58 protein-coding genes and 1 other annotated feature (1 of these 59 only partly in view) are annotated in these 55560 nt (G+C 61.3%); of the genes, 29 read left to right on the top strand and 29 right to left on the bottom strand.

The features are described 5' to 3' along the window. Window positions 1-421, top strand: partial view of a hypothetical protein gene (locus NE851_RS24155; RefSeq protein ID WP_047610421.1) — the 3' portion only. The gene continues 167 nt to the left of window position 1, outside the view; the window shows 421 of its 588 coding nt (coding positions 168-588); the start codon falls outside the window, past its left edge; it ends in the stop codon at window positions 419-421. A gap of 117 nt (window positions 422-538) precedes the next feature. Here NE851_RS24155 and NE851_RS24160 read toward each other — a convergent pair whose 3' ends face one another. From NE851_RS24160 to NE851_RS24180, 5 genes are all read right to left on the bottom strand, one after another. Beyond that, entirely contained in the window at window positions 539-1237 is a 699-nt protein-coding gene (locus NE851_RS24160; RefSeq protein ID WP_183907402.1) for a DUF4405 domain-containing protein, read from the bottom strand. Window positions 1238-1270: 33 nt separating this feature from the next. Further along, entirely contained in the window at window positions 1271-1753 is a 483-nt protein-coding gene (locus NE851_RS24165) for a cytochrome P460 family protein (protein ID WP_097542319.1), read from the bottom strand. A 72-nt stretch (window positions 1754-1825) separates the two neighbouring features. Continuing rightward, on the bottom strand, window positions 1826-2242 hold the full coding sequence (locus NE851_RS24170) for a carboxymuconolactone decarboxylase family protein (protein WP_029868459.1): 417 nt from the start codon (window positions 2240-2242) through the stop codon (window positions 1826-1828). A gap of 71 nt (window positions 2243-2313) precedes the next feature. Next, window positions 2314-3402 carry an alpha/beta hydrolase gene (locus tag NE851_RS24175; protein WP_183904989.1) on the bottom strand — a complete coding sequence of 363 codons (1089 nt, stop codon included), beginning with the start codon at window positions 3400-3402 and terminating at the stop codon, window positions 2314-2316. 138 nt (window positions 3403-3540) lie between these two features. After that, the gene (locus NE851_RS24180; protein ID WP_097542317.1) at window positions 3541-4440 is read right to left on the bottom strand and encodes a LysR family transcriptional regulator; all 900 of its coding nucleotides are present in this window, start codon (window positions 4438-4440) and stop codon (window positions 3541-3543) included. 153 nt (window positions 4441-4593) lie between these two features. Here NE851_RS24180 and NE851_RS24185 point away from each other — a divergent pair, with 153 nt between their 5' ends. After that, complete coding sequence (locus NE851_RS24185; RefSeq protein ID WP_047610431.1) at window positions 4594-5583, top strand: aldo/keto reductase; 990 nt, start codon at window positions 4594-4596, stop codon at window positions 5581-5583. Window positions 5584-5652: 69 nt separating this feature from the next. Here the strand turns inward: NE851_RS24185 and NE851_RS24190 are convergent, their stop codons facing one another. The 7 genes from NE851_RS24190 to NE851_RS24220 form a co-directional block, all read right to left on the bottom strand. After that, entirely contained in the window at window positions 5653-6825 is a 1173-nt protein-coding gene (locus NE851_RS24190) for a DUF1501 domain-containing protein (protein ID WP_097542316.1), read from the bottom strand. Between the two features lie 12 nt (window positions 6826-6837). Next, window positions 6838-8349: a DUF1800 domain-containing protein gene (locus NE851_RS24195; protein ID WP_254958237.1), complete on the bottom strand. Its 1512-nt coding sequence runs from the start codon at window positions 8347-8349 to the stop codon at window positions 6838-6840. Window positions 8350-8533: 184 nt separating this feature from the next. After that, a complete protein-coding gene (locus tag NE851_RS24200; RefSeq protein WP_097542314.1) occupies window positions 8534-8881 on the bottom strand; it encodes a DMT family protein in 348 nt (115 codons plus the stop codon). Window positions 8882-9006: 125 nt separating this feature from the next. Further along, complete coding sequence (locus NE851_RS24205) at window positions 9007-10185, bottom strand: GGDEF domain-containing protein (RefSeq protein WP_183907404.1); 1179 nt, start codon at window positions 10183-10185, stop codon at window positions 9007-9009. Between the two features lie 217 nt (window positions 10186-10402). After that, a complete protein-coding gene (locus tag NE851_RS24210; RefSeq protein WP_097542312.1) occupies window positions 10403-11653 on the bottom strand; it encodes an MFS transporter in 1251 nt (416 codons plus the stop codon). Between the two features lie 414 nt (window positions 11654-12067). Next, a complete protein-coding gene (locus NE851_RS24215) occupies window positions 12068-12877 on the bottom strand; it encodes a class I SAM-dependent methyltransferase (RefSeq protein ID WP_254958241.1) in 810 nt (269 codons plus the stop codon). Between the two features lie 227 nt (window positions 12878-13104). After that, window positions 13105-13986, bottom strand: coding sequence for an NmrA/HSCARG family protein (locus NE851_RS24220; RefSeq protein ID WP_028757581.1), 882 nt, complete (start codon window positions 13984-13986; stop codon window positions 13105-13107). 100 nt (window positions 13987-14086) lie between these two features. Here NE851_RS24220 and NE851_RS24225 point away from each other — a divergent pair, with 100 nt between their 5' ends. Further along, window positions 14087-15010 carry a LysR family transcriptional regulator gene (locus NE851_RS24225; protein ID WP_028757580.1) on the top strand — a complete coding sequence of 308 codons (924 nt, stop codon included), beginning with the start codon at window positions 14087-14089 and terminating at the stop codon, window positions 15008-15010. A gap of 21 nt (window positions 15011-15031) precedes the next feature. Here NE851_RS24225 and NE851_RS24230 read toward each other — a convergent pair whose 3' ends face one another. The 4 genes from NE851_RS24230 to NE851_RS24245 all read right to left on the bottom strand — a co-directional run bounded on the left by NE851_RS24230 (window position 15032) and on the right by NE851_RS24245 (window position 18552). Further along, on the bottom strand, window positions 15032-16498 hold the full coding sequence (locus NE851_RS24230; protein ID WP_029868238.1) for a SulP family inorganic anion transporter: 1467 nt from the start codon (window positions 16496-16498) through the stop codon (window positions 15032-15034). Window positions 16499-16568: 70 nt separating this feature from the next. After that, window positions 16569-16624: a sequence feature (sul1 is cis-regulatory element that is thought to sense ions involved in sulfur or methionine metabolism; They are found in Alphaproteobacteria), on the bottom strand. A 136-nt stretch (window positions 16625-16760) separates the two neighbouring features. Then, window positions 16761-17012, bottom strand: a complete 252-nt coding sequence (locus tag NE851_RS24235) for a hypothetical protein (protein WP_025554522.1) — start codon at window positions 17010-17012, stop codon at window positions 16761-16763. A 77-nt stretch (window positions 17013-17089) separates the two neighbouring features. Continuing rightward, complete coding sequence (locus NE851_RS24240; protein ID WP_025554521.1) at window positions 17090-17467, bottom strand: response regulator; 378 nt, start codon at window positions 17465-17467, stop codon at window positions 17090-17092. 296 nt (window positions 17468-17763) lie between these two features. Beyond that, window positions 17764-18552, bottom strand: a complete 789-nt coding sequence (locus tag NE851_RS24245; protein ID WP_254958247.1) for a DUF899 domain-containing protein — start codon at window positions 18550-18552, stop codon at window positions 17764-17766. Window positions 18553-18759: 207 nt separating this feature from the next. On the opposite strand from NE851_RS24245, the gene NE851_RS24250 reads away from it, so the two are divergent. Beyond that, complete coding sequence (locus NE851_RS24250) at window positions 18760-19407, top strand: ankyrin repeat domain-containing protein (protein ID WP_025554517.1); 648 nt, start codon at window positions 18760-18762, stop codon at window positions 19405-19407. Between the two features lie 45 nt (window positions 19408-19452). Beyond that, window positions 19453-19977, top strand: a complete 525-nt coding sequence (locus NE851_RS24255) for a YHS domain-containing (seleno)protein (RefSeq protein ID WP_254958250.1) — start codon at window positions 19453-19455, stop codon at window positions 19975-19977. 17 nt (window positions 19978-19994) lie between these two features. On the opposite strand, the gene NE851_RS24260 is transcribed toward NE851_RS24255, so the two are convergent. Further along, window positions 19995-22214: an adenylate/guanylate cyclase domain-containing protein gene (locus NE851_RS24260; RefSeq protein WP_047610452.1), complete on the bottom strand. Its 2220-nt coding sequence runs from the start codon at window positions 22212-22214 to the stop codon at window positions 19995-19997. A gap of 233 nt (window positions 22215-22447) precedes the next feature. Between NE851_RS24260 and NE851_RS24265 the strand changes: the two genes are divergently transcribed. Next, window positions 22448-23215, top strand: coding sequence for an adenylate/guanylate cyclase domain-containing protein (locus NE851_RS24265; protein WP_025554513.1), 768 nt, complete (start codon window positions 22448-22450; stop codon window positions 23213-23215). 72 nt (window positions 23216-23287) lie between these two features. Here the strand turns inward: NE851_RS24265 and NE851_RS24270 are convergent, their stop codons facing one another. Further along, window positions 23288-23665 (bottom strand): hypothetical protein, encoded by a 378-nt coding sequence (locus NE851_RS24270; RefSeq protein WP_025554511.1) that lies wholly within the window; start codon window positions 23663-23665, stop codon window positions 23288-23290. A 205-nt stretch (window positions 23666-23870) separates the two neighbouring features. Further along, window positions 23871-24260 carry a hypothetical protein gene (locus NE851_RS24275; RefSeq protein ID WP_025554509.1) on the bottom strand — a complete coding sequence of 130 codons (390 nt, stop codon included), beginning with the start codon at window positions 24258-24260 and terminating at the stop codon, window positions 23871-23873. 362 nt (window positions 24261-24622) lie between these two features. On the opposite strand from NE851_RS24275, the gene uvrB reads away from it, so the two are divergent. The 6 genes from uvrB (at window position 24623) to dusA (ending at window position 34613) form a co-directional block, all read left to right on the top strand. Continuing rightward, on the top strand, window positions 24623-27568 hold the full coding sequence (gene uvrB / locus NE851_RS24280) for an excinuclease ABC subunit UvrB (protein ID WP_254958252.1): 2946 nt from the start codon (window positions 24623-24625) through the stop codon (window positions 27566-27568). 141 nt (window positions 27569-27709) lie between these two features. After that, the gene (locus NE851_RS24285; RefSeq protein WP_254958254.1) at window positions 27710-28096 is read left to right on the top strand and encodes a GNAT family N-acetyltransferase; all 387 of its coding nucleotides are present in this window, start codon (window positions 27710-27712) and stop codon (window positions 28094-28096) included. Window positions 28097-28479: 383 nt separating this feature from the next. After that, window positions 28480-31728 carry a cadherin domain-containing protein gene (locus tag NE851_RS24290; RefSeq protein ID WP_254958257.1) on the top strand — a complete coding sequence of 1083 codons (3249 nt, stop codon included), beginning with the start codon at window positions 28480-28482 and terminating at the stop codon, window positions 31726-31728. Between the two features lie 229 nt (window positions 31729-31957). Further along, entirely contained in the window at window positions 31958-32425 is a 468-nt protein-coding gene (locus NE851_RS24295; RefSeq protein WP_183904976.1) for a DUF3828 domain-containing protein, read from the top strand. 789 nt (window positions 32426-33214) lie between these two features. Continuing rightward, window positions 33215-33427, top strand: coding sequence for a cold-shock protein (locus NE851_RS24305; RefSeq protein WP_003540801.1), 213 nt, complete (start codon window positions 33215-33217; stop codon window positions 33425-33427). A gap of 184 nt (window positions 33428-33611) precedes the next feature. After that, window positions 33612-34613 carry a tRNA dihydrouridine(20/20a) synthase DusA gene (gene dusA / locus NE851_RS24310; RefSeq protein ID WP_028756074.1) on the top strand — a complete coding sequence of 334 codons (1002 nt, stop codon included), beginning with the start codon at window positions 33612-33614 and terminating at the stop codon, window positions 34611-34613. Between the two features lie 10 nt (window positions 34614-34623). On the opposite strand, the gene NE851_RS24315 is transcribed toward dusA, so the two are convergent. Continuing rightward, window positions 34624-35580, bottom strand: a complete 957-nt coding sequence (locus tag NE851_RS24315; RefSeq protein WP_029733162.1) for a S1C family serine protease — start codon at window positions 35578-35580, stop codon at window positions 34624-34626. 460 nt (window positions 35581-36040) lie between these two features. Here NE851_RS24315 and NE851_RS24320 point away from each other — a divergent pair, with 460 nt between their 5' ends. From NE851_RS24320 to NE851_RS24345, 6 genes are all read left to right on the top strand, one after another. Further along, window positions 36041-36877 carry an alpha/beta fold hydrolase gene (locus tag NE851_RS24320; protein ID WP_029733163.1) on the top strand — a complete coding sequence of 279 codons (837 nt, stop codon included), beginning with the start codon at window positions 36041-36043 and terminating at the stop codon, window positions 36875-36877. A gap of 41 nt (window positions 36878-36918) precedes the next feature. Beyond that, a complete protein-coding gene (locus tag NE851_RS24325) occupies window positions 36919-37188 on the top strand; it encodes a hypothetical protein (protein WP_088930345.1) in 270 nt (89 codons plus the stop codon). 200 nt (window positions 37189-37388) lie between these two features. Further along, window positions 37389-37604, top strand: a complete 216-nt coding sequence (locus NE851_RS24330) for a hypothetical protein (RefSeq protein ID WP_028757549.1) — start codon at window positions 37389-37391, stop codon at window positions 37602-37604. A 384-nt stretch (window positions 37605-37988) separates the two neighbouring features. Continuing rightward, the gene (locus tag NE851_RS24335) at window positions 37989-38477 is read left to right on the top strand and encodes a BA14K family protein (RefSeq protein ID WP_028757551.1); all 489 of its coding nucleotides are present in this window, start codon (window positions 37989-37991) and stop codon (window positions 38475-38477) included. Window positions 38478-38844: 367 nt separating this feature from the next. After that, window positions 38845-39372, top strand: a complete 528-nt coding sequence (locus tag NE851_RS24340; RefSeq protein ID WP_028756080.1) for a BA14K family protein — start codon at window positions 38845-38847, stop codon at window positions 39370-39372. Window positions 39373-39626: 254 nt separating this feature from the next. Further along, entirely contained in the window at window positions 39627-40211 is a 585-nt protein-coding gene (locus NE851_RS24345) for a GNAT family N-acetyltransferase (RefSeq protein ID WP_028757552.1), read from the top strand. Window positions 40212-40342: 131 nt separating this feature from the next. On the opposite strand, the gene NE851_RS24350 is transcribed toward NE851_RS24345, so the two are convergent. The 3 genes from NE851_RS24350 to NE851_RS24360 all read right to left on the bottom strand — a co-directional run bounded on the left by NE851_RS24350 (window position 40343) and on the right by NE851_RS24360 (window position 43333). Then, entirely contained in the window at window positions 40343-41212 is an 870-nt protein-coding gene (locus tag NE851_RS24350; RefSeq protein ID WP_028757553.1) for a DUF3313 domain-containing protein, read from the bottom strand. Window positions 41213-41315: 103 nt separating this feature from the next. Continuing rightward, window positions 41316-42665: a sensor histidine kinase gene (locus tag NE851_RS24355; RefSeq protein WP_409527184.1), complete on the bottom strand. Its 1350-nt coding sequence runs from the start codon at window positions 42663-42665 to the stop codon at window positions 41316-41318. After that, a complete protein-coding gene (locus tag NE851_RS24360) occupies window positions 42662-43333 on the bottom strand; it encodes a response regulator transcription factor (RefSeq protein WP_028756072.1) in 672 nt (223 codons plus the stop codon). Before NE851_RS24360 ends, NE851_RS24355 begins: the two co-directional genes overlap by 4 nt. Before the next feature lie 139 nt (window positions 43334-43472). Here NE851_RS24360 and NE851_RS24365 point away from each other — a divergent pair, with 139 nt between their 5' ends. Beyond that, on the top strand, window positions 43473-43619 hold the full coding sequence (locus tag NE851_RS24365) for a hypothetical protein (protein WP_164735916.1): 147 nt from the start codon (window positions 43473-43475) through the stop codon (window positions 43617-43619). 19 nt (window positions 43620-43638) lie between these two features. Here NE851_RS24365 and NE851_RS24370 read toward each other — a convergent pair whose 3' ends face one another. Beyond that, window positions 43639-44181: an NADPH-dependent FMN reductase gene (locus NE851_RS24370; protein ID WP_028757569.1), complete on the bottom strand. Its 543-nt coding sequence runs from the start codon at window positions 44179-44181 to the stop codon at window positions 43639-43641. Window positions 44182-44339: 158 nt separating this feature from the next. Here NE851_RS24370 and NE851_RS24375 point away from each other — a divergent pair, with 158 nt between their 5' ends. The 3 genes from NE851_RS24375 to NE851_RS24385 are packed head-to-tail and all read left to right on the top strand — an operon-like array spanning window position 44340 to window position 46962. Next, window positions 44340-45359, top strand: a complete 1020-nt coding sequence (locus NE851_RS24375) for an ABC transporter ATP-binding protein (RefSeq protein ID WP_028757568.1) — start codon at window positions 44340-44342, stop codon at window positions 45357-45359. Then, a complete protein-coding gene (locus NE851_RS24380; RefSeq protein WP_028757567.1) occupies window positions 45356-46156 on the top strand; it encodes an ABC transporter permease in 801 nt (266 codons plus the stop codon). Before NE851_RS24375 ends, NE851_RS24380 begins: the two co-directional genes overlap by 4 nt. Window positions 46157-46158: 2 nt before the next feature. After that, window positions 46159-46962 carry an ABC transporter permease gene (locus NE851_RS24385; RefSeq protein ID WP_028757566.1) on the top strand — a complete coding sequence of 268 codons (804 nt, stop codon included), beginning with the start codon at window positions 46159-46161 and terminating at the stop codon, window positions 46960-46962. Window positions 46963-46977: 15 nt separating this feature from the next. On the opposite strand, the gene NE851_RS24390 is transcribed toward NE851_RS24385, so the two are convergent. Further along, on the bottom strand, window positions 46978-47499 hold the full coding sequence (locus NE851_RS24390; RefSeq protein WP_028827836.1) for a winged helix-turn-helix transcriptional regulator: 522 nt from the start codon (window positions 47497-47499) through the stop codon (window positions 46978-46980). Between the two features lie 90 nt (window positions 47500-47589). On the opposite strand from NE851_RS24390, the gene NE851_RS24395 reads away from it, so the two are divergent. Both NE851_RS24395 and NE851_RS24400 read left to right on the top strand, forming a co-directional pair. Continuing rightward, complete coding sequence (locus tag NE851_RS24395) at window positions 47590-48231, top strand: dihydrofolate reductase family protein (protein WP_029868414.1); 642 nt, start codon at window positions 47590-47592, stop codon at window positions 48229-48231. A gap of 200 nt (window positions 48232-48431) precedes the next feature. After that, window positions 48432-48635: a hypothetical protein gene (locus NE851_RS24400; RefSeq protein WP_029868413.1), complete on the top strand. Its 204-nt coding sequence runs from the start codon at window positions 48432-48434 to the stop codon at window positions 48633-48635. Window positions 48636-48737: 102 nt separating this feature from the next. Here NE851_RS24400 and NE851_RS24405 read toward each other — a convergent pair whose 3' ends face one another. Continuing rightward, entirely contained in the window at window positions 48738-49613 is an 876-nt protein-coding gene (locus tag NE851_RS24405) for a bifunctional helix-turn-helix transcriptional regulator/GNAT family N-acetyltransferase (protein ID WP_029868412.1), read from the bottom strand. Window positions 49614-49757: 144 nt separating this feature from the next. Between NE851_RS24405 and NE851_RS24410 the strand changes: the two genes are divergently transcribed. Continuing rightward, entirely contained in the window at window positions 49758-50570 is an 813-nt protein-coding gene (locus NE851_RS24410; protein ID WP_254958365.1) for a hypothetical protein, read from the top strand. A 16-nt stretch (window positions 50571-50586) separates the two neighbouring features. Here the strand turns inward: NE851_RS24410 and NE851_RS24415 are convergent, their stop codons facing one another. Further along, window positions 50587-51396: a class I SAM-dependent methyltransferase gene (locus tag NE851_RS24415; protein ID WP_254958367.1), complete on the bottom strand. Its 810-nt coding sequence runs from the start codon at window positions 51394-51396 to the stop codon at window positions 50587-50589. A 48-nt stretch (window positions 51397-51444) separates the two neighbouring features. Further along, window positions 51445-51822: a winged helix-turn-helix transcriptional regulator gene (locus NE851_RS24420; RefSeq protein WP_174824442.1), complete on the bottom strand. Its 378-nt coding sequence runs from the start codon at window positions 51820-51822 to the stop codon at window positions 51445-51447. A gap of 131 nt (window positions 51823-51953) precedes the next feature. Here NE851_RS24420 and NE851_RS24425 point away from each other — a divergent pair, with 131 nt between their 5' ends. Together NE851_RS24425 and NE851_RS24430 are read left to right on the top strand one after the other, a co-directional pair. Next, window positions 51954-52793 carry an SDR family oxidoreductase gene (locus tag NE851_RS24425; protein WP_254958369.1) on the top strand — a complete coding sequence of 280 codons (840 nt, stop codon included), beginning with the start codon at window positions 51954-51956 and terminating at the stop codon, window positions 52791-52793. A gap of 117 nt (window positions 52794-52910) precedes the next feature. Next, entirely contained in the window at window positions 52911-53273 is a 363-nt protein-coding gene (locus NE851_RS24430) for a hypothetical protein (protein WP_254958370.1), read from the top strand. Between the two features lie 17 nt (window positions 53274-53290). Here NE851_RS24430 and NE851_RS24435 read toward each other — a convergent pair whose 3' ends face one another. After that, window positions 53291-53758 (bottom strand): Lrp/AsnC family transcriptional regulator, encoded by a 468-nt coding sequence (locus NE851_RS24435; protein WP_028757501.1) that lies wholly within the window; start codon window positions 53756-53758, stop codon window positions 53291-53293. Window positions 53759-53886: 128 nt separating this feature from the next. Between NE851_RS24435 and NE851_RS24440 the strand changes: the two genes are divergently transcribed. Together NE851_RS24440 and NE851_RS24445 are read left to right on the top strand one after the other, a co-directional pair. Beyond that, on the top strand, window positions 53887-55098 hold the full coding sequence (locus tag NE851_RS24440) for an argininosuccinate synthase (protein WP_132573295.1): 1212 nt from the start codon (window positions 53887-53889) through the stop codon (window positions 55096-55098). Between the two features lie 246 nt (window positions 55099-55344). Further along, the gene (locus tag NE851_RS24445; protein ID WP_168333141.1) at window positions 55345-55518 is read left to right on the top strand and encodes a hypothetical protein; all 174 of its coding nucleotides are present in this window, start codon (window positions 55345-55347) and stop codon (window positions 55516-55518) included. Window positions 55519-55560: the final 42 nt, after the last annotated feature.

Consider the following 55560-nt stretch of genomic DNA (forward strand, 5'->3'; position numbering starts at 1 on the left):
CCTGTTCATCATCCACATCTGGTGGTGGGAGTATCGCCTGCAGGCCGTGCCTGCGATCGGCTTCGGCATCTATCTCTTCCTCGTCTGCTTCTGCAGCCTGTTCTTCCTGCTTTGCGCCTTGCTCTTTCCTGCTTCACTCGACGAATATGGCGGCTACGAGGAATATTTTATTTCCCGGCGGAAATGGTTCTTCGGCATTCTCGGCCTCACCTACGCCATCGATATCCTCGACACGGCGATCAAAGGCCACGAGCGCATCCTCTCGCTCGGCTGGGAATATCCCGCCCGCAACATCATTTACATCATCCTCTGCGCCATCGCCGCCTGGACCCCCAACCGCCGCTTCCACACCGCCTTCATCACCGCCAACCTGCTCTACCAGATCAGCTTCATCTTCCGGCTCTATGATGTGCTGGGGTGAGACGTGGTCCCGCGAAGCGGGAGCAATCGATCCAGTGAATCGATGCAACGTCGAACGCCCTGAGCCCAAGCGAAGGGTCGGGCAGCCGCAAGTTCCATCCACCCACAAAACCACACATCACTCCCCAGCATCCGTCACCCGCCGCACCCCACTCGGCCGTCGAAACCATCCTGCCGCATAATGCGCAGCACATGCACACGCCCCCAGGATCGCGACGTGATGCAAAAAGAAGCCCGCGGTCGACTCCTGAAAGTCCCAGAAATCGATCGATGGCCTGGCCAAGAGCCTGTCTCCGATGCCCATGACGACCATGCTGTGAATGCCGTAAGCCGCAATTGCGCCCGCAACGGCACGAAGGGCTGCGGTCCGGATCGCGTTTGGCGACCCGACCCGCAATAGCCTGCCCGCGACCGCCGTGATCATCGACCAGTGAAGGCCGAGATGGACAGCTGCGAGGATGAACGCCCAGTAGGCAGCAAGGATGTGAATTTCACGCGCCGTCGGTCCACCGCTGACGGGAAGGAAAGCAAACACACTGCGCGACATCAGCAGACTGGTCACCAGCAATGCGGCCATTACCAGGGCAATCGAGATATTCGAGGCGATTGTCACGAGCCCAGGCCTGCCGCGCGCCGCCCTTGGAAGCCTCGCCCACCACCGCCTGTTGAAGACATTGTGCGATAGGAGAAGGACGAACATACCGGTTCCGATCAGTTCATGTGACGTGTTGTCGAGCCACCAATAGGCGAGCGCGACCAGAAGCAGCCCGGCGGCCGTGAAGTCCAGCACCAAGCGTATCAGGAATAGCGGGCTCATGACGCGGCGCTCTCGCAGCGGCTTCGATCTCCTCTAGTCAATGACAGCTCCGTCGAAAGCCTTGAGATCATCAAGCGTGTAGAGGAAGTCTTCGTCGGCCCTGGAGGAATGGCAGGATTGGCACCGCGCCGTGTTCTCGGCCATGTTGACGCTGCCGTCAGGCTTGAACCATTGGAACTGCCAGTCGCCGGTGCGACGGTCTTCGTCATAGTCGCCGCCCCAGCCGGAGCCCTTTTCCATAACGAAAGTGCGATAGACTTGCCCGTCGCGGTAATCGACCAGCACGAAATGCGTGCCCGGCGGAATAGGCTGCCCGTTCTTCACCGCCTGGATGGCTTCCTTCGTCGTCATGATGTGCTCGGTCACGTTGCCGCGTCTGACGGTGGTGTAGTGGACGAGACCGGCCAATTCGGGCATCGTCGTCCGGTTCGGCTCAGCGTCGACCTTCCAGCCGACGAGAGTGACGGCGCCGGCCACGGCAAAGAGAATTGCAATGCGTTTGATGAAATGACGCATGGATGTCTTTCCTGGTTTTGTGCGGAAGGCGTTTGGGCGACCGGCTCCGGCAAAAGCGGAAGGCCGCTCGCCTCATTCACGCCCGAAGACGTCTTTCGCGATGGCAACGGCCGAGACAGCACTCGGCCAGCCGGCATAGAAGGCAAGGTGGGTGATCGTCTCGATCAGCTCGTCCTCGGTCACGCCGTTCTGGCGGGCCCTGGCCAGATGGGATCTCAGCTGGTCGGGCCGATTCATGGCGATCAGCGCCGCAACGGTGATGAGGCTGCGATCCCGCTTCGACAGCTGCGGGCGTTCCCATATGTCGCCATAGAGGACGTCGTCGGTCAGTTCAGCCAGCTTCGGCGCGGTCGCGCCCATCAGTTGCTGGGCGCGCGACCGCCGGGACTTGTCGTCGCCTTCGGTTGGCGTTTGAGCGCTGACGACGCCCGGCAGAACGGCCAGCATCATGCTGGCCGACAGCATCAGGTTTCCCAACAATTGTTTCATGAGTTTCACCTCTGTTTCCAGGATCAGGCGAGAAGCTGCGCGAAGATGTCTCAACTTCCCCGCGAGCACGATCAGTCGAGCTTTTTCTCGCGAAGGAATGTCGAGACCAGGTCGGCGATCTCAACATTATTCAGGTCGGAGAACGGAAAGTGAGTGTTGCCGCGGATGCCGATCTCCGGAAGATGCACGACGGTGACATCGCCGCCATGCCTGTTCACCGTGTCCCGCCACAGGCGAGCCATTGCCAGGCGCACCCGCCAGCTATCCTGCGCCGGCATCGTCGTCGGCTGGTCGGGAATATTGTCGCCGTAATAGATGACGATCGGAATCTTCGTCAGCTTGAGAAAGTCGTCCATCGGCACCGGCACGCCCTTCAGCGTGTCGAAGGCGCTCGGCATATCAGCGGGGATCTCGCCTGCCGGAAACACGAAGCTGCTGCCGGGTTCGAAGGCGACGATGGCTTTGACCTTGTCGCTCTTGATGGCCGTCAGCCAGCCGGGTCCGCCGCCCTGCGAATGAGTAAAAAGAATGCCAGGACCGATTTTCTCGAACAGCTTTGCCACCGCATTCGACACGACCTCCATGTCGAACGGGCCCGTGTTCGGCGTCATCGCGCGAAAATACTGGTTCAGCGCTTCCGGATCACGGGAGAATTGCACGCCGTCGAAATAGTTCGGCCAGATGCCGACGCGAAACTGATTGAACCAGAGCTGCTCATCCGGCGTCGGCTTCACTGTTGTCTCGACCATGGTCCGCCCGGCCCCGCCCCGGCGCGGCTGGTCGACGAGATAGGTGGAGAAGCCTCGACGCAGGAAGATGTTCTGGAAGCCTTCGCGGCCGTCGGGCGTCGTCTCCCAGGTCTTGGAGAATTGTCCGGCACCGTGCCACATCACGATCGGGTACTGACGCGGGTTCACCGGCACCTGGTAAAAGGCAAAGGCATGATCGCCGTGATAGGTCTGGCCTGCGGGATCGAGAGGTCTCAGCGGATCGAAGGGTCCGGGCGCCGTCGTGCTGGTTCCCCCGACGGCAAAGCTGCCCTGCTCCTGGATGACCAATGGCTCGGACTTTGCCGCATCGGTAGCCGTCGCCAATGGCGCGGCAAACTGCGCCGAGGCAAGCAGCAATGCCGCGAGAGTGTTGGGCAATCCATATCGCATGTCGGCTTCTCCCGTTTCAGATGGCGAGAAGGTAGAGGCATTGCAGAGAAAGGATTAGACGGCTCGGACAGCTAGGGTCTATTAGCACCACTAATTAATCACAAGCTGTTGATAAGCCGTGATGGAATAAAATCGGATTTACTTTCCTCTATAGCGGAGCGCATCGACGAACAGGGTGAACGCCGGAGACGCATGCCGCCTGTTCGGATAGTAGAGATGATATCCTGGGAAAGGCAGGCACCAGTCCTCGAGAACCCGGATCAGCCGCCCGTCTTCGATATAGGACTGAACCTGGTCCTCGGGCATGTAGGCCAGTCCCAGCCCGTTCAGCACAGCGTCGATCCGCATGGCGATGTTGTTGAAGACCGTCTGCCCCTCGACACGGACGCGCAGTTCGCGCCCGTCCTGCTCGAACTCCCAGGGATATATCGTCCCGTGCGTCGGCAGCCGCATATTGATGCAGTTGTGCGCCGTCAGGTCCTGAGGAACACCAGGGCGCGGATGCTGCTCGAAATAGCAGGGCGCGCCAACGACCGCCATGCGCATCTCGGGGCCGATCCGGACGGCGATCATGTCTTTCGCCAATTGCTCGCCGAGCCGGATGCCGGCGTCGTAGCGCTCGGCGACGATATCGGTCAGGCCGTAGTCGACGATCACCTCGACGTTGATATCGGGATGATCTGGAAGAAAGCGCGCCAATACAGGGGCAAGAATGGAAATCGCGGAGTGCTCGCCTGCCGTGATGCGAATGGTGCCGGCCGGCCGCTCGCGCATTTCGCTCAAGGCGGCGATCTCGAACTGGATTTCTTCAAATCGCGGCCCGACCCGTTCCAGCAGGCGTTCACCTGCCTGTGTCGGCGACACGCTTCTGGTCGTGCGAGTCAAAAGGCGAAGCCCGAGCTTCTCTTCGAGACCGCGCACCGTCTGGCTCAACGCCGATTGCGACACGCCAAGCTTGGCGGCGGCCCGGGTGAAGCTGCGTTCCCTGGCGACGGTGAGAAAGGCCACGAGTTCGTTGAAGTTGTTGTCCTGAGGCATTCATTAGTCCGTCTTATAGGTTCATGCGCATTACAGCATCTAATCGAAAGCTGGCACGAGGACTAAGTTCACGTCAACTCAACTGCGAGACCGGCGGCACTGAATCGTCGCCTTCACCCTCAAGCCCACACAAAGCCACGAACGGATACGACCATGAAAACACGCAATATCGGCGATCTCGAAGTCTCCGCACTCGGTCTCGGCTGCATGAGCATGAGCGCTGCTTACGGCCCGCCCGCCGACGAAGGCGAGATGATCAGATTGATGCGCACCGCCCATCAGCAGGGCGTAACCTTGTTCGACACGGCCGAAGCCTATGGCCCTTTCGTCAATGAAGAGCTTGTCGGCAAGGCGCTCGCACCTATCCGCGACCAGGTGGTCATCGCCACCAAATTCGGCTTCGATATCGACCAGCAGACCGGTGAACGCCGCGGCGGCACCAACAGCCGCCCCGAACATGTCAAGGCGGTTGCCGATGCTTGTCTGCGCCGTCTGAAGACCGACCGCATCGACCTGTTCTACCAGCACCGCGTCGATCCCGCCGTGCCGATCGAAGATGTGGCCGGCGCCGTCAAGGAGCTGATCGCAGCCGGCAAGGTCAAACATTTCGGCCTTTCCGAAGCCGGCGTTCAGACGATCCGCCGCGCCCATGCCGTCCAGAAGGTGACTGCCGTCCAGAGCGAATATTCGCTCTTCTGGCGCGGCCCCGAGGCGGAACTGCTGCCCGCCCTTCAGGAACTCGGCATCGGTTTCGTGCCCTTCAGCCCGCTCGGCGCCGGTTTCCTCACAGGCAAGATCGACGAGAACACCAAATTCGATCCGAGTGATTTCCGCAACAGCGTGCCGCGCTTTTCACCTGAGGCGCGCAAGGCCAATTTTGCGCTCGTCGACCTGATCAGGCGGATCGGCGACCACAAGGGCGCAACACCCGCGCAAATCGCCCTCTCCTGGCTACTGGCCCAAAAGCCATGGATCGTCCCGATCCCGGGAACGACGAAGCAGCATCGACTGGAAGAGAATCTCGGGGCTGTCGACATCGACCTTCTGGCCGACGATCTCGCCGAAATCGACGCGGCCCTCTCCGGCATCCAGGTTCAAGGCGAGCGGCTTCCCGAAGCAGCACTGAAGATGACCGGTCACTAAAGGCCCTCTCTCCAGCCTCGTCCTTCGAGACCCCTGCGGGCACCTCAGGATAAGGCTGGTCGCCAGGCCTTACGCCTTGAGAAACTGCGACCCCTTATCAAACCCCAGCCCCGGAAAGATCTTCCCCGTCAGATCATCCGCACTCACATCGAACTGCCGGTAGAGCATCGCTGCGGCCAGTTCGCGCACGTCCGCGGTCGGCATCAAGTCGCGGTCGTCGAGCAGTTGGCCGTCGCTGACACCGGGCCAGCGGCCGAGGATGCGGCCGCCGTTGATGGCGCCGCCTGATAGCACCGCGCAGCCGCCGGTGCCGTGGTCGGTGCCGGCCGAGCCGTTCTGGCGGACGGTGCGGCCGAATTCGGTCATGGCGAGCACCACCGTCTTTGCCCAGATCTCAGGCCCGAGCGTGGTCTTCAGCGTGTTGATCGCCTGCGAAAGGTCCTGCACCGGCCGCTTGAACTGGCCGGCCTGGCCGATATGCGTGTCCCAGCCGGTGATGGAGAAGCTGGCGATGCGGTAGTCGCCCTTCAGCATATTGGCCGCGAGCGCGGCCACATCGGCGGTCTTTTCACCGCGCTGGCCATCCGGCTCGACCATCATCGCGGCGGTGTCGGCCCGCGTCGCCTCGGCGAGTGCTGCGGCAAACGGCGGATCGCCGGCATAGAGCCGCGCCAGGAACTGCATCTCGTCACGCGCCGGCGACAGATTGGAGTCCGACGCCCAGACATCGACGTTGTTGGGCCCGGAGAGGATCAGCTCCGTCGAGGTGTTGACGTCGATCGCCCTGCGCGCATCCGAGCGCGGGATGACGGCGAGCGCCCGGTTCAACCAACCGGTCTTTTCCTCGGCGACGTGCTCGCCGCCGGATTCCAGCATATCCTGCCCGTCGAAATGGCTGCGCTGGTCGCGATAGGGCGTCGACACCGCATGCACGAAGGCGAGCTCCCGGCTCCTCCAGAGCGGCATCAGTTCGGCGGCGGCAGGATGGAGGCCGAAATGCCCATCGAGATCGAGAAGCCCGGTGTCGGGCGTCAGCGCCAGGGTCGGCCTGAGCGCCGCAAAACCGGCATCGCCATAGGGCTGCACCAGGTCCAGCCCGTCCATCGCGCCGCGCAGCACGATGGTGATGAAACGGTTGTCACCCGGCATCGCCGCGAAGGTGACCGGGGTGAAGGCGGGGGCGGCGGCGAGACAGCAGGCCGACGTCAGAAAGCCACGGCGGGAAAGCAGGATCTGGCTCATGGGCAGACGCTCCTATCGGCGATTGAATTCGGGGGAAGCCAGCACCAACGTCAACCCGCTGATCTTGTTCGGCGCTTGGGAGACCACGCGGATCGTCTCGTCGCGGGCTGCATCGGCAAGCGTCGATTTCAGGAATTCGCGCGGATCCTCGTCTCGGCCGAACTGCGCTGCGGCCCGTCTTGCCCAGGCCAGCCGTTCGGCAATCTGGCTGCCGGTGATCCAAGCGGAGAAGCCTTCTTCGAAACCGGCCGGGCTCGGCGGCAGCCAGATCGGCTGGCCCATGCGCTTCAACCCACCCTGCCCCAGCGCCCGCGCCGTCCGGAAAGCGTTGAGACGCTTGTCTCTTGCCTCGCCGGCGGGATCCGTCGTCACCGGTGATCCCGCCATGCCAGGCGTATTGGCGGCCATGTCGCCCTCTTCAGTGCCCTGCTGATTGGCCGCCAGGAAACTGCCGACGACGCCGTTGACCGGCCCCGCATTCAACGCCCTGAGACCCGCAACGACATAATCGAAGGGCTGGCGCGCCTTGGCGCCCTCGTCGCGCCAGGCGGCGGGATGGTCGAGCATGGCGGTATAGACGGCCGTCAGATCGCCATCCGTCTTCTTCCAGGCTTCAACCATGTCGGACACCATGCCCTCATCGGGCTGGTCAGAGACGAAATGCACTGCGAGTTTGCGGCTGATATGCGCCGCCGTCTTCGGATGGACGGCGAGATCATCGAGCAAATCGAGATAATCGTCGCGCGAGCGCCTGTTACCACCATAGCTGACGCCGAGCACCTGATGCGCGCCGGGCTCCGATATATTCGGCCGGAAGGCGATATCCATCTCCTTGCGGTCGATGGTGAGCCCCGTCAGCACCATGGCTGCCGCCGTCACATCCGCCTGACTATAGCCGCTGCCGGCGCCGAGTGTGTGCAGCTCCAGCAGTTCGCGGCCGAGATTCTCGTTCAGGCCCTTGTTGCGCTTGATGCCGCCGGCCGAGTCCGGCCCGAGCGAATCCGCTTGGTCGAGATAGATCAGCATGGCCGGATGGGCGGTGGCGCTGCGCAGCAGATCGCCGAACCTGCCCGATATGAACGGCCGGATCGCCTCGGCCTCGTAGAGCGGCACGATGAGGCGCATCGGCAGGCTCTTGTTGGCGCTGGTGGAGAAATGATCGGTCCAGAAGGTCGCCAGCCGCTCGTAGAAACCGTAGGGCGACAGCACCGCCTGCATCAGCCGCAGGTTCGAATCGTGCTGGAACTGCTGCTGCGCCTGGCGCTGCACCCCCTTGCGCATCTCGCGCTGCACCGTATCGTCAGTCACCGTCTTGGCGTCCTGCCGGATTTGCGTCAGCTGCGACTGCAGGCTGAGAATCGCCCGGTGGCGCATGTCCGGGCCGCCCATGGGAAAATCCGGCATCGCCGCCGCCCCATTGCGCAGCTGGCCGATGAGCTCGTCCTTGCTGTCAGGTGGCGCCTCGCCCGGCCGCAAGCCATAGCCGAACCGGATCGCCGCCATCGTCGGGAAAGACAGGCTCATGGCAGATCACCTCCTGATCAATGCTGAAGCGATTCCAGCAAAAATGCACAGCGGTTTGCGCCCGTAATTGCGCAAAACAAAAAGCTTGAGGTGACAGGCTGCCAGCCGAATGCGACCGCAATCTGTAGGAAATGCGGCGATATCGAGACATGGACGATTTGTAATCTGTTGAAAAGGCTAAAGTTTATGCACGGAAGATGAAAGATGCACCAATTGCGATCAGGGCGAAGCCGATCGCATGGTTCCAGGTCAGGTTCTCGCCGAGCCAGAAGATCGAGAAGCCGGAAAAGACGATCAGCGTGATCACCTCCTGCATCGTCTTCAACTGCGCCGTCGTATAGACCGCCGAGCCGATACGGTTCGCCGGCACCGCCAGGCAATATTCGAAGAAGGCGATCCCCCAGCTGACGATAATGGCGAGGAAGATGGCGCTGCTCTTGTGCTTGAGATGCCCGTACCAGGCAAAGGTCATGAAGATATTGGAGGCAAACAGCATGGCGACGGGCCAGATCGCGGCGGGAGAAAAGGACATGAAGAAACTCGGGGCTGTGGAAGGAACGATCGATCCGACAGCAGGAGATCGATGCCGGCAGCCCCTAACTAGCATGGCAGCATTCTGCGGCAAGCCCCGCAACCCCCGAGAACGGTGCCATATCGTCACGCCACCGAGGCGATGCGAATGGCCGGCATGTCGCGCGGCGGCTCGCCTTCCAGCATCACCCGGTTGCGACCGGCCTGCTTTGCCGCATAAAGAGCAATATCGGCGCGACCGATCTGCTCATGCAGCGACCGATCGCTCGGCCGGTGCTCGGCAGCGCCGAAGCTTGCCGTGATCGCCTGGTCCACGCCGAGCGCACTGCGGTCGATCGCCGCAAAGGCCAGCCGGATGGTATTGGCGAAGGCGCCGGCCTGCGCGAGGGTCATGTCGGGCAGGAAGGCGACGAACTCCTCGCCGCCGAAGCGCGCCGCGAAAGCGCCCTTGGGAAGCTGCGCTGCAAGCAGCCCGGCAAGGCCGCGGATGACGAGGTCACCGGCTGCGTGGCCGAGCGTATCGTTCACCCGCTTGAACGCGTCGATGTCGCAGATGATCACCGAGCCCATCGCGCCTCCCGCACGACCGGCAACCGTCCGATCAAAGCCGCGTCTGTTGAGAAGACCGGTCAGCGGATCGTGATCGGCAACGTCGCGGTAGCGCGTGATCATGTCGAGTGCGGCGGCGCCGAGTGCCGCGAGCCCGAAGAGCAGCGACAGGATCGAGGCGCTCGCCTGCATCATGAAATCGTAATTCGATGACAGGAACCCTTCGGCGCTGACGCCGTAAGAGGGCACCACGAAGACCAGCATGACATTGCGGCCGACCGTATCGAGCACGATCAGCGCGGCGATGATGAGCAACAGCCTGTCGGTGACATGGCGCGTGTGCGTCGCGCTCATGGCAACAGCGAAGGTAAGCAAAGCGGCGCAGGAGAGATCGTTGATCACCAGTTCCGCCGGCAGGTTCTCCGCCACAAGCGCAGAATAGCTGGTCGCCACGATCGAGAGACCGCAGAATGCCAGCCGCCCGCCGACAAGGCCCGGCCGACCGAAGCGGAAGAGCAGCGCGCCGCTGTAGAAATAAAAGGCGGAAACGAACAGTGCATCGGCGACTGGCGACAGGATGGATGGCGAAAACAGGCCCGAAAGCAGTGGCATCGAAAAGGCGGCCACGCCGAGGAAATAGGCCGCCGCCCAATAACCGGCTTCCCGCAATCCTTGCCGCCTGAGCAGCAGGAACGTGCAACCGAAAACCAGCATGATCGCCGGCAACAGGAAAGCGAAATTGTCGGTCGAACCCATAAGCCCCTCGCCACGGGGACGCATACAAGACCCGCGCGGGCGATAGGCTAGAACAACGACCTTAAAAAAGAGCAACCGCAGCCCGCAGAAACTGCACCGGAACTGGACCCGCGAGAGCAAGCGCGCCGTTCGCAATGTGGTATAGGCTTAAATAGCCCCGTAGCAGGGCGGGGAAGGCCGGCGACACTGCCGCCGGCCTTCATGACCGTGGATAGCGCTAGATTCGCACCGCGCCGTGCGCTTCCCCGGCCTCCTCCGTGCCGAAGCGGACATCCTTCTTCTCGTAGCCGAAGCCGGCGAGAGCCGCGACGACCAGCGCCACTACCGCCGCAACGATTAATAGCGCGTAGGCATAGTCGCCGTCCCAGCGGGCAGCCAACCCCGCCTGCAGCGTGGCATTGCCTGAGGCGAGCAGGTTGCCGAGCTGGTAGGCAAAGCCCGGAAAGGTGCCGCGCACCTCATCCGGCGACAGCTCGTTCAGATGCACCGGCACGATGCCCCAGGCGCCCTGGACGAAGAACTGCATCAGGAAGGCGCCGATGGCGAGCAGCACCGGCCCCGGCGCATAGGCCCAGAGCGGTGCCACGGGCACGGCGATCAGCGCGGCGATGACGATTGCGCGTCTGCGGCCGATCCGCTGCGACAGCGCGCCAAAGAATAACCCGCCGCAGATCGCCCCGATGTTGTAGACGATGGCGATGGCGCCGACCGTGTAGCTCGAATAGTTACGTTGGGTCTCGAGGAAGGTCGGATAGATGTCCTGCGTGCCATGGCTGAAGAAGTTGAACGCCGTCATCAAAAACACCGCCCAGATGAACAGCGGAATGTTTTCGCGCAAGACCGTCAGGAATGGCCGCCGCCCCTCGGCCTGCCGCTTCAGGAAGGCCGGGCTCTCTTCGACATTGCGCCTGATGTAGAGCACCAGCAGCGCCGGCACCGCGCCGACGAAGAACATGCCGCGCCAGCCGATGACCGGAAAGAGCAGGAAGAATACGATCGAGGCGATCAGATAGCCCGAGGGATAACCCGCCTGCAGAATGCCCGAGACGATGCCGCGGCTCTCCTCCGGCACCGTCTCCATGACAAGCGAAGCGCCGACGCCCCATTCGCCGCCCATGGCGATCCCATAGAGCGCCCTGAGGACCAGAAACATGGTGAGCCCCGTGGAGAAGCCGGTCAGGAATTCAAACAGCGAATAAAGCAGCACGTCGGCCATCAGTGTGATGCGCCGACCGTAGCGGTCGGCCGCAAGCCCGAAGATCAGCGCGCCGAGCGCCCGCATGGCAAGTGTCAGGAAGATCGCCACCGAGACGGCGGGGACGTCTGTGTGGAATTCCTCGGCGATATATTTGAGAACGAAGACGAGAATGAAGAAATCGAAGGCGTCGAGCGTCCAGCCGAGATAACTGGCGATGACGGTGTTGCGCTGCTGCGGCGTCAGCCGGCGCAGGCTTTCCAAAGCGGACATATGAATTCCTCCGTCCGAAAGCGGCGGCGAGGCGGGCAATTCCGGATGCCGTCGGAAGGGGTGCCCGAAACGGGCGGGTGATGCTGTCGACAATTGCGTTCGCTGTGGGCGACAGCGGGCAATAACGTCATCAATCCTGCCGCTGTTCCATCACGATTGGCGTGATCGGGTCACACGCGGCTCCTTGTCGCAGGAATGCGACTGGCCAGCGCCCTGCCCTTTGGGCGCGACATTCTCCAACGTCCCTCATCCTGATGCGCCGAGCCCGAAGGGCGAAGCCTCGAAGAACACGCCGCAACGCCGCTCCCTGCGTCCATTTGATGCCGCCCCGCATCCGCCCCATCCTTGGGGGTCTCTGCGCGGTGCCTCAGGAGGAGGCTCTCTTGGACTTGCGCCATACGCAGCAAGCTGTGCCTAGCCTTCCGCTGGCACCTGCCCCCGGCACGCCCACGCCACCGACGCGAAAGACCGCGGCCCATCGGGCTCACCCGCCTCGTATGCCGCCCTGACGGCGGCATCGACGGCCCTTCGCTTCGCCGGATCCAGCTCTGCGACATATTTACCGAGCGGCCCCTCACCGGCAGCGATTGGATCCCAGTAGTCCTCGAAGGAAGAATACTCCATCCGGATCAGCAGCGACGTCTCCTCGACATCGACAAGGCCCTGCGCGATGAAGCTCTCCTTCATTTCCCCCGGCCGCATCATCGGCTGAAAACAATATTTGCGGCGCAAGGGCAGCGCATTCTCGTCGAGCATCACCACGGTATCCCACATCATTCGCATGCAGGACATGCCGCCATAATGGTCCCAGACGGCCGCCGCGACCACGCCGCCCGGGCGCACAACGCGAACCATCTCGGACACCGCCTTTCCCGCCTCCGGCACGAAATGCAGGACGAGCAGCGACATCGCCCGGTCGAAGCGGTTGTCCTCGAAAGGAAGAGCGCAGGCATCGGCCTGCTGGATCGTTATTCGCGGATCGGTGTTCCGCCGGGTTGCGGCCTCGACGAAGACCGGCGAATAGTCGACGGCGACGATCTCCCGCAGGCCTGGCGTTTCCGCCAAAGTGAACGCCAGGCTGCCGGTCCCGCAACCGACATCGAGCACGCGATTACCATTCGCGAGACCGGTGAAATCGATCAGCATCGGCGCCAGCCTTCTGCTCCAGCGCCCCATCAGCCGTTCATAACCATCGGCACTTTCGACGTTGAAACTCGACGGCATCGAAGCCTCCTTCTCAAGGACACAAGTCTTCGATTGAATACTAGGATTCACCGGCGACTGTGCAAGCGGGCACGATCGCCTGCATCCTCGGCTCGAGGCCGAGGATGCCGAGAAGTTGGGCTATCGTTGCCCCTCTTTCGACGTGGCCGTAAGGCGATTGCCGGCCGATCCACCTCCGTCAGATGTCATCAGCCGGCGATATCACCGGCCGGTGATACCGCATCAACTCAGCCGCCCGCCCTACCGAGCACACTCCAATCGAAGCCCCGCGCCCAGTCGGCGTAGCTGTGCCAGCCGACCTCAGGAAAATCGCGGCGCAGGGCGGCGATACCGGCGTCGTAGCCGGTGCGGTCGAACCATTCGAACATCAGCGCCGTATCCTCGCTCTGCTGCCGTATCGCCGCGATCGGCAATTCCTGGAAGCGAATCGGGCGGCCGAGCACCTCGGACAAGATCTTCACCTGCTGCTCGCCCGACAACTCGCCGCCGGCAATATCGAAACGCTTGCCGAACACCTGTTCGCGCCGCTCGGCCAATGCCGAGACAAAAGCACCAATGTCATCAATGGTGATCTGTTGCAGCACGCGCGTCGGCGGCAGCGCGGCGGCGTAGACGCCCTGGCGCAGGCCGTCGATCGCCCAGGGTGCCACGGTGTTTTCCATGAAGGCGACGGGCGCGCTGATCGTATAGGGTATGCCGAGACCGGCGATATGCTTCTCAACCAGATACTTGCTGTCGAAATGCGGAATGCCGGTCTTCTTGTCGGCATCGGCGACGGAGGAATAGATCAGGTGGCCGACGCCGGCGGCCTTTGCCGCATTGGCGACGGCAATGCCCTGACGGGTTTCCGCGTCCGTTCCGGCCTCGTAGCTGTTGCCCATCAGAAACATCGTGTCGACGCCCTCTGCCGCCGCCGCCACGGATGCCGCGTCGTCAAGATCGCCGGCGACGACCTCGACTCCCGCCGCGGTCAGCCGTTTTGCGCCTTCGCTGTCCGGCCGGCGGCTAATCGCCTTGACGCGATGTCCCCGCGCGATCAGGGCGCGCACGACCGCGCCGCCCTGCTGGCCGGTGGCGCCTGTGACCAGAACGCTTCGTGTGTTGCTCATCTGTCTACTCCTTGTTGTGACGGATACAGCAAAGTTAGGGTCTGTCGCATTGAACCATAATGGCCTATAATTGAGAAACATCGTACCATGTGGAGCTACAATGCTCGATCTAAACGATATCATGATCTTCGCCCGCGTCGTCGAAGCGGGCAGCTTCACCGCCGCCGCGCGCTTGCTCGGCATGCCGAAGACGACAGTCAGCCGCCGCATCGCCGAGCTGGAACGCGAACTCGGCGTGCGGCTGCTGCAGCGCACGACCCGCAGCCTCAACCTGACGGCTTCAGGGCGTCTCTACTACGAAGAAAGCAGCCAGGCACTACGCACCATCGAAGGCGCCAACCTGCAGCTTGCGGAAGCGCGTGCGGAGCCTGCCGGCACGATCCGCATATCGGCGCCGGTCGGCTTCGGTGGCCATTTCCTCCAGGATGCGATCTTTGGATTTCTTTCGACCTACCCGAAGACGAGGGTCGAACTGCGCCTGACCGACGACAGGCTGAACCTCGTCGAAAACGGCATAGACTTGGCCTTCCGCACCGGTGTCCTCGAGGATTCTACCTTGGTCGCCCGCAAACTCGGCTCGATGCACCGCCTTCTCTGCGCAAGCCCGGATTATCTCGCCCGCTGCGGCCCGCCCGCCGCGCCTGAAGATCTCGTCCGCCACGACTGCGTCATCGCCGGCCAGTCTGTCCATGCGCAATGGTTGCTGGAAGGTCCGCGCGGTCAGGAAACGATCGCGGTTTCGGGCCGCTTCGCCGCCAACGAGATGCAGGCGGTGATGGCCGCCGCAATCGCCGGCCACGGCATCGCCCAACTGCCACACCGATTTGCCGAAGCCTGCATCAAGGATGGGCGGCTTCGCCGCGTTCTCGACGGCTATACGACCCCGGCCGGCGGCTTCCATGTCGTCTATCCCAGCAGCCGACACCTGCCGCCTTTGGTCAAAGCATTCATTGAACTGGCCGTCACACGGCTGAACGCCACAGGAACTGGCGGGAGCGAGGAATTCGCCATCATATCGCCTTAGGATGAAATCCGACCTTAGCCGTTAGACCTCCTTCAACACCACCTTGCCGTCGAGACTTCCGATCAAAGTCGCGCTGGCTTGGTTAAGGCCCGCGACCTCCACGGCGATGTCGTGCGCCCTAAAACGATGGACGACCTTGTCGAGCGCAGCAACGGCCGTGATGTCCCAGAAATGCGCTTCGGACACGTCGATCAGCACGGTCTTGCCGATCGCGTCCTGAACGTCGAAAGCCTCGACGAAGACATCGGCGGAGGCAAAAAACACCTGGCCGGACACGCGGTAGGTCAGCCGCCCGGTCGTTGCGTCGGGCGCGACGTCCACCCGCAGCAGGCTAGCAACCTTGAAGGTGAAGAACACGCCGCTGAGCAGCACCCCGACCGTCACCCCGAGCGCCAGGTTCGCGGTGAAGACGGTGACGATGACGGTCGCCACCATCACGGCGCTCGACATCCTGGGATGGACCACCACGGCTCGGAGCGACGACCAGTCGAACGTGTCGATCGATACCATGACCATGATCGCCACCAGTGCGGCGACGGGAACCTCGGACACCCACGGCTTCAGGAGCACCATCAGGATCAGCAGGAACGCGCCGGCAAACAGCGTGGAAAGCCGGCCGCGTCCGCCATATTTCACGTTGCTGACTGTCTGGCCGATCATGCCGCAGCCGGCAATGCCGCCGAACAGGCTCGCGGCCGCATTGGCGAGACCGAGACCGGTACATTCGCGGTTCTTCGAACTCGGCGTATCCGTGAGATCGTCGACGACACTCGCCGTCATCATCGATTCCAACAGCCCGACCATGGCGATGGCAAGTGCGGGTCCGGCGATTATGCTAAGCGTTTCCAGCGTCAGCGGCACAGCCGGCCAGCCGAACACCGGAAGCGATTCCGGCAGCTTGCCGAGGTCAGCGACGGTGAGCACGGGAAGCCCGAGCACCATCGACGCGACGGTCAGGATCAGGATGCAGATCAGCGGCGACGGGATCGCGGTGGTGATCCGCGGCGTCAGGTAAATGATAACAAGCCCGGCGATCAGCACGGCATATTCCATCCAGCCGGCACCGACAATATGCGGCATTTGCGCGGCAAAGATCAGAATAGCTAGCGCATTGACGAAGCCGGTGCGGACGGATTTCGACACGAAGCGCATCAACACGCCAAGGCGCAGCAGGCCGAAGCCGATCTGGATTAACCCCGCCAGCAGCCCGGCCGCAAAGAGATAGGGCAAACCATGGGCATGCACCAGCGGCGCTGCGACCAGCGCCACCGACCCGGCGGCGGCCGAAATCATCGCCGGGCGCCCACCGGTAAAGGCAATGACGATGCTGATCACGAAAGAGGCAAACAGACCGACTTCGGGATCGACTCCCGCCACGAAGGAAAAGGCGATCACCTCGGGGATCAGGGCGAAGGTCGCCACCGCTCCGGCGAGCATTTCGCGCATAGGATTGGCGGACCAATCACGACGGATGGAGGAAAGCAGCATGGGATATATTCTCGCAAAGCATGGCCAGACCCGCTCTGGCGAGCGGTCGCGTGACGGCATGCAGGTTTTGCGTTGTCTGGCGGATCGGCGGCCAGAAGAGCCACCCGGGGTCTCACCGGGTCCGTTGTGAATGCCTGCGGTATAGACGAAATTTTTACCGCAGCGCAACATTCAACTGCACTGAAATGAAAAACGCATAGTCGACGAGCAGCCTCAAATGCTCGAGGTGCGCGCACCTTGCGCCCTCTGGATTGAGGAGCCTTCACTGCCAAAGGAAGTCCGGCCCTGTGCTTTGGGACGTCAGCTTGAGCGTCCCATCCGGTTGAACGACATAGGTTTCGAAGACGCGGTAACCGAAATCGCCGAGAAAGGTATTCTTGACCACCGTTCCCGGACGATAGGGCGAATGGAGGACCTTTCCGCCATACGTCAGGCTGCCCGGAAGAGGCTGCGGATCCCCTGCGCTGGCGCAAGCGCTGAGAATGAAGAGAACGGCAATGAGCGCGTGCTTCATCCGGACTGTCTCCTCAGGTGGGCGCCAACGGTCTGAATGACGCCGATCTTCTTCTTATCACAACATAGCCTTGCTGTTCAGAACGCAGCCTTGCTGCTGTCGAAGTCTTTGCGTCGCGCCGCCGCCCGCGAGAGCGCGCTGGCGACCCTCTCGTCGGTAAAGGGCTTGGCGATCACATCAAGCGCACCGTCGATACCGTGACCGACGCTCTCGGGACTGCCGGTTACGAAGATGACGTCAACTCTATGGCGATCGATCAGCCGGCGCGCGAGCTGGGCGCCGCTCAGCCCGTCGGAGAGACTGAGATCGACGAGCGCGACATCGCTTCTTTGAGCGTGGGCGAGAGCCTGCTCCACCGTCGAGACCGGCCCAATGGTCTGGTGTCCGGCCTCTTGCGCGATGCGCTCGAGTTCCAGAGCGATAAAATTCTCGTCTTCAACGATCATGACCTTCATGCATAAGCCTCCCCATAGACGGCCCTGTCAGGCGCACTGCCGGTAGCGGCTACAACGCAACCGTCCCCGAAAAGTTTCCACTTTGAGAAGAATAAGTTGGCGATCAGCGGGCAGCGTTACCGGCCCCGCTACTGGTCCTGTGGAGAAACCAACCGATGGCGCGGTCGCTCCGGCATCGGGAAAGCATCGGCCGCGGCCGGCATGGCAACGGCTCTATGGCGGGCGGCCGAAGATTTGACGGCGCGGCCCGACGGACCGGCGCCTGCAGGCCGCTGATCCGCAGCAGCCTGCCTCCCTCACGGCTTCTCGTTTGCGCTCTCGGCCCGAAACGCCGCCTCCCCTGCATCAGAGACCTCCACCCACTTCTTGTCAGGCTCGGCGTCCGGCACATAACTGTCGTGCCAGTTCCACCACTTGTAGGTCGGGGTCTGGGGGTAGCTCTCGGGCGAATCCTCCCAGGCTTCCTGGCGGCCGAGCGGGGTGATGTCGAGGTAGTTCCAGGTGCCGCCCATCTGCTCGTCGCCACGGTTGTTGATGAAATAGGTGCGGAAGATGCGCTCGCCGTCGCGGTAGAACACGTTGGTGCCGTGCCACTCGTCGACGCCGAAATCCTTGTCGAAGCTGTCGGTGATGGTAACCCACGGCATCGTCCAGCCCATGCGCGCCTTCAGCCGGGTGATGTCGGCCTGCGGCGCCCGCGAGGCAAAGACCAGTGTCGTGTCGCGGGCGTTGAGATGGGCGACATGGGCGACCTGATCGGCCACCATCGAGCAGCCGCGGCAGGCATGCTCGGGCCAGCCGAACACGCCGGGCTCGTAAAAGGCGCGGTAGAGGATGAGTTGGTGTCTGCCTTCGAACAGATCGAGCAAGCTGACTTTGCCCCCGGGACCTTCGAACGCATAGGCCTTCTCGACCGCCACCCATGGCATGCGCCGGCGCTCGGCGGCGAGCGCATCGCGAGCCCGGGTCTCGGCCTTTTCCTTGACCAGCAGCTGTTCGCGGGCCGCCTCCCAGGCCTGCGGCGACACGACTGGCGGCTTATGCATGGCTTGTCCGCTTTTTCCATTCTCGGCTGAAGCAGTCATGGTTCAATCTCCTCATCAGGGCGAATTCCCTGGTTTGGAAGCCCGGTTCATCGCGCATTGGTCTGAGATAGTTTCGCATCGGAAATCGGACAGGGGGAGTAACAAGTGTGACCGTATTCCCCGGAACCGTTGGTCGCAGCCGCAGCGCATGCGTGGTGTTGACCACGAGCGCGTCCATTAGCGTAATCTTGTTTACGGCCGGCACGCGTGCTAAAACGCGACAAAACGGCGCATGCGAACCCCAATCAAGCCGAGATCGTGCCCGTGAATGTTTTTATCGCGACTGTTGCTGCGCTTGCCATGGGCGTGCTGCCATCATGGGCTGGTCCTTTGCACCAGGCGGCTGGGGATGGCGATGTCGCACGCGTCAAACAGTTGCTGGATCAGGGCTCCGATCTGTCGGAGGTCGATGAGGCGGGCGAGCCGGCGCTGATTATCGCGTCATTGGCGGGCCATGCCGATGTCGTCGCTCTTTTGCTGGATCGCGGCGCCGACATCGAAATTCGCAACAAGGGTGGGCTGACGGCACTGCATGCGGCAGCCTATGGAGGAAATCTGGAGGTGGTGAAACTGCTTGTCGCAGAGGGAGCTGTCGTCAACGACAGGAAGAATTTCTATCAGATGTCGCCGCTGCACGGCGCCGCCGAAGAGGGCCGCACTGAGGTGGTCGCTTTTCTGTTGACGAAGAATGCGGATGTCGAAGCGACGGAAAGAAATGGGTACACGCCTCTCACTCAAGCCGGGTGGCGGGCGCATTGGGATACGGCCAAATTACTCATAGAAGCCGGTGCTGTTTGCCAGAAAGCCGAGCTTGTAGGCGAACCGCTCTACAAGGAATGCACCAAACGGCAATAGCATTTCGCTTGAGGTAACAGACCGCGTCCGGGAACGGAGCTTGTTATGTCTTATCATGTGCAAAAATGCGGAAAGCGGGTGGGCGTAACCGTTGGCGCTACGGTCATGCTGCTCTCCTTCCTTCAGCCTGCGGGGGCCGAGGAACTCGTCAATACCGGCTATTTCGGAAATGTTGCGATCAAGGGCTACGATCCGGTCGCCTATTTCACGGAAAATCAGGCCATCGAAGGATCCGAGACATATTCCTATCACTGGCTTGGCGCGACCTGGTATTTTTCCAGCGCTAGAAATCGCGACCTCTTCAAGGGCGATCCGTCCAGATATGCGCCGCAATATGGCGGCTATTGCGCCGATGGCGTGTCCTTCGGGACGGTGACCACCAATATCGATCCGAAAGCCTGGCGGATCATCGACGGCAAACTGTATCTCAGCTATGATCCCGGGGCGGCGGAAGGCATGGAGAAGAATCCGACCAAGGTGACCGACTCCAAGAAGCATTGGTCCGAAGTTCAGCAGACACTGATTTCGGAGAAGATGCACACCGTCTGGCAGCAACCGGCGACGAAATGAAGCCCATCGCCGGCACGTCAGGGCGTAAGTGAAAAGAACGTCAGGGCGCGCGGCGTCACGTGTACATATGGCCGGTCGCCCTGCTCGCCTGTGGTGTTGCGGTAGACATATCCGCATACCATCCGGTCGAGGAAGTAGCCGGCGAATTTTTCGCAGATCCTGTCGCCTCGCACCTCGACCGTGCCGGTGATGTTGGTATTGGCGCTGCGATAGGCCGTATTTCCGGCCTTGTCGAAATACTGCATGAAATCCGTGCCGTTCTTGTGCTTGCCGCTCCAGCTTTTGCCGTCGACGAGATTGCGCAGCTCTGCCTCGCCGAGCCTGTCGCCTTGATTGCCTGTAAAACCGAAGGGCCATTCGGGAATGCCGGCCTTTCGCAATCCGGCCAGATGGCGCTGCAGATCACCGTCCTGCCAATAATCATAGAGATAGCCGTAATAGGTCAGATTGCTCTCCGGGAAGAGCTCCAGCAGCTTTGCCGTCTCCGCTGCGGCCCTGGTTTGATTGCCCTGATCCGCATAGGCAGCCGCCAGATATTCGCGCGCCGGCTCGACCTTCGGCAGGCTGTCGAGCGTCGGCTCTATCAGCGAGATCGCCCGCTGGTCGTCGCCGGCGGTATAAAAGACGATCCCCGCCAGCAGTTGAAAGCTCGGCGCCGGCGATGGGTCGAGCCGCAAGGCCTTCTCCATCTCGGCGACGGCCTGGCCCGCGCTTCCGGTGTGAACGAGGATGAGCGCGAGATTGGCGGCGGCCTCCGCATCGTTCGGCTGCATCGCGACGGCCATATTGGCGGAATTCCTGGCCTCCGTCTCGCGCCCGTCCACCCATTGCAGCAGGGCAAGGACGGTGTGCGCCCTGGCATTGTTGGGATCGAGCTTGAGCGCCTGCCCGGCGGCGTCATAGGCGATCTTGCGGGCAACGGCCGCCGACCAGAGATAATTGTAGTCGTTGCGCCAGACATCGACGGCGACGCGCGCAATGCCCGCATGGGCATTGGCAAAGCCCGGATCGAGATCGATCGCTTTCTGGTAGAAGGAGAGCGTCCGGCGGTAGGTATCGACATCCCTGAAGATGAAGCCCTCCTGCTCGGCTCTCATGTAATAATCATAGGCTTCGAGATTTTCGGTCGGGATTCGGGCCAGTTGGTCGCGCTCGCGCGCGCTGAGCTTGACCGACAGGGCCGCAATGATCTTGCCGATCACATCGTCCTGAACCGCGAAGAGATCGGTATACTGGCGGTCGTAGCGCTCGGCCCAGAGCGACAGGCCGGTGACCGCGTCGATCAGTTTGACATTGATCCGCAGCCGCGGCCCGGCGCGCTGCAAGGTGCCTTCGAGCACATAGTGAACACCGAGTTCGGCAGCCACGTCCTGGATCTTGCCGGCGGAGTCCTGGATGGCGAAGACCGAATGGCGGGCGATGACGAAGAGACCCGATACTTTCGACAGTTCGGTGATCAGGTCGTCGGTCAACCCCTCCGCGAGATGGTCGTGCTCGGTATCGCCGCTGACATTGATGAAGGGCAGAACTGCAACCGAGGGCCTGTCCGGCAGCGGATAGGCAAAACGTTCGCCGAGCCCCGGGGGTTTTGCCGGCATCCACGGCTGCCACCACCAGAGCGCCGCACCGGCAAGAGCGAGGATGACGGCGGCTGCGATGCCCGCAATGAGGCGGCGCATCGGCGGGCGCCTGCGGGTCTTGACGGTTTTGCCGGCAGCAGTCGGGTCGAGCAGGACGCGATAGACCCGGACCGGTTCGGTGATGCTCTTCAGCCGCTGCTCGCCGAGCGACGCGAAACCGACCGGGACTTTCGATTTCACCTGGTCGTATGTCGTGCCCGATATGGCGATGCCGCCCGGCTCCCCCAGCGCCTGCATTCGATCGGCGATATTGACGCCGTCGCCTTGGATGTCCTCGCCCTCGACGATAATATCGCCGAGATTGATGCCGATCCGGAACTCGAGCCGATGCTCCGGGACAACAGCGGCATTATGCGTGGCTTTCAGCTGTTGAACCTCCACCGCGCAGCGCAAGGCATCGACGACACTCTGGAATTCGACCAGCAGACCATCGCCCATGGTTTTGACAAGCCGGCCGTGATGACGCTCGATCGCCGGCTCGAAGACATTGTCCTGATCCGCCTGGAAACGCGCACGCGTGCCCTCTTCGTCGATCTGGCTCAATCGACTGTAACCGACGACATCAGCGATCAGGATTGCTGCAAGACGGCGCTCCATCCCCGGTCTTTCCTGGAGAGCGAATGTATTATGAACAATATCCTACAGGAGGTCCTATCGCGATGCTATCGCCGCACCACACGATATTCGACTTGGCGGCGATGTGTCTGATCAGGATGGCGCCGAACGAAATACTTCAAGCCATCATTGTCTTCGATGATTGGGAGAGTTGTCAAAAGCAACCAAGTATTGGAAGCTTGTTTTTTTGACTATCAGGCGACGGATTTGGAAACATGACGACAACCTCTTCCATGGAGCCGGCCAGGCACGGCAGCGCCAGGATCTGCCGCGGCTGCTGGGACCAGATGCATATGCCGATCCCGATCGGCGGCCCCCTCGCTTTGCCCTTCCGCGCCTTCGGCATCACTCGCAGCAAGATGAACCCCGATATCTGCACGATCTGCGAGCGCTCCTTCCAATATGTCAAGAAGCAGCGCCAGATCACCGTCGACGCCACCATCCTGTTTGCCGATATCCGGGGTTTCACGGATCTGTCGGAGCGTATCGAGGCGGTGCAACTGAGCGAGATCGTCAGCCTGTTCCAGGATCGCTGCGCGCAGGCGATCTGGGCGCATGACGGCATCGTCAACAAACAGATGGGCGACGGACTGATGGCGATCTTCAATTTCCCAATCGTTCGTAATGATCACGCCGGCGCTGCGATCCTGGCCGCCCTAGAAATACAGCGAAATTGCGCCACAGCGCTGAACGGCCTGACGCTCGAGGCATTACCCGGCCGCACCCTCGGCGTCGGCGTCGGCATCCACTCCGGCGAGGTCCAGATCGGCGAATTCTCAAGCTTCCGCAGCGATTTCACCGCGATCGGCGGAGTCGTCAATCAGGCCGCAAGGCTCGAATCCCAGGCCGCCGCCGGCGAGATCCTGATCTCTGCCGAAACGACTGCGAAGGCGCCCGCTCTCACCGCAGACGCCGAAACGCGCATGCTTGCCCTGAAGGGTATCGAGCAGCCGGTGCAGGCAAGCGTGCTGGTCAAGCGCTGAGTGACGAGATCTCTGGTTTTGATGGCGTCCGAAAGGGGTGCCGGCGAGGCTGGCAAAGACCCCGCCTCTGGCTCAGTACTTCATGTTCCGGAGTTCCGGAAAATCATGGTAACGCAGCCGTTCGTCGTGGCAGCGATAGTCGTTCCTTTTCAGGTACAATATCATGTTGTGTTGCAAGCCCAGGCCGATATAGGACCAGTTTGGGTTGCCGCGCTCCGTCGTGCGCGTGCAATAAGCATATATCTGCTTTTCCGGATTAAGCAGAACCACGCTGGAAATCTCCGCCTTTACGAAGTTCCCCGGTTTAATGGTTCCCCGCAGAGCGTCGACGTACTCGTGTCGCACTGCGCTGGAAGGCGGCCGTTGGGAGTCTGTAACGGATTGCGGCACCGCGGTTTGGCAGCCGGCCAATACCAGCAGGGCAGCGTAAGCAAGGAACTTGATTTTCATTCCGTTGAAGCTCTCTCAATCAAAATTGATGGATCGGGTTTCCCGAGGCTGCAAGCAGCAGCGCCGCACCCTGTGCTTCGAGGCTCAGCCTGCGGGCTACGCACCTCAGCATGAGGAAGGTTGGAGGATGCCGCGCGCCCATGACGGGCATGCCGCGCTGCCGCTCATCAAAGCCTCGAACGGTGGCGCGCCCCTCGCTCCTTCATCAGGTTTTCATGCCGTTCATCTCAGGAAACGGGTAGTAGCGCAGCCGCTTGTCGCGGCAGCGATCGTCATTCACCGTCGCGCCTAATATTTTGCCGTCCGTGAAGGAGACGCCGAGATAGGCCCAGTCTCCCCAACTGCGCTTGGGCACCACCCGCACACAGTAAGCATAGATCTTTTTTTCAGGATCGAGCAGAACCACGCTGGAAATGCGAGCCCATACGACTTCTCCCGCTTCGTGCCTGTAGGTTCTCTTGAACACGATGTTGACGAAGTTCTGCCGGACGTCAGTCGAGGGAGGACGCTGGGAATCTGCAACGGATTGCGACACCGGGGCATTGCAGCCGGCCAGCGCCAGCAGGGCGGCACAAACAAGGACTTTAATTCTCACTCAATTCATCTCCAAATAAGCCGACGCGCAGTCGCGATATATTTCCTACAAACATTGCGAGAATATTATTTGCAATACACGATCTTGGGACATGCTTAACGTTAGCAAATGGTTACCGCACAACGATGGTGAACTGCTGTTAGCCCGAGCTTATTGCACCCGTCGTGCCCCGCGCCGGAGCGCCGACACGCAGTGAGCCTCACCTCGAAGGGCGAGGCGGGTGCTCCGGCGGCAGACAGAATGCAAGGAGCACTGTTGCGGTCCTGCGTTGCAAACTATTCACACTTTCGAACACACAGTTCGTTTCCCTTTTGTACTCTTTCCCTCTTCCCTTTCGCCCTGACTCTCTCCATATTCGCGCCATGGCTAAATCTCCGAAGAAATCCCCCGCCCCGAATGGCTTCGAGGAAGCCGCCCAATCGTCCTTTGAGGGAGCCCCGCTTTCCGGCTCTGTCGCCGACTGGGTGAAGCAGCTCGAGGCTGATGCCGAGGCCTCGGGCGTCGAGACCCAGCGTCAGATCGCCTCAAAGGCGGGCAAGCATCGCAAAAAGGTCGAGATCGCCGCCTCGAAATCGGCGCGCGGCGCTTCCATGGGCGGCTCGACCGACCCGAAGACGCGCGCGGCCGCCGGCCTCAATCCCGTCTCCGGTATGGATACGACGCTGGAGGAAGCTTCGTCGCTGCAGGCCGGCACCGCCGTCACCGCAACCGTAGAGGCGCTGTCGGCGCTGATCGAGAGCGGCAATCCGCTGCACAAGAACGGCAAGATCTGGACGCCGCACCGCCCTGCCCGGCCCGACAAATCCGAAGGCGGCATCGCCATCCGCATGCAGTCGGATTACGAGCCGGCCGGCGACCAGCCCACGGCCATCCGCGATCTCGTCGAAGGCCTGGAGAATGGCGACCGCAGCCAGGTGCTGCTCGGCGTCACCGGCTCCGGCAAGACCTTCACCATGGCCAAGGTGATCGAGGCGACGCAGCGCCCGGCCGTCATCCTGGCGCCGAACAAGACGCTGGCCGCCCAGCTCTATTCCGAATTCAAGAACTTCTTCCCCGACAATGCGGTGGAATATTTCGTTTCCTACTATGATTATTACCAGCCGGAAGCCTATGTGCCGCGCTCCGACACCTATATCGAGAAGGAATCCTCGATCAACGAGCAGATCGACCGCATGCGCCACTCGGCGACGCGCTCGCTGCTCGAACGCGACGACTGCATCATCGTCGCCTCGGTCTCCTGCATCTACGGTATCGGCTCGGTCGAGACCTATACGGCGATGACCTTCCAGATGTCGGTCGGCGACCGGCTCGACCAGCGTCAGCTATTGGCCGACCTCGTCGCCCAGCAATATAAGCGCCGCGACATAGATTTCACCCGTGGCTCCTTCCGGGTGCGCGGCGATACGATCGAACTCTTCCCCGCCCACTTGGAAGATGCCGCCTGGCGCATTTCGATGTTCGGCGACGAGATCGACGCCATCACCGAGTTCGACCCGCTCACCGGCCAGAAGGTCGGCGACCTGAAATCGGTGAAGATCTACGCCAATTCGCACTATGTCACCCCGCGCCCGACGCTGAACGGCGCCATTAAGTCGATCAAGGAAGAACTGAGGCTTCGCCTGGCCGAACTGGAAAAGGCCGGCCGCCTGCTGGAAGCCCAGCGCCTGGAGCAGCGCACGCGCTACGATATCGAAATGCTCGAAGCCACAGGCTCCTGCCAGGGCATCGAGAACTATTCACGTTATCTCACCGGCCGCGACCCCGGCGATCCGCCGCCCACCCTCTTCGAATACATTCCCGACAACGCCCTCGTCTTCATCGACGAAAGCCATGTTACCGTGCCGCAGATCGGCGGCATGTATCGGGGCGACTTCAGGCGCAAGGCGACGCTGGCCGAATACGGCTTCCGCCTGCCCTCCTGCATGGACAACCGACCGCTACGTTTTGAGGAATGGGACGCCATGCGCCCCGACACCATCGCCGTCTCTGCCACGCCGGGCAGTTGGGAGATGGAGCAGTCGGGCGGCGTCTTCGCCGAACAGGTGATCCGCCCGACCGGCCTGATCGACCCGCCGGTCGAGGTCCGCTCGGCCCGCAGCCAGGTCGACGACGTGCTCGGCGAGATCCGCGAAACATCCGCCAAGGGTTACCGCACGCTCTGCACCGTGCTGACCAAGCGCATGGCCGAGGACCTGACCGAATATCTGCATGAGCAGGGCGTGCGCGTGCGCTACATGCACTCCGACATCGACACACTGGAGCGTATCGAGATTCTCCGCGATCTCCGCCTCGGCGCCTTCGACGTGCTCGTCGGCATCAACCTGTTGCGCGAAGGCCTCGACATTCCCGAATGCGGCTTCGTCGCCATTCTCGACGCCGACAAGGAAGGCTTCCTGCGCTCGGAGACATCGCTGATCCAGACCATTGGCCGTGCGGCGCGTAACGTCGACGGAAAGGTCATCCTCTATGCCGACCAGGTCACCGGTTCGATGAAGCGGGCGATGGAAGAAACCGGCCGCCGCCGCGAAAAGCAGATGGCCTATAACGCCGAACACGGCATCACGCCGGAATCGGTCAAGGCCAGGATCTCCGACATCCTCGACAGCGTCTACGAACGCGACCACGTCCGCGCCGATATCTCGGGCGTCTCGGGCAAAGGCTTCGCCGATGGCGGCAACCTCGTCGGCAACAACCTGCAGACCCATCTCAACGCGCTCGAAAAGAGCATGCGCGACGCCGCCGCCGACCTCGACTTCGAAAAAGCCGCCCGCCTCCGCGACGAAATCAAACGCCTCAAGGCTGCCGAGCTGGCCGTCATGGACGATCCCATGGCCCGCGAAGAGTCGAAGGCCATGGAAGGAAAAGCCCGCGGCAAGTCCCCTTCTCCCCCACGGGGAGAAGGTGCCCAAAGGGCGGATGAGGGGGCCACCCCCTCCTACTTCTCAAGACCCAGCCTCGACGATATGGGCCCAGGCACCGACACCGCCACCCCACTCTTCCGTAAACCCGCCCTGGACGAGATGGGCCGCGACATCGCCGAACCCACAAAGAAAAGCCTGTTCCGCAAAAACGACCTCGACGAAATGACCGTCGGCCGGACGGAAAAGCCGGTCATCGGCCAGGTGCCGGAAAAGCCGGAAGCTGCCAAGGGTACGAAGCGGTTTGCGCCATTGCTTGAAGGGCAGCCGGAACGCGATGACGTGCGGCCGGTCGTGCGCGGGAAGACGGGCGTGGGGAGTTATGAGGACCCGGGCGAGCAGAAGCGCAAGGGGCGGACGAAGGGGAAAACTGGGCGACCGGGACGGTGATCAACGAATTCTACGTGTCTTGAAAGCGAAATTAGGTACGTGGCCACCACAGGTGCTCTTCGCCGTCACAAAATGAGTCAGGCCCGCCCCTGCCTTTGATCGGGAAGACCCTCCATGCCCGCTGAATGAAGGGAACCGCCAATGCCAGAACTGCGCATCGACCCTTTCCCCTCCGCCGCCGAACTGAACGCCCTCTGGTCAGCCGTCTGGGGCACCTCTGAAACCCGCGATTTCACTCCCATCCTGTCCCGCAGCCTCGCCCATATCGGCGCCTACCACGTCGACAGGTTCGTCGGTTTCGTCAATGTCGCCTGGGACGGCGGCATCCACGCCTTCATCCTCGATACATCGGTCCACCCCGACATGCGCAGGCAAGGCATCGCGACGCGCATGGTTCGGCAAGCAACGAGCCTCGCTCGTGAGCGCGGCGCCGAATGGCTGCATGTCGATTTCGAACCGCACCTGACCGGCTTCTACCGCTCCTGCGGTTTCAGGCTGACGAAGGCAGGACTCATCAAGCTCGCGTGAGGCGTCCCGCGAGAGAGGCCGAAACATGTCGAAGCCAGCACCAACCTGCGATAGTGACACGGACGGCCGTGCGGCGCGGCAGCGCCGAAGAATCCGCTGAAAACACAATTATAGCGAGAGTATCCCGCCCGAAAAGGAAAGATAATACCATTTAGGAGACCAAAGTATGCCTTTGAGTTCTCAAATTAAAACTCGTTTCTCCAGTATTTCATCCTTAGTTTTTCATTAAAAAAGCGATGAAAAGACACAATTCTGCATTGAAAACTTAATCTGGGGTTGGCATAGATCCCCAGGGGGTTGTCGTCCGTTGAAGCTGCAAGAACAGTTCTACTGAGGATTTCTCATTTTCATAGAATGCAACGCATCTTTTTGGAAAGTTTAATATGGCCTTGAATATTCTGGACACGAACGGCGCAACGATTACCAAGACCGGCGCCGAATTCGAAGCTTACGACGTCATCCGCCACTCTGAAGCCACTCCCCTCGCCACTGTCATCCTTTCTGTGTCGGGTTCCGGCGTGGCGGACCTGGCCGACGAGTTGGGCTCGGTCTCGGCGAACGTGACGGGCTCGAACGGTGACAACACGATCACCACGGGCGCGGGCAATGACACCATCTCTGGTGGTGATGGTGCAGACACGCTGAGCGGTGGCGCCGGAAACGACACGATCAATGGCGGAGCTGGCAACGACGTCATCAAGGGCGGTACAGGCGACGATGTGATTGTGGACGAAGGTTATGCCAATGAAGTCTTCGATATCGATGCGGGTGAGGGCAAGGACCTCGTGTCGTTGTCACAAGGTTTTACCAGTACACCATCCGGAAAAGTCGATGGAGGTCCCGGAGTCGACACGCTGCAAGCCAACAATCTGAGCGGCTTGACGATCAAAAGCTTCGAAATCCTCGACACGCACGGCTTCGATGTTGTCGGATCGTCCGCGCAGTTCGAAAGCTTCGAGAAGATTATTCCCGGTACTGTCGGCCCTTCCCCCACCACGACCTTGCGGTTGACGGACGGCGCCCATGTCGACCTCTCGCAGGAGCTAGGCCCCGGCCTGATCTACATTTCTCCTGACAAGGACACCACCAGTATCGACGTCACCACCGGCGGTACCAGGGACCACCTCACCGGGTTCGGCGGGAATGACATTCTGGACGGAGGCGCCGGTGACGACGTCATCGAGGGCAATGCAGGAAATGACCGTTTGACCGGTGGAGCTGGCAACGACACCATCGACGGCGGCAACGGAAACGACGTCCTCAGGGGCGGCGCCGGCAACGACAAGATCATGGATGGCCAAATTTCCAATGGCGTCAGCTCCGAAGCCTTCGACATCGATGCTGGCGATGGCAATGACATCGTGATCTTGCAGAGCTATGACAGCATCGCCGATTCCGGAACGGTCGATGGCGGTGCCGGCACTGACAAACTGCAAGCCGGTCTTCTGACTGGCCTGACGATCAAGAACTTCGAAATCCTTGATACGGGAACATGGGCTATCGGCTCGGCGGCACAGTTCGAAAGCTTCGACAAGATCACAAACACGGATAATCCGGCCAATACCATCCTCATGCGATTGACGGACGGCGCCCATCTCGATCTTTCCGACGAGCTGGGAAGCCGTAAGGTCCAAATCGTCGGCGGCGGCTCCAGCATGGACGTGACGACGGGTGGCGGCGACGACCGTCTGGGCGGTACCGCTGGTAACGACACTTTAGACGGCGGAGACGGTAATGACTCGCTATCCGGCGGTCTCGGCAATGACGTCATCAGGGGTGGTGCGGGCAACGACTCGATTACCGATGGTGATAGTTTTGCTAACGTCGCGGAAGTCTTCGATATCGATGCCGGCACTGGCGACGATACCGTGGGTCTGGTCAAGGGTCTCTTCGGTCATCAGATGTCCGGAACAGTCGACGGCGGCGCCGGCGTCGACACGCTAACTGCAACTGATATGACGGGCCTGACGATCAAGAACTTTGAAATCCTCAATGCGTCGGCGATCGAGACTAGAGGATCGTCCGCTCAGTTCGAAAGCTTCGACAAGATCATCAGCTCGACCGGTTCGACCGAACAGTTTCCCATCTCCCTGAGACTAACGGACGGCGGCCATCTCGATCTTTCCGACGAACTGGCAAACAATTCGGTCACCATCGGCGGCACCGACTCCGGTATTGACGTCAAGACCGGCGGCGGCAACGACCATCTATACGGTGCCGCTGGCAATGACATTTTAGACGGCGGCACTGGCAATGACACGATCTATGGCAATGGCGGCAACGACAAGCTGACCGGCGGCGCGGGCAACGACGCGATCTTCGACGGAGACAATGTTTCCACCAGCCCTGAAACCTTCGATATTGATGCAGGCGACGGCAATGATGCCATCACCTTGCGGTCACACTCTTCCGCGATTTCCGGAATGATCGATGGCGGCGCCGGCACCGACACGCTGCGTGTCATCGAGCCGACGTTAGGCCCTGGCAATGAATTCATCGGGCTTGCCGGCCTGACGATCAGGAACGTCGAAATTCTTGAAACGGCGGGAGCCGAGGTTCTCGCTTCGGCTGCCCAGTTCGAAAGCTTCGACAAGATCGTTAAATACGACAAGCCGGGCTACGAAAGCGATGTCCTCGCACTGACATTGACGGACAGCGCTCATGCTGATCTCTCCGACGAACTGGGCAACCGCCACGTCGACATCTTCGGCACCGCTTTCGGCATCGACGTCAAGACCGGCGGCGGCGACGACTATTTCTTCGGAACCGGCGGCAATGATAAATTCGAAGGTGGCGCCGGCAACGACGTGCTTTCTGGCGGTGCGGGCATCGATACGGCGGTCTTCTCCGGCAATTTCGCCAACTACTCCTTCGCGTTGAGCAATGGCAGCCACATCCTGACGAGCGCCCTGGAGGGCAAGGATACGCTGACTGATGTTGAATTCGCCCGCTTTGCCGACGGCGTCTACGATTTCGCCAAGGAAAAGTTCACGCCCGACGGCAGCAACAGCGCGCCCACCAATATCCAACTTTCAAAAACCTCCCTGTTGGAGAGCACCCCGATCTGGACCACGGTCGGCCTGCTCAGCGCCAAGGACGCCGACGGTGACGTCCTCACCTACAAGCTGCTTGACGGGGCGAACGACCATTTCCGGATCAACGGCAACCGCATCGTCACCTCCAAGGCTCTGGACTACGAGACGGCCAAGTCCCACACGATCAAGGTCGCCGTCTCCGATGGCAAGGTCACGGTCGAAAAGGACATCACGATCAACGTCCTCGACGTCAACGAAGCCCCGGTTAACCAGGCGCCGATCAAGCTTTCCTTCTCGCGCAGCTCGATCTCCGAGAACGTCGCGATTGGCACTTCGGTCGGCCTTCTCTCGGCGGTCGATCCGGAGGGCGGCACGGTGAAGTGGCGGCTGACGGATGATGCCGACGGCGTCTTGAAGCTCGTTGGCAACAAGATCCAGACGAAAGCGGCGATCGACTACGAAAGCACACACAGCCTGACCTTTACCGCCGAAGCCTACGACGCGGCTGGAAACGTCACCAGCCACGATTTCACGGTGGCCGTGAAGGACGTCTTCGAGTCGTCGTTTTCGATCTTGTCGCATGAGGCGTTGATTTAGTTGCGACAGGATTGCAGGCGACGCAGCGATGCGTCGCCGATGGTTTTCAAAATAGAGGGGCTTGCGGCCAGCAAGCCCCTCAGTGTCGATCAGGCGGAACAGGGCGCCGCGCCCAATCTCTTCTCCCCGCTGGGAAGAAGAGCGAGTTCGGGTTGGCCGCCCGGTCCAAATTGCCGCTCCCCTTCGCGCCGGATTCGGCTATAATTCCTGCCGATCCGAGGAGAGCCGCATGCGTCTGCCCACATTGATCCTCGCCCTCACCTTCTCGGCGCTCGCAGCTTTGCCGGCGTTAGCGCAGACCTACAAGACGCCGAAGGCGCTGCTCAAGGCGCTTTACAGCTATGACACCGACAAGAGCGACGCCGAAGCGCCCTCGCCCTATTCCGCCTTCTTCTCCGACCATCTGAACGAGCTCCTCCAGGCTGATCTCGACAATACGCCGGAAGGCGATGTCGGCGCGGTCGACTTCGATCCCGTCATATCAGGTCAGGATGGCGCAGCCAGCGACGTCAGGATCGGCCAACCGATCCTGCTGGATGATAAGGCCGAGGTGGAGGTGCAATTCGAAAACGGCGAAGAGGTGACGCTTTTCTACACCCTGGTACGCGAACACGGCGGCTGGAAGGTCGACGACATCGCCAACCAGAAGGGGGATAATCCGTGGAGTCTCGGTGCGTTGCTGAGGGAGGCGCAGTAGGCGGGCAGGATAAAGCCAACGAGGCGCACGCCGGCAATCCCAGCCTCTCCTTCATTCCTGTGCTCGTCACAGGAATCCAGCCACGGCGCCTCGGCACCGTGAATGACTCTCATGCGATGAAGTCATTCGCCCGCGCCCAAGGACGTGGGCGCACTGGATTCATGTGACGAGCACAGGAATGAAGGAGACGAGGGAGGTCGACGGCACCAACGGCAGTGGAAGGCGGCAGGCGCCAAAGAGAGCCCTCATGGTGAAGGTGAATTGGGACCGCCGGCTCCACCAAATTCGGCTCCACCGCCACCAGCATCAGCCCACCATATCACCTTCGCATCCGCCAGATCCTGTTCGCCGCCATGCCTAGCCGCCCAGAACGATTTGCTGAGAAAATCCATGCCCGGCTATCGAATCCGCCGCTCATCCCGTTTCGGCACAGAATCCCGATATGGCACAGCCGTGCAAGGATCCGTTAACCCACGGTCAAGTATCTGAATCTTCGGCATTTCCCGTCACGATAAGGGACATGCCACAATAATCCCGCTTGCTTTTTGCCCGAAAAGCTGGCACCAATTCACTTACTCGGGCATTTGCATGCCGGTGACTGGACTGATGTGGTAATCCCTTCCGTTATGGAAGGCGGCGCGGGACTACCCGCCTACGTAGACGTTCTTTCCCCGTACGTGACTTCTCCGACTGACCCTTCGTCCCAATCGATCGGGGCGAAAGCTAAAGCCGTCCGCTTCCTCTCGGGGGCGCGGATACTACACAGACTAAGGGAAAAGGACGATCCCAATGGCCACCAAGGGCACCGTAAAATTCTTCAACCAGGACAAGGGTTTTGGTTTCATCACGCCGGACGGCGGCGCTAAGGACGTTTTCGTCCATATCTCTGCGCTGCAGGCTTCTGGCATTCAGTCGCTGCGCGAAGGCCAGCAGGTTACCTTCGACACCGAGCCGGACCGCATGGGCAAGGGCCCGAAGGCTGTCAACATCTCGGCTTCGTAAGTCAGACTTCCGCTCACGCGGGATGAACGGCGCTCCGCAGGGGGCGCCGTTTTTGTTTGCAGCGCGGCCGCCGTTTGTCGATCGCATCGGCAAGTGTTATATGCGCGCTTATGGATGATCCCGCCCCTGCGGCGGTGCGATGCCGCATTGCGGCACCCAGAGAACAACGAACAATGGAACGTCGATGACGCAGAAGAGGCCCATTTTTGCGGTCGCCCCGATGATCGACTGGACGGATCGGCATTGCCGTTATTTCCACCGCCAGATCAGTCGCGAAGCGCTGCTCTATACCGAGATGGTGGTGGCCGATGCGATCATCCACGGCCCGCGCGACCGGCTGCTCGGTCATGACGCCGCCGAGCATCCGCTGGCGCTGCAGCTTGGCGGATCGGACCCGGTCAAGCTTGCCGACGCGGTGAAGATCGCCGAACCCTATGGCTATGACGAGATCAACCTCAATGTCGGCTGCCCCTCCGACCGCGTGCAGTCCGGCACCTTCGGCGCCTGCCTGATGCTGACGCCGGAAACGGTGGCCGAATGCATCGCGGCGATGAAGAGGGTTGCGACCGTGCCGGTGACGGTGAAATGCCGGATCGGCGTCGACGAGCAGGAGCCGGAACAGGCGCTGCCGGAGCTGATCACCCGCGTTCTCGATGCCGGCGCCGACGCGATCTGGATCCATGCCCGCAAGGCCTGGCTGAAGGGCCTGAGCCCGAAGGAAAATCGCGAGATCCCGCCGCTCGATTATGAGATCGTCTACCGGATGAAACAGCGCTGGCCCGATGTCTTCATCGGCATCAATGGCGGCATCCGCACGCTTGATGAAGCCGCCGCACATCTTGAACATGTCGACGGCGTCATGCTCGGCCGCGCCGCCTATCAGAATGCCGCGATCCTTGCCGATATCGACCAGCGCTTCTTCGGTGCGCCTGCGGCCGAGCCGGACTGGGAGGCGCTCTGCGGCCGGATGATGGCCTATGCCGAACGCCACATCGCCAGCGGCGGCCGGCTGCAGCACGTGGCTCGCCACATGGTCGGCCTCTTTACCGGCCTGCCCGGCGCAAGGCGCTACCGCCAGATCCTGTCCACCGACGCGGCCAAAAGCGGCGCCGGGCCGGAGGTGCTGGCGGCCGCCTTTGCGGCGGTGGATTTTTCGGGAACGGATCAGGAGGCGGTCAGCGCCTGACGCAGTGGTGTCACGATCGGGCCATCGGCAGCAGCATCTTCTTTTCGATCCGTCCCGCCACCGAAAACACCAGGATGTAAGTTTCCCTGCCGATCCTGCTGCCGTCCATCAATCGGACGATATCGTCGACGCCGCCGACCGGACTGCCGTCGATGGCGAGGATATAATCGCCCTCCTGCAGTCCGCCTTTTGCCGCCGGGCCCTCCGGCTCGACGCGGCGGATGCGAACCGAGGTCGTCTGCACCGTGCCCGCCGCAAGCGCCACCCGGCGCGGCAGTACGATCGTGTCACCTGAAATGCCGATGAAGGCACGCCTGACCTGGCCGTAGCGGAGAATCTCCGAAACGACGAAATTGGCCGTATTCGATGCCACGGCAAAGGCGATGCTCTGCGCGCCCTGGATCACCGCGGTATTGACGCCGATGACCTCCCCGCCCGAAGACACCAGCGGCCCGCCGGAGTTGCCGGGATTGAGGGCCGCATCGGTCTGGATGACGTCTTCCATCAGCCGGCCGCTGGCTGCCCGCATCGACCGCCCGAGCGCCGAGACGATACCGGCAGTAACCGTCCATTCGAAGCCGAGCGGGTTTCCGATCGCGATGGCGATGTGGCCCCGGCGCAAGCGCTGGGAATCTCCGAGCTTCGCCCAGGCGCCGGTACTCGTATTGGCGCGAATGAGGGCGATATCCGTATCGACATCGCGGCCGAGCACCCGGCCCTCGGTGACGAAGCCATCGGGCGTGGTGATGCGAACGACCTTGGCATCGTCAACGACATGACTGTTGGTGATGATCAGTCCGTCAGGCGAGACGGCGAAGCCCGACCCGTGCCCCTGCCGGCCACCCACCCTCTCGATCCGGCTGACGGCTGGCCCGACGATGTCGACTGCTGCTGCGATCGATTGCGAATAGGCATCGATCAGCGCCCCGTCATTCTGAGGCGCTATGTTCTTGTCCATATAACCCATGATGTGATCCTCAAGCAGCGGTAACGATCGTCCCGCCGCCGGCGAAGCGGTCGCGGTTGCGACGGTTCGCCATTGTGCTGTTGTATGAGGATTAGATGGTTGGGCCTCGATCCGCGTTCAAGTGAGCGCCAGCCGCGGGGCAGCCATGCGGGCGTCGGGGGACGTGCCGTCGTGCGACCGGTGTGCCCTTATCGTCGGGCGACCGGTGTGCCCTCATCGTCGGGGGCTACGGCATCCTCCAAGGTCCTCATCCTGGGACGCGCAGGCCGCGGCGAGAAGAAGCCTCTTCCAATATAAAATTCTGTTATGTCAATTGAATACAAAGAACAGCTTGATGACGAGATCAACATATTCCAACCTGGTCCCGGGTAGTCTTGCCTATGGCCTTGTCAATTCCGCCGGCAACGGCGCAAATTTCTGCCCGCATTCATCCAATCCAACCCAACCAACGGAGCCAAAGATGAGCACAGTCACCACCAAGGACGGCGTCGAGATCTTCTACAAGGATTGGGGGCCGAAGACCGCCCAGCCGATCATGTTCCATCATGGCTGGCCGCTGTGCTCCGACGATTGGGATGCCCAGATGCTGTTCTTCCTTGAGAAGGGCTATCGCGTCGTTGCCCATGACCGTCGAGGCCACGGCCGCTCCACCCAGGTCGGCGACGGTCACGACATGGATCACTACGCCGCCGATGCCGCAGCCGTCGTCGAACATCTCGATCTCAGGAATGCCGTCCATATCGGCCACTCTACCGGCGGCGGCGAAGCGACCCATTATGTCGCCCGCCATGGCCAGCCTCAGGGCCGCGTCGCCAAGCTCGTCATCATCGGCGCCGTGCCGCCCATCATGGTGAAAACGGATGCCAATCCCGGCGGCTTGCCGATCGAGGTCTTCGACGATCTGCGCAGGCAGCTTGCCGCCAATCGTTCGCAATTCTATCACGACCTGCCGGCCGGCCCGTTCTACAGCTTCAACCGGCCGGGTGCGAAAGTGTCGGAGCCGGTCATCAACAATTGGTGGCGCCAGGGCATGATCGGCGGCGCCAAGGCGCATTACGACGGCATCAAGGCCTTTTCGGAAACCGACTTCACCGAAGACCTGAAGATCATCACCGTGCCGACCTTCGTCATGCACGGCGACGACGACCAGATCGTGCCGATCGCCGACTCCGCCCTGCTCTCGGCCAAGCTGCTGCAGAATGCCACGTTGAAGGTCTACGAGAAATTCCCGCACGGCATGTGCACCACCCATGCCGACATCATCAATCCCGACATCCTGGCCTTCATCAAAGGCTGATCTCTGATGGTGCCGGGCGCCCATGAGGGCGCCCGGCTGCCATGATGGCTTTCACGCCGGGCCACGCCGATCGATTGACGGCCAGTTACGCATTTTCCCATGAAACCGTTTTCGCCGATTTGCGTTTAGCGGCCATGAAAAGAGAACGCGAACCCTCATCAAAGGCTTACCGGCAGGATCGTTTCGAAAACACCGAGCGAGCCGCCAAGGAAACCATCGAGGCGGAGCAGCGGGCTCGCCGGGAGAAAACCAAGCGGCTGAAAGAGCTGCGCCTGTCGCAGCAAAGCGGCAAGGCACCCGCAACCGAGTAGATCTCGCGCTCGCACCATCCGTTGAGCCGACGCGCCGATCGGTCCGTCTCCATGCCCTGACGCCCTCGCCTGCGTCTTACGGCGTGCGCCCCGAATTGTTTTGAATTTCGGACCTTCGCCCATCTTGCGGAGCAAAGATCGCGAAATTATCTTTTTTTTATTCGATAGCGATTCACGGCATCCAAAAAGGGCAGATTGCGATGTCAGACAAGCTGTTCAGCACGCGTGACGAACCGCTCGCCTCCGAAGATCTGGATGTGTGCAGGCGTGTCCACGAAGACCTCTGTAGCGGGCTCAATATCGACAGATCAAGCGAGGCAGCCGACCGTCTTGGCGCGCTCATCATCGAACTCTATCGCCAAGGGGTGCATGACGAAAGCCAGCTTCGATTGCTGGCCGGCGGAAGGGGAGCCTGACAGCGCGCGATGCTGTTCAGGTCGGATCCTATCCGGGCATTCTCAATCGGCATGAAAATCTGGATCGAGGGCGCGCTCGGCCTCCGGCTGCTCAGGAGCGCCACAAGGCGGCTTAGAGCAATTCCAGGAAAAGTGCGAAGCGGTTTTCTCGGGCAAAGCGCGAAGCGGTTGTCAGGAATTGTGCAAAAATAAGATGTTAGAACAGTTCTGCGTTCCATGGAAAGCTGAACCGCTCCAGAACCTACCCGCCTGTCGGGCCTTGGCAGAACAGCCCTGCTGCGTTAGCGCCGACGCACATATTTCCTCCCGTCCATCTCAAAGTGAAACCTATTTCCTTCCCCTGCGTTACCCACTCGATGGATTAGTTGACCCAAGGTGAGTGATATGAACAGATTCGCCATCATTGCCCTGTCGATAGCGACGGCCTTCTCCGGAACGCCGGCCTCGGCAGGTCCGGTTTTCGTGCCGAGCCCGGTGCAGTCGGCGCAGCCGGCGCCTCAAAACACTGACGCCCGCGTCATGACCATCGGCTGTAACAACTTCACGAACTGCCCGGGTCAGTTCAACAATGGTCGCAAGTGGTATCGCAACCGCCACCACTATCGCGACGGGCGCTACTACCGCGACGACCGCTATGGCTGGGATCGCCGCTACGATCACCGGTATCGCCGATATGACAATCGATATGACAATACCGGCGCCATCATCGGCGGCCTGGCAGCCGGCGCGCTCCTCGGCGGCATCATCGCTTCGCAGCCGCGCACGAGTGGCTATAGTTCGCATGCCGACTATTGCTATAGCCGCTACCGGTCCTACCGCGCCTATGACAACACCTACCAGCCGAATTACGGCCCGCGCCGCCAGTGCCGCTAGTGCCGCTAGTCCGGTCCATCTATCAGAACAAGCCTCGCAATGAAGATGCGGGGCTTTATTGATGGCCGAAAGCCCGTTGCGCGGCTTGCCAGTGACATCGTTAGGCTGTTCTGATAATCGTCGCAGTCTAATGGCAATGTCCAGCGCAACGGTCCTCCAACACCGACTCCCTCGCTGCCCTCTCCACTCTCACCTTACGCCGGCCAGCAAATCGCCTTGCTCCCTATCGCCCACAACTCTATATGTGTGAAAAGCACGATAGGTTAGCAGATACGCACATACATAATCCCTCCTCATGCCAAAATGAAACTTAATCCCTTCCCCTGCGTTATCCCCTCGATACATCCATTGACCCAAGGTGAGTGAAATGAACAAATTCGGCATCATTGCTCTGTCGATAGCGACGGCTTTCTCCGGAATGCCGGCCTCGGCAGGCCCGGCTTTTGTGCCGAGCTTGGTGCAATCGGCGCAGCCGGCGCCTCAAAATACCGATGCCCGGATTATGACCGTCGCCTGCAACCCATACTCCATCGTCTGCTCGGGCGACGGCGATAACCGCAGATCCTACCGCAACCGTGACCGCGATAACGATGGCGACCGGGACCGGCGTAGCTACCGCGACCGCCGCTACGACCGTGATGACCGTTATGGCTGGAATCGCCGCGATGATCGCTGGGATCGCCGCTATGATCGGCGGTATCGCCGCCACGACAACAGCGGCGCCATCATCGGCGGCCTGGCAGCCGGCGCCCTCCTCGGCGGCATCATCGCTTCGCAGCCGCGCACGAGCGGCTATAGTTCGCATGCCGAGTATTGCTATAGCCGCTACCGGTCCTACCGCGCCTATGACAATACCTACCAGCCGAATTACGGCCCGCGCCGCCAGTGCCGCTAGTCCGGTCTATCCATCAGAACAAGCCTCGCATGAAGATGCGGGGCTTTTTTGATGGCCGAAATCCCGTTGTACGGCTTCCAAATGCCGGTCGGTCGTGCTTGCCTGCGCGGCCAAGCTTGATTGGTTAGGCGATAGGAACCTAAAGCATGTCGCGCAAAAGTGTGCAGCGGTTTTGCGACAACGACATGCGTCGGAATAAAAGGCTAAAGCGTCAGGAGCGAATCTGAAAGATCGCGACGGGCTTTAGGTGCGAAATGCCATCTGGAGATACAGCAAAGCACGCCGTCGTCCTGCTACGGCCGGATCTGGAAAACCTGTCGGGCTTCGAAGCGGCGCTCGCCGCCGGCTGGTCTCCCAATCCGCGCCGCGCGGGCGACGAAGCCTATGTTCGCGGCGAGCTTCAGCGGCTGCGCCACGACAGATCAAGCTTTCTCGACGATCTCATTGCTGATGGCAGCCGGCGCGCCGAATCCGGACCGCGGCCGCTGATCACCCGTCTGTTCTGGATCTGGGATGGCGAATTCTGCGGCAGCATCAGCCTGCGCTTTCAAGCCGGCACCGAGGAACTGCCACCCGACGTATCGGGCCATGTCGGATATTCCGTCGTGCCGTGGAAACAGCGCAACGGCCACGCGACGACCGCCCTCACCCTTCTGCTGGCCGTCGCAGCAAAGGAAGGCCTCGACCGCCTCACCATCCTCTGCAACGAGGACAATGACGCCTCGCGGCGCGTGATCGAGCGCAATGGCGGCGAATTGTTCACGCGCGGCCCCCATTCCTCCGACAGGGCCGATCAGATCAAACTGTATTTCTGGCTGAAGCCCGGAACCGCCAGCTGACATGAAATGCGCAACGGATTTCCAGACGGACGGAGCACAAGCCTTGCCCGCCTATGCTCCGTCCGTCCCATCAGCCTGGGGCGGGCTGAGTGCTGGTCGCGGCGCGGCTGTCGGCGCCGCCGCGCATTGTCTCAGTAGGTCGCGGCCGGTTTCGGCTTCTTCTCGGTCCATTGCGGCGGCGCGCCGTATTTGGCGGCGACCGCCCCCATCAATCCGGGCGGCCGGCCGAAGGCGTCGCAGGCGGCGTATTTCGGTTTGCCGCCGAGCCAGGATTTCATCCGTTGCCCCGATGGCAGCGAGATATCCAATCCCTTCGGCTCCTTGCCTTTGATCAGCATCCGGGAAAACTCGCCGCTGAATTTCGAAGCCAGGCTATAGGCGTCGCCGACCTCGGAAACGCGAGGGTTGTTCTGCAGCGAGTTTGCCCCGCGCGACCAGACGATCGCGGCCCGCTGCACGCCACCGCTGTCGACAGCTTCCGCCTCTACCGCCAGTCCGCCGAGGCCCGCCGGCAGCCGCGGCACGCCGACGGGCAGCACGAAACCGGTGCCGACGGTCACGACCGTCGAAACACCCGCCATCGCCTTGTTGGTCGGCACGATGTCGGTGACGACGGAGCGGATCGTCAGATCCGCCGGCTGGCCGGCAGAGACCAGCTGATATTTGTCGCTGAGCGAAATGCAGAGCGCCCGGTCCAGCGCATTCGCCACCATCGTCCGGTCGGCGTCCGATTTGACGCGGGTCGCAGCGCTGAAGGCGAAGGTCGTCGGCACGATGCTCACCGTCTTTGCCGGGGCAAGGCGCGTTCCATCGACATAGACGCGCGATTTCGACAGCTTGCCCTTCGGCGCGCCGAGATTGCCGTAGGAGGAGAGCGTGCCTGCCTCTTTCAGTGGCACCGAGCTGCACCCGGTCGCGGCCATGACGAGCGCCATCGGCAGAGCGAGGGACAAGCCTCTCGAGGCCTGCGGGAAGAAAAATAGGAATGGATTGCTGCGCACGCTGCCTGGCCTCCGTCACCGATGAACTCAGGGGAAAGTGGCGTCCAAGAATTGCCGCAATATTACATCGTCTCCGGCAACATGGGCTGCCGGAAGAGCCGGTCTATCCGAGCTGGATCGTCACCTCGGTGCCGGCGGAACTGCTTTCGATGCTGACCTCGCCGCCATGGTTCAAGCAGATCTGCTTGACGAGGCTGAGGCCGAGCCCTGCCCCCCTGCTCTTCGGGGTGACGCGGTAGAAAGGTTCGAACACCAGCTCGCGGTGCTCGGCCGGGATGCCGGGCCCCTCGTCGGCGACGCTGATCCGTCCACGGCCGGCAGCCGAGACCGAAACGGTGATCATGCCGCTCCCGCCGCCATGGTCGATGGCGTTGCGCACGAGGTTGCTGACGGCCCGCGGCAGCGCCGAAGGGCTCCCTTTGCATTTCAGGCTCTCGACCTCGCTCTGAAACGAAATCTGATAGCCGGCGCCGATCGCCAGCGGCGCAAGATCGGCCACGACGCTGCGGCCGATTTCGACCAGATCGACGATCTCATGGAGATCGGTCGCCTGGTCGTTGCGCTCGAAATCGAGTAATTGTTCCGCCGTCTCGGCCAAACGCGCGACGTCGTCGAGCAACCGCCTGCGGTCCTGCCCCTCGGCCGTTCCATCGATCCGGGTCTGCATGATCGCGATCGGCGTCCTCAGTTCATGCGCCGCATCGATCAGGAAGTGTTGCCGTTTGCGGAACTCGTTTTCCAGTCGGTCGAGCGCCTCGTTGAAGGCGATCACCAGCGGAGCGACTTCCCTCGGAATGCCGTCCAGAGGCAGGCGAGCATCGTAGCGGCGAGGCTCGATCTCCGACGCCTTGCGGGCAACCTCGCTGACACTGGCCAGGCCGCGCCTGACGATTCTGGGAACGGCGAGAAAAACCGCGGGCAAGGCAATGGCGAATAGCGGCACGTAGATCGGATAAACAGCGCCCATAAGAGTAAGAACGGGCCAGCCCTTGTCGGCGACGCCGCCAAACAGCACCCGTAGCTCGCCGATCGCAGTCTCCACGCTTTCGACCGAGGCGATCTCGTCCGTACCGGCCGATCCCCTGATATCAGCCCCTTCGAACAGATAGGTCAGGTGCGCAAGCTCACCGTAGGCTGCAGGGATGGTTCCGTAGGACACGAAAGAACCGTTCGTCGTCGCCGCAACATACCAAAGCCCGTCATACTGCTGCTTGAGCGCGTCCAACTCCGGTGTATCTCTTATTTCAAGCCGTCCTTCGGCATCGAGCGCAACGGCCGGGGCCAACGCGGCGGTGATATGGTCCTCCAGCGCAACGTTCGGAGAAAGGATCGTCGCGCCATAGAAGCAGAGCCCGATAACCACAGCCGTCACTACGCCGACGAAGACGAGGCTGAGCTGCCAGCTGAGCCGCCACCAGAGCGACGGATTGGTGTTTCCCGCCCCTCCCATCATTCTTCCTTCATCAGATATCCGACACCGCGGATATTGTGGATCGAAACCTCGGCTCCTGCGTCGGAAAGCCGTTTGCGAAGCCGCGATATGTGGGCATCGAGGGCGTTTGACTGAATTTCCTCTTCATAATTGTAGACCGCCGCCTCTAGCGTCGAGCGGAGCACGGTCTTCTCCTTGCGCCTTGCGAGTGCGGCCAGCACCAGAAGTTCTCGCCGGGGCAGATCGAGCGGCGTATCGCCGACCGTGACGCTCAGATGCAGCGGATCGATCACCATGCGCCCAGCCGCGATCTTGAGATCGGACAGGTTCGGCGGCCGGCGCAGCACGGCGCGCAACCGCGCCATCAGCTCCTCGACCAGAAACGGCTTGCCGAGGTAGTCGTCGGCACCGAGATCGAGGCCTTCCACCCGTTCCTTCGGCTCGTTCAGCGCCGTCAGCACGATGATCGGCGTCTCCTTCCCCGTCCGCCTCAATTCCGGAATGAAGCGCAACCCTTCGCCATCCGGCAGGCGCCGGTCGAGCAGGATCGCATCGTAGAGGTTCTGCCGCGTCAGCTCGACCGCGTCGGCCAGATGCATCGTGTGGTCGGTGACGATCCCGTGTTTGCCGAGCGCCGCCGACAGCGCCTCGGCCAGCTCCCTCTCGTCTTCTATCAACAGTATCCGCATCGCCCGTCCATTGTCTCGCTCACCCCTCTGTCCGCCACAAGGGTTGCGGCAGCATTGCGGAGCTTGCAAGGCAGCCGGTCATGCTGCTGCAATTGTTGAAGTCCAGCACAAAGAATATTCGCGGCAGCTGGAGATCAAGATGATCCGACCTATCCTACGTCTCCTGACGAGACACTTCCTTTCCGCCTTCCTCCTCGCCGCGCTGCTCGCAGCGCCCCTCGTGATACTGCACACGCTTCACGAAAAGGCAGCCTTCGAGAGCGGTCTCCTGATGGAGGTGCGATGAGCGTGCGAGCGAGCGAACCTCAGGCGGTCTCGCTGCCTGCCATGCAATAGGCCGAGAACGCCTGAAGATAGGCTTGCACCCTGGAACGGTTCTCCGCGGTTTCGACGGTCCTGAGCACATCGGCCGGCTCCAGTTTCATCAGAGGAAGCCGGAGGAAAATATCGCCGGCGAACCGGTCGGTGATGGTCGCAAGGATCGTGCGAAGGCCGGCCAGCATGTCGTCGCCGCGATGCGATGCGTGCAGCAGCGCGATCGGCTTATGGACGATCTCATCTCCCGATACCAGCCAGTCGATCGCATTCTTCAGCCCGCCGGGGATGGATCGCACATATTCCGGGCTGGCAATGATCACCCCGTCGCTCTGAGCGATCGCCTCGATGAAATCCCGCACCGCCGCCGGCAGAAATTCCCCCTCGAGATCGGGCGAAAATACCGGCAAACCTCCCACGCCATCGAAGATCGCAATTTCGGTCTCATCTGGCGCAACGGCGCGCACCGCCCGCAGCATCGATGTATTGGTGGAATTGCGCCGGGCGCTGCCGGATATGGCGAGAATCTTCATGGCCCCTAACAGGAATCGATCGATCATGGCTGTCAACGCAAAAGGCTAGGATCGATTGAGTAACGCCAAAAAAGCGACTTTTGCTTGAACTAGCCAAGCCTCGCGTTAGCCTGAGTACTGCTGCCGAATCGGCGGGAATTACCCTCGAGGAAATACACATGACGGCTTTGATCGAGGCACGGGGCGTCAGCAAACGCTTCCGGCAGCACAAGAGATTTCCGGGCCTGCTGGGCGCCCTGAAGACGTTGGTGACCAACGAATATACCGAAGTTCTGGCCGTTTCCGACATTGGTTTCGACATCACGGCAGGCGAGGCCGTTGGTTATCTCGGCCCCAATGGCGCCGGCAAATCCACGATGATCAAAATGATGACCGGCATTCTGGTGCCGAGTGCCGGCACGCTCTCGGTGCTCGGACGCACGCCGCATCTCAAGCGGATGGACAATGCGCGCGAGATCGGAGTTGTTTTTGGCCAGCGCAGCCAGCTGTGGTGGGATCTGCCGCTGGTCGACAGTTTTACCTTGCACCAGCGCATCTATGATATCCCAGCCGCCCGCTCCGCGGACAATCTCCGGCGATTCAGCGAATTGCTCGATCTCACTCCCTTTCTCGACCGCGCGGTGCGCCAGCTCAGCCTCGGCCAGCGCATGCGCGCCGAGATCGTGATGTCGCTGCTGCATGATCCCAAGATCCTCTTTCTCGACGAACCCACAATCGGGCTTGATGTGGTCGCCAAGGATGCGGTGCGGCGCTTCCTCGCCGAGATCAACCGCGAGCGCGGCGTCACCATCATTCTCACCACCCATGACCTTCAGGACATCGAAACCATCTGCCCGCGGCTGATCATGGTCGATCATAGCAGGCTCATCTTCGACGGCGAGTTGAGGAGCCTGCGTGCGGCATTGGGCTCTGCCCGGCGGCTGACGCTTGAATTTGCCAGCGACCCTGGACCGCTGCCGTTGCGCACCGCGGCCCTCGTCAGCGACGAGGGCTTGCGCAAGAACTATCTCATCGAGCATGAAGACATCTCGCTGGTCGCAATCCTGTCGGAGGTCGGCAGCGGGCGCGGTCTCAAGGACGTGGCGCTGCACGAGCCCGACATCGAAGAGGTCATCCGCACCTTCTACCAGCGCCGCAACGCCGACCAGCGTAGCAATGCCAAGGCCCGGGCATCATGAGCGCCTATTTCGCCTTTGCGCGCAGTTCGTTCCATTCGCAACTCGCCTACCGCAACGAAGTATGGGCCAACATCTTCGGCAAACTCGTGCAGGTCTTTGCTCGTGTCGCCATCTGGCAGGCGGCCTATGCCGGCGTCGGCGCAATCGTGGTCGAGGGGGTCTCCCTGCAGCAGATGGTGACCTATGCCCTGCTCGGCGGCGCCGTGATGGGCGCAACCCGCCCAGAAAGGATCATCGGCGAGATCGGCCGGTCGCTGAAAACAGGCGATGTCGCGATCTGGTTACTCAAGCCCTTGTCCTATCCTCTCTATCTCTTCGCCAACGAATGCGGCAGCTTTCTCTACCGCCTGGCAACGCAGGTCATCCCGACCGTCGCCTTCACCGCCTTGTTTTACGGCATGCTGCCGCCCGTAAGCCCGTTCCATGCCGTGATGTTCATCGCCTTCTGGGCGCTGTCCTTTGCGCTGCTGTTCCTGATATCAGCGCTTTTCGGCCTCGTCGCTTTCTGGCTGATGACCAGCTTCTCGCTGGACTGGATCCTGGGCGCCCTGCTGCAACTGTTCTCAGGCGTGCTGGTGCCCTTCTGGTTCTTCCCCGAACCTCTGGCCATGATTGCCCGCCACCTGCCCTTTGCCTGGATCGTCTATTACCCCAATGCCGTCTATCTCGGCAGGCTTTCCACGCCCGAGATCTGGCTTCATCTCGGCCTGGGGCTCGGCTGGGCCGCCTTGTTCCTCGCCGGCGTCCTTTGGCTGTGGCGCCGCGCCTCCAGCCGTATCACCGTGCAGGGAGGTTGATCATGCTGATGCATCACCTGCGCGTCCTGCCGCTGCTGGTGCGGATGCACGTCCGCTCCAAGATGGAATATCGCGGCGCTTTCTGGCTCGACCGTCTTGCGCAGATACTCTCCTATGGCAGCGTCTTCGCCACCATCGGAATCCTGCTTGCCCGCTTCGACACGCTCGGCGGCTGGACCTGGCCGGAGCTTGCACTGTTGTTCAGCTTCCAACTGCTGGCCTATTCGCTCGGCGCTGCGATGAGCTTCGTGCAGTTGCGCGAGCTCGAAGAACTGGTGCGGCTCGGCACTTACGACACGCTGCTGGTAAAACCTTTCAGCCCTTGGGCCTATCTGGTCTTTTCCGGCCTCAATATCGGCTACGCCGGTCACATCATCCTCGCAGCGGCGCTGATGGCCTGGGCAGTTCTGTCGGTCGACTTCGTTTGGTCGGTCTGGTCCGCGTCATTCTTCATTGCTGCGCTTGTCAGCGCAACGCTGCTGACGGGTGCGCTCATCACCATGATCGGCGCCACCGCGCTGATCTGGGTGCGGTCCAACCATTTGTTCTCGATCTTCTTCGGCTTTTGGGAGTTGACCCGCTACCCGCTCAATATTTTTCCTGGCGGCATACAGCTCATCCTCATAACCGCAGTCCCGCTGGCCCTCACCAGTTCCGTTCCCGTCGGCGCCCTGCTCGGCAAGCCCATCCCGATCCTCGGGGGCTGGGCCGAGCCGGTGTCGCTTGTGGCCGGGCCGATCTGGGTCTTGATGGCAATCGCTCACTGGCGGTACGCCACCGGCAAATATCAGGGTGCCGGCGGCTGATCGGGCCAGCCGGCGTCAGGACGCCTGCGCCGACGATCTCGCGCGGACCTCGAGGAATGCCGCGGTCAGCTTCGCCAGCACCGGTGAGGTGCAGGTGCCATTGGCGCCGCCGATCGGATCGACGATATGGATCTGCCGGAGATCCTCCATGAACGCGTCCCAAAGCGGCGGTCCGCCTTCTTCAAGAAGCTGCGCGCGGATGCTCAGTTCCTCGCTCACCGGCAGATGGCGGCGTCCCCAGGCGCCGATCATCGCGAAGACGGGCACGAGCTGGATCGCCGGCTCCGTCAGGCTGTAGATTGCTTTCTGGCTGTGGCTCGGATCGTCCCGCTTGCTGATGAATCCTAGCGAGAGCAGACGCTTCAACCTGGCGGCCAGTATGTTGGAGGCGATCCCCTCCTCCGAATGGGTCAGAAGCTCGCGGAAATGACGGCGGTTGCCAAACATGATGTCCCTGATGATGATGAGGCTCCACCGATCGCCCAGCACTTCCATCGTCAGGTTGATCGGGCAGCCCGACCGCAGTTCGATATCCACCAATTCTCTCCTTCGAAAAACTGGTTGCAATATAGGATCACTTATGCAACAAAGCAACCAGTTTCAAACAGCAATCAGATGGAGGAAAGCATGACCAAAGTGCGTGTCGCAGCGTTTTCCCTTTCCGTGGATGGTTTCGGCGCCGGGCCGGAGCAGAGCCTGAGCGATCCGCTGGGCAAGCGGGGAACGGAACTGTTTGAATGGTTTTTCCGCACCCGCACCTTCCGCGCGATGATCGGAAAGGACGGCGGTTCTGAAGGCGTCGATGAAAATTATGCCGCCCGCGGCATGGCCGATTTCGGCGCCTTCATTCTCGGGCGCAACATGTTCGGCCCCATCCGCGGCGATTGGCCGGATGACGCCTGGAAAGGCTGGTGGGGGCCGAACCCGCCTTATCACGCACCGACCTTTATCCTGACACATCACCCCCGCGAACCCATCGTCATGGAAGGCGGGACGACGTTTCACTTCGTCACCGGCGGCATCGAGGAAGCGCTTGCCAAGGCGAAGGCCGCGGCTGGCGGCAAGGATGTGAAAATCGGCGGCGGCGTCAGCACAGTCCGCCAATATCTGCAGGCCGGCCTGATCGACGAATTGCATTTCGCCATCTCGCCGGTCGTGCTCGGCAAGGGCGAAGCGATGTTCACCGGCATCGACCTCCCGGCGCTGGGCTTCCGCGTCGTCGAGCATGTGACGACCGAACACGCCACCCATATCGTGATGGCAAAATAAACGAGCCGAAACCATCCTGGCAGGCGCCGCTCTGACGGTCGCCTGCCTGAATCGTTCCCAGGTCCGAGACCAAACCGTGTTAAGAAAGCTGTGGCATTGCTCCCGAATGAGCGTAAAATAAAGGGCATCGGCCCATCGGACATCGGCGAGACCGCTTGAGAGATCATACGTGCTCTTGCCATTTCATGGAGGGCACGGAAATGCTCCTGTCACTCATTTCCCTTAACGATGATGAAATCATCACTGTCACCGATGCTGTTCGGCAATGGTGCTGCGAGAGGAAACTAGACATCGACAGCATCGAAGGACACCGCGCCATCACCGTCGCCGTCGATCTCATCCAGATGAACAGCGACCGCAACAGGCTTTTTACCGAGCTGTCGAAGCAGCTGGATCACCGGTAGGATTATCGATCCATCGAACCCGTCCCGGAGAGATGCAAGGAGCAACGCTGCGACGGGTCTCGAAGCGCGAGGCGGGCGCACAGCTCGATCGAATTTGCTTAGCTAAAGACGTTTTTCAAAGAACGTGTCAGGGTACGGGTCGTCGTTGAAACGGTCGATCTCGTTCCAGCCGGTTCCGCGATAAAGCTGTGTTGCCTCAGGCAGCGCACTATTCGTATCCAGACGCAGGATCTTGACGGACAGCTCGCGGGCGATGGTCTCGGCAGCCGTCATCAGGTGTTTTGCCAGCCCGAGGCCACGCGCGGAGGGGGCGACCCAGAGTCTTTTGATCTCCGCGACTTCGCCGCCACTGCCCTTCAATCCGACACAGCCGATCGGCAGGCCATCTGAGATGGCCACCAGGAACGCGCCGTGCGGGCGGATCATATCCTTGGCGTCGGGATCGCGAGAAAGCGAGACATCGAAACCCTTCTCGAAGCGGCGTGCAAGTTCGCCGTAATATTCACTCAGACAATATCTGGCGTCCTCGTGTCGAGGATCTTGCTCCTCGAGAATGATGTGGTCACGCCTGAGCGAGGAAGCGACGATATCCATGGCGCGCAGGAGCTCTTCCGGGCGGCGATGGCGTGCCAGAAAAGACTGAGCCTGCGTGTTGGAAAGCGCTTCATAAGCCCGAAACTCGGAACGGCCGCTTTCGGTCAGCCGGACAATACGGCGGCGCGCATCCTCTGAGTTCGCGACCGTCTCGATGAGCCCCTCCTCTTCCAGACTGCGCAGCAGTCGGCTCATCAGACCCGAGTCGAGACCGAGATAATCGCGGATCATCGCAACGTCCGATTGGCCCTTGCCGATCGCATTGAGAACGCGAGCTGCGCCCAAAGGGCGGCCACGTCCGAGGAAAGAGGTATCGAGAGCGCCGACTTCCGAGGTGACGGCACGGTTGAAGCGACGGACACGAGAGACAGGATCGAAAGCCATATTATCTGACTTAGGTCAGGTAATTGATCATGTCAATTCTGCGCACTCAAAGAGCAGATTTTCCGGCCGGTCGCCGGCTGACGGCCACCTTGCGCAACACCATCGCCTCACCTATGGAAATGCAACATTCCGCAAGGCCTCTCAGTGTTCCGTTTTGCCCTTCATCTCCTGATCGCCCTCATCCTGACGTTGCTGACTGAGATCGGCGGCATCGCCTATCTTATCGCTCTCGCCGCATCGCGCATCTTCGACATACGGCGATTTCCGGCGAAGCTTGCGATTTTCCTGATTTGTTATGCCGGCGCGACATTCGCCGCGAACCTTGCCGCACCGATGTTCGGACGGGTTCCCCTCTCCTGTGTCGCCAGTGCCGCGGACCGGCTCGTGGTCCGCTCTCCGATCTATTGTCTGCTGAACCGCAACTACGTCACCCCAGACGTACGCGATCTGGCAAAGGCGCTTGCCGCCCATATGGACCAGCAATTTCCCGGCACCGTCACCGTCGCGCTGGATGCGAATTTCCCCTTCATGAACGGCTTTCCGCTGCTGCCGCATCTGTCGCATGCCGACGGGAAAAAGCTCGACTTCGCCTATTATTATAAGGATGCGGCCGGCACCTTCCTGAATGGCGTCACCCGCTCCCCGATCGGCTATTTCGCCTTCGAAGAGCCAGACCCCGGCGACGAACTGCCATGCGAAGGGCGTCACGACTGGCTCACCACGCGCTGGGACTTCAATGCGCTGCAGCCTCTGTTCCCGGCCTATCGCATCGAGGAGCAGCGCACATCGGCCGCGATCGGCTGGCTAACCAGCGAAGGCGTGACGCGCTTCGGCCTGCAGAAGATCTTCATCGAGCCGCATCTCAAGAATGCGCTTGGGATCACCGACAACCATATCCGCTTTCAAGGCTGCCGCGCCGCCCGCCACGACGACCATATTCACATCCAGGTCGAATGATCCTCTCGCCGACCCGTCAAGAATGCCGGCGCGCCGTATAGATCGCCGTCGTCATATTGCGTTCGACGTGTCCGCCGAACCTGGATGCGGCGATGTCTTCCAGGGCATCGAGCAGTGCGCCGCGCTCCACCGGCGGCAGTGCAGTCACGTTGGAAAAAGTCGCGTAAAGCCTGCAAACGGCTGGCGGATCAAGCGTCAGCGTCCACAGGAGAAATTGCGGCGCGTCGGCAGTGAAGCCAGTGGCGGCCAGTTCCCCGACACGGGCCTCGGCGTCCAGCCCGTGAGGCAGCCGTTCGGCATCGCCGCTCGACGGGCTGGACGGGCTATTCGCGAAGAGATGAAGGGTTTCGTCGTGGAAGGCATCCGGCCGGCCGGCATCGCCGAAGACATTCCACCACAGGGCGATGGCTCCGCCCGGCCGAAGCAGATCATGGATCTTTTTCAGCGAATTGATCGGGTCAAGCCAATGGAAGGCCGTCGCAGCGGCGACGAGATCGAAGGTGGCAGGCTCGAGATCCGCGGTCTCCAAAGGAGCCGTCACGATATCAAGACGAGAGTCGTCGATCGAGGCGCGAAGGTAGTCCGCAAACCGGCCATCAGGCTCGACGGCAACGAGCCTGCGCGGCCGGTGGCCGAGCAACGTCCTCGTCGCCAAGCCTGAACCGGCGCCGATCTCCAATATGTCGATGCCGGCCTTGAGACCGGCGCGCTCGCGCAAGGCCGTCCATGTCGCTTGCGGATAAGGCGGCCGCCCGCGGTGATAATTGGCAGGATCATTCCCAAACGCTTCGCGGCCAAACCGACGGTCGAGCTTTACCGCTTCCATCGCGGACTCCATCTACAGCGTCCTTTGAATTATGCGGCAGCCAGGCTATCAAACGGGGTGGGTATCGTCATAGGCACGTTGTGCCGCAAAAATGGCATCCATATTCTTCTCGGCCCAGTGGGCAAGAGCGGAAACGGTATCCGTCAGGGTGTGCCCCAGCGGCGTCAGCGCATATTCGACGGTCACCGGCACGGTCGGAAAGATGGTGCGAGAGATCAGCCCGTTGCGCTCCAGCTTCCGCAGCGTCTGGGCCAGAACCTTCTGCGATATACCCTTGATATCGCGGCGGATGTGGTTGAAACGCACCGGCCCGCCTTCCAGCCGGTCGAGAATGAGCAGCGCCCATTTGTCCGCCAGCCGGTCCAGCACCAGCCGCGTCGGACAGCGGTCCTCATAGACGTTGTAGGCCTGTTGCATCGCCGTCATCTGCTTTTCCCTTCCCGAAGCGGTTTCCCGGAGGAAACCAGGTGACAAAAAAGTGCTCTCTTTTCCAATCCGAATTTACCTGTATCTATCCAATGGTAAGATAGTTTCTAGTTGATACCAAGGAGAGTGACATGAGCAACAAGATTCTCGTTCTCGGCGCGACGGGCACCGTCGGCAAGCATGTGGTGGATGGGCTTCTGGCGAAGGGCGAGGCTGTCAAGGCCGCTTCCCGCACGGGCAAGCCCGTGGTGGGCGCCGAGGGCGTCGTCTTCGACCATGGCAAGCCGGAAACCCATGGCCCGGCCTTCGAGGGCGTCGACCGCGCCCATGTGCTTCTGCCTTCCGGCTATGTCGATGCCAAGGGTCTGCTGCTGCCCATCATCGAAGCGGCGGCCAGCCGCAAGGTAAAGGTCGTGTTCCAGAGCGTTTTCGGCGTCGACGCCGACGACTCCATCCCCTATCGCCAGGTCGAGATCGCCCTGGAGAAATCAGGAACACCTTACGTCATCCTGCGTCCGAACTGGTTCGCCGACAATTTTCACACCTTCTGGAAGGCCGGCATTGACCATGGCCAGATCGCGCTTCCGGCGGCTGAGGGCAAGACGAGCTTCATCGACGCCCGCGACATCGCGGCAAGCGCCGTGGCCGCCCTCACCTCCTCAGCCTTCGACGGCAAGACGTTCAACCTGACTGGTCCGGAAGCCCTGTCCTACGCTGAGGCCGCCGTCATCCTTTCCGACGTCATCGGCAAGCCCGTTGCTTACAACGCCATCACGGACGAAGCCTTCGTCGGCATTCTCACCGGCGCTGGCGTGCCGGCCGACTATGCGAGCTTCCTCGCTTCGATCTTCTATCCGGTTCGCCAGGGCTGGACCGCCGCCGTGACCGGCGATGTCGAGACGCTGACGGGCAAGGCGCCGCGTTCGCTGAAGACTTACGCGGCAGATTATGCCGCGGCACTGAAGGCATAAGTGCAAACAAAGTCGCAGACGGCGGTGTCCGCCGTCTGCCCTCCATGCAATGATAAAAGGAAGTCCGGCAATCGCCGCTGCAGCCGCCCCAGACGACATTCCCCAGGGAGCCATGCCATGCGTCCAGCCATCGAGATCCTCTTCCTGGTTGAAACCTGTCTTTATGCCGTTGCCTCGCTCACCCACGCCGGGCTCGTCCTCGAAGGCCATGAACACCGGCAGGCGATGATTGCCGAAGCAGTGATATCAGCCGTCCTCCTTCTCGGCCTGACCGCGCTCAGCCTTGACCGACCGTGGAGCCGCGCGGCTGCGATCTCGGCCCAGTCCTTCGCCCTCCTCGGCACTCTCGTCGGCGCCTTCACCATCGCCGTCGGCGTCGGCCCGCAAACCAGGCTCGATTACGTCACCCATGCCGTAATGATCCTGCTCCTGGTCACAGGCCTCATCTGGCTGACAAGGAAGCGGAACGCCCCGGGATAAGGATCGAGCCACGACGCCTATCGCAACGGCAGTTCGTAGCTCCGCTTCAGCGTTTCCATCGGCACGTCGGTCTTGACGCTGAGCACGCTCGGAATACGAGTCAGGTGGTCGGCCTGAAAACGCCAGTAGCTGTGCAGATCGGCGGTGACGATCCGAAGCACGGCATCGCATTCCCCTGTGGTCAGGTAGCATTCCATCACCTCGGGAAAGCGCCTCACGGCTTCTCCGAAGCGGAGCGTCACCTCGGCGTCCTGGGTCTTGAACCACACGCGGGCAAAAACCGTCAGCCCAGCCCCGATCTTGGCAGGGTCCAGCACGGCGACGTAGCGATCGATGATCCCGGCCTCTTCCAGCAGCCGCACCCGTCGCAGGCACGGCGAAGGCGACAGCCCGACCTCCCTCGCCAGATCGACGTTCGAAATACGCCCGTCACGCTGAAGCACGCGCAGGATATGGCGATCGATCGGGTCCAACGTTCCTGGCATTTCATAGCTCCAGCTGTTCTCTGAATGGCAGAATATGCCAAACTTTTGCAATTTTGAAGAAGCTTTGAAAGCTCATTGCGTGCGAACTGGCCTATCGTTCTTCTCATTAAATCGGAGATGGACTGATGGTGAAAAAGATAGAGAAAATCGTGCTCGCTTATTCGGGCGGGCTGGATACATCGATCATTCTCAAATGGTTGCAGGAGGTCTATGAGTGCGAGGTCGTGACGTTCACGGCCGATCTCGGCCAGGGCGAGGAGCTCGAGCCGGCGCGAGCCAAGGCTGCGATGTCGGGGGTCAAGGACATCCGCATCCTCGATCTGCGTGAAGAGTTCGTCCGCGATTTCGTCTTTCCGATGCTGCGGGCCAACACGCTCTATGAGGGGCAGTATCTGCTCGGCAGTTCCATCGCCCGGCCACTGATCGCCAAGCATCTGGTCGGCATAGCCCGGGAAGTCGGCGCGGATGCCGTTGCCCACGGTGCAACAGGCAAGGGCAACGACCAGATCCGGTTCGAACTGGCCGTCAATGCGCTCGATCCGTCGCTTAAGGTCATTGCTCCCTGGCGCCAATGGAACATCCGCTCCCGCACCCAGCTTCTCGAATATGCCGAGAATCATCAGATCCCGGTGCCAAGCGACAAACGCGGCGAGGCGCCATTCTCGACCGATGCCAATCTGCTGCACACCTCGACCGAAGGCAAGATTCTCGAAGATCCGGCGCAAGTCGCGCCCGATTATATCTATCAGCGCACGGTCGACCCCGTCGATGCTCCCGATGCCCCCGAGATCATCACCATCGGTTTCGAGGCAGGGGATCCGGTTTCCCTGAACGGCACGGCGATGACACCGGCCGCATTGCTGACCGAACTCAACGGACTGGGCGGCCGGCATGGCGTCGGGCGGCTCGATCTGGTCGAAAACCGCTTCATCGGCATGAAGTCGAGAGGAATATACGAGACGCCGGGAGGTACGATCCTGCTTTCGGCGCATCGCGGCATTGAATCGATCACGCTCGATCGCGCCGCCGCGCATCTGAAGGATGAGATCATGCCCCGCTACGCCGAGCTGATCTATAACGGCTTCTGGTTCGCGCCCGAGCGGGAAATGCTGCAGGCCCTGATCGACCGGAGCCAGGCCTTCGTCAGCGGCGAAGTGGCGGTAAGGCTTTACAAGGGAAGCGCCTCGGTTATCTCTCGCACCTCCCCTTGCTCACTCTATTCCGCCGACCTCGTCACCTTCGAGGAAAGCGCCGTCGCCTACGATCACCATGATGCCGAAGGCTTCATCAAGCTCAACGGATTGCGGCTCAGGAGCTGGGCAGCCCGCAACGGCAGATGACCGCTCGATCTTAGGTCAGTCAGATGGGCCGATAGGTCAATGCCCACATTACGGCACCTTTCCCCGCGGCGGGGCCGAAGCAGTCAAAACCACGGAGAAGCGAGGAACCCAATTTCAAACGATCTAAAAACAGCAGCTCGAAAATTAATCGATTTTAATTTTATCGTTAAAATTTTCTTGTTGCATCGCAAAAGAATTTAGACATTATTTTTTGTGGATGCTCAGTTTATTCGTTGGAGAACTCGCATGACTGTGACATTTCCGCTGACCGAAAAGCGCGACCCGGAGACATTGCTGAAACACTTGATGTTGCACAAGCTAAGCGTTCCGGGAAATTGCGTCGTGTCGCTCAAAGCCAACGTCGCCCACGTCTCATCCTCTCATACGACCGCGCTCGGCACCGCCCGTACCGCCTGGTAGGGATCGGGGCGGCATTCTCCAACTCCCTCATCCTGAGGGGCG

The sequence above is a fragment of the Rhizobium anhuiense bv. trifolii genome (assembly GCF_024346605.1).
In the GTDB taxonomy this organism is placed as follows: Bacteria; Pseudomonadota; Alphaproteobacteria; order Rhizobiales; family Rhizobiaceae; genus Rhizobium; species Rhizobium anhuiense.

Coding starts and splice junctions, on each gene's coding strand:
- NE851_RS24360 (WP_028756072.1), bottom strand. CDS start 43,333: ATGCGGATACTGTTGATAGAAGACGAGAGGGAGCTGGCCGAGGCGCTG.
- NE851_RS24415 (WP_254958367.1), bottom strand. CDS start 51,396: ATGGAAGCGGTAAAGCTCGACCGTCGGTTTGGCCGCGAAGCGTTTGGG.
- NE851_RS24335 (WP_028757551.1), top strand. CDS start 37,989: ATGAACAGATTCGCCATCATTGCCCTGTCGATAGCGACGGCCTTCTCC.
- NE851_RS24175 (WP_183904989.1), bottom strand. CDS start 3,402: ATGCGATATGGATTGCCCAACACTCTCGCGGCATTGCTGCTTGCCTCG.
- uvrB (WP_254958252.1), top strand. CDS start 24,623: ATGGCTAAATCTCCGAAGAAATCCCCCGCCCCGAATGGCTTCGAGGAA.
- NE851_RS24185 (WP_047610431.1), top strand. CDS start 4,594: ATGAAAACACGCAATATCGGCGATCTCGAAGTCTCCGCACTCGGTCTC.
- NE851_RS24385 (WP_028757566.1), top strand. CDS start 46,159: ATGCTGATGCATCACCTGCGCGTCCTGCCGCTGCTGGTGCGGATGCAC.
- NE851_RS24330 (WP_028757549.1), top strand. CDS start 37,389: ATGTCAGACAAGCTGTTCAGCACGCGTGACGAACCGCTCGCCTCCGAA.
- NE851_RS24235 (WP_025554522.1), bottom strand. CDS start 17,012: ATGAAGCACGCGCTCATTGCCGTTCTCTTCATTCTCAGCGCTTGCGCC.
- NE851_RS24170 (WP_029868459.1), bottom strand. CDS start 2,242: ATGAAACAATTGTTGGGAAACCTGATGCTGTCGGCCAGCATGATGCTG.
- NE851_RS24210 (WP_097542312.1), bottom strand. CDS start 11,653: ATGTCCGCTTTGGAAAGCCTGCGCCGGCTGACGCCGCAGCAGCGCAAC.
- NE851_RS24295 (WP_183904976.1), top strand. CDS start 31,958: ATGCGTCTGCCCACATTGATCCTCGCCCTCACCTTCTCGGCGCTCGCA.
- NE851_RS24435 (WP_028757501.1), bottom strand. CDS start 53,758: ATGCCAGGAACGTTGGACCCGATCGATCGCCATATCCTGCGCGTGCTT.
- NE851_RS24245 (WP_254958247.1), bottom strand. CDS start 18,552: ATGACTGCTTCAGCCGAGAATGGAAAAAGCGGACAAGCCATGCATAAG.
- NE851_RS24195 (WP_254958237.1), bottom strand. CDS start 8,349: ATGAGCCTGTCTTTCCCGACGATGGCGGCGATCCGGTTCGGCTATGGC.
- NE851_RS24225 (WP_028757580.1), top strand. CDS start 14,087: ATGCTCGATCTAAACGATATCATGATCTTCGCCCGCGTCGTCGAAGCG.
- NE851_RS24305 (WP_003540801.1), top strand. CDS start 33,215: ATGGCCACCAAGGGCACCGTAAAATTCTTCAACCAGGACAAGGGTTTT.
- NE851_RS24430 (WP_254958370.1), top strand. CDS start 52,911: ATGCGTCCAGCCATCGAGATCCTCTTCCTGGTTGAAACCTGTCTTTAT.
- NE851_RS24180 (WP_097542317.1), bottom strand. CDS start 4,440: ATGCCTCAGGACAACAACTTCAACGAACTCGTGGCCTTTCTCACCGTC.
- NE851_RS24255 (WP_254958250.1), top strand. CDS start 19,453: ATGTCTTATCATGTGCAAAAATGCGGAAAGCGGGTGGGCGTAACCGTT.
- NE851_RS24230 (WP_029868238.1), bottom strand. CDS start 16,498: ATGCTGCTTTCCTCCATCCGTCGTGATTGGTCCGCCAATCCTATGCGC.
- NE851_RS24160 (WP_183907402.1), bottom strand. CDS start 1,237: ATGAGCCCGCTATTCCTGATACGCTTGGTGCTGGACTTCACGGCCGCC.
- NE851_RS24290 (WP_254958257.1), top strand. CDS start 28,480: ATGGCCTTGAATATTCTGGACACGAACGGCGCAACGATTACCAAGACC.
- NE851_RS24395 (WP_029868414.1), top strand. CDS start 47,590: ATGACCAAAGTGCGTGTCGCAGCGTTTTCCCTTTCCGTGGATGGTTTC.
- NE851_RS24165 (WP_097542319.1), bottom strand. CDS start 1,753: ATGCGTCATTTCATCAAACGCATTGCAATTCTCTTTGCCGTGGCCGGC.
- NE851_RS24370 (WP_028757569.1), bottom strand. CDS start 44,181: ATGAAGATTCTCGCCATATCCGGCAGCGCCCGGCGCAATTCCACCAAT.
- NE851_RS24200 (WP_097542314.1), bottom strand. CDS start 8,881: ATGTCCTTTTCTCCCGCCGCGATCTGGCCCGTCGCCATGCTGTTTGCC.
- NE851_RS24340 (WP_028756080.1), top strand. CDS start 38,845: ATGAACAAATTCGGCATCATTGCTCTGTCGATAGCGACGGCTTTCTCC.
- NE851_RS24425 (WP_254958369.1), top strand. CDS start 51,954: ATGAGCAACAAGATTCTCGTTCTCGGCGCGACGGGCACCGTCGGCAAG.
- NE851_RS24325 (WP_088930345.1), top strand. CDS start 36,919: ATGATGGCTTTCACGCCGGGCCACGCCGATCGATTGACGGCCAGTTAC.
- NE851_RS24270 (WP_025554511.1), bottom strand. CDS start 23,665: ATGAAAATCAAGTTCCTTGCTTACGCTGCCCTGCTGGTATTGGCCGGC.
- NE851_RS24345 (WP_028757552.1), top strand. CDS start 39,627: ATGCCATCTGGAGATACAGCAAAGCACGCCGTCGTCCTGCTACGGCCG.
- NE851_RS24420 (WP_174824442.1), bottom strand. CDS start 51,822: ATGACGGCGATGCAACAGGCCTACAACGTCTATGAGGACCGCTGTCCG.
- NE851_RS24240 (WP_025554521.1), bottom strand. CDS start 17,467: ATGAAGGTCATGATCGTTGAAGACGAGAATTTTATCGCTCTGGAACTC.
- NE851_RS24215 (WP_254958241.1), bottom strand. CDS start 12,877: ATGCCGTCGAGTTTCAACGTCGAAAGTGCCGATGGTTATGAACGGCTG.
- NE851_RS24405 (WP_029868412.1), bottom strand. CDS start 49,613: ATGGCTTTCGATCCTGTCTCTCGTGTCCGTCGCTTCAACCGTGCCGTC.
- NE851_RS24320 (WP_029733163.1), top strand. CDS start 36,041: ATGAGCACAGTCACCACCAAGGACGGCGTCGAGATCTTCTACAAGGAT.
- NE851_RS24220 (WP_028757581.1), bottom strand. CDS start 13,986: ATGAGCAACACACGAAGCGTTCTGGTCACAGGCGCCACCGGCCAGCAG.
- NE851_RS24265 (WP_025554513.1), top strand. CDS start 22,448: ATGACGACAACCTCTTCCATGGAGCCGGCCAGGCACGGCAGCGCCAGG.
- NE851_RS24315 (WP_029733162.1), bottom strand. CDS start 35,580: ATGGGTTATATGGACAAGAACATAGCGCCTCAGAATGACGGGGCGCTG.
- NE851_RS24445 (WP_168333141.1), top strand. CDS start 55,345: ATGACTGTGACATTTCCGCTGACCGAAAAGCGCGACCCGGAGACATTG.
- NE851_RS24375 (WP_028757568.1), top strand. CDS start 44,340: ATGACGGCTTTGATCGAGGCACGGGGCGTCAGCAAACGCTTCCGGCAG.
- NE851_RS24205 (WP_183907404.1), bottom strand. CDS start 10,185: ATGGGTTCGACCGACAATTTCGCTTTCCTGTTGCCGGCGATCATGCTG.
- NE851_RS24365 (WP_164735916.1), top strand. CDS start 43,473: ATGATCCGACCTATCCTACGTCTCCTGACGAGACACTTCCTTTCCGCC.
- NE851_RS24190 (WP_097542316.1), bottom strand. CDS start 6,825: ATGAGCCAGATCCTGCTTTCCCGCCGTGGCTTTCTGACGTCGGCCTGC.
- dusA (WP_028756074.1), top strand. CDS start 33,612: ATGACGCAGAAGAGGCCCATTTTTGCGGTCGCCCCGATGATCGACTGG.
- NE851_RS24380 (WP_028757567.1), top strand. CDS start 45,356: ATGAGCGCCTATTTCGCCTTTGCGCGCAGTTCGTTCCATTCGCAACTC.
- NE851_RS24260 (WP_047610452.1), bottom strand. CDS start 22,214: ATGGAGCGCCGTCTTGCAGCAATCCTGATCGCTGATGTCGTCGGTTAC.
- NE851_RS24400 (WP_029868413.1), top strand. CDS start 48,432: ATGCTCCTGTCACTCATTTCCCTTAACGATGATGAAATCATCACTGTC.
- NE851_RS24355 (WP_409527184.1), bottom strand. CDS start 42,665: ATGATGGGAGGGGCGGGAAACACCAATCCGTCGCTCTGGTGGCGGCTC.
- NE851_RS24285 (WP_254958254.1), top strand. CDS start 27,710: ATGCCAGAACTGCGCATCGACCCTTTCCCCTCCGCCGCCGAACTGAAC.